General features: G+C 69.6%; 51 protein-coding genes and 2 tRNA genes (1 of these 53 cut by a window edge). 35 read left to right on the forward strand and 18 right to left on the reverse strand.

Annotated features, from left to right (window positions below):
- Positions 1 to 593: 593 nt before the first annotated feature.
- The 3 genes from ACIBTU_RS04520 to ACIBTU_RS04530 all read left to right on the forward strand — a co-directional run bounded on the left by ACIBTU_RS04520 (position 594) and on the right by ACIBTU_RS04530 (position 3,836).
- Positions 594 to 1,274: a helix-turn-helix transcriptional regulator gene (locus tag ACIBTU_RS04520; RefSeq protein ID WP_399124396.1), complete on the forward strand. Its 681-nt coding sequence runs from the start codon at positions 594 to 596 to the stop codon at positions 1,272 to 1,274.
- Positions 1,275 to 1,317: 43 nt separating this feature from the next.
- Positions 1,318 to 2,400: an inositol-3-phosphate synthase gene (locus tag ACIBTU_RS04525; protein WP_399124397.1), complete on the forward strand. Its 1,083-nt coding sequence runs from the start codon at positions 1,318 to 1,320 to the stop codon at positions 2,398 to 2,400.
- Positions 2,401 to 2,531: 131 nt separating this feature from the next.
- Positions 2,532 to 3,836, forward strand: a complete 1,305-nt coding sequence (locus ACIBTU_RS04530) for an MFS transporter (protein WP_399124398.1) — start codon at positions 2,532 to 2,534, stop codon at positions 3,834 to 3,836.
- 85 nt (positions 3,837 to 3,921) lie between these two features.
- Here ACIBTU_RS04530 and ACIBTU_RS04535 read toward each other — a convergent pair whose 3' ends face one another.
- Complete coding sequence (locus tag ACIBTU_RS04535) at positions 3,922 to 5,394, reverse strand: CCA tRNA nucleotidyltransferase (protein ID WP_399124399.1); 1,473 nt, start codon at positions 5,392 to 5,394, stop codon at positions 3,922 to 3,924.
- A 222-nt stretch (positions 5,395 to 5,616) separates the two neighbouring features.
- Here ACIBTU_RS04535 and ACIBTU_RS04540 point away from each other — a divergent pair, with 222 nt between their 5' ends.
- The 7 genes from ACIBTU_RS04540 to trxA all read left to right on the forward strand — a co-directional run bounded on the left by ACIBTU_RS04540 (position 5,617) and on the right by trxA (position 15,258).
- Positions 5,617 to 7,956, forward strand: a complete 2,340-nt coding sequence (locus tag ACIBTU_RS04540) for a DUF6049 family protein (RefSeq protein ID WP_399124400.1) — start codon at positions 5,617 to 5,619, stop codon at positions 7,954 to 7,956.
- A gap of 45 nt (positions 7,957 to 8,001) precedes the next feature.
- Positions 8,002 to 10,245, forward strand: coding sequence for a murein biosynthesis integral membrane protein MurJ (gene murJ, locus ACIBTU_RS04545; RefSeq protein ID WP_399124401.1), 2,244 nt, complete (start codon positions 8,002 to 8,004; stop codon positions 10,243 to 10,245).
- Positions 10,246 to 10,364: 119 nt separating this feature from the next.
- Positions 10,365 to 12,083 (forward strand): protein kinase family protein, encoded by a 1,719-nt coding sequence (locus tag ACIBTU_RS04550; RefSeq protein ID WP_399124402.1) that lies wholly within the window; start codon positions 10,365 to 10,367, stop codon positions 12,081 to 12,083.
- A gap of 33 nt (positions 12,084 to 12,116) precedes the next feature.
- Complete coding sequence (gene sigM, locus ACIBTU_RS04555; protein ID WP_399124403.1) at positions 12,117 to 12,830, forward strand: RNA polymerase sigma factor SigM; 714 nt, start codon at positions 12,117 to 12,119, stop codon at positions 12,828 to 12,830.
- Positions 12,827 to 13,756, forward strand: a complete 930-nt coding sequence (locus ACIBTU_RS04560) for an anti-sigma factor family protein (protein WP_399124404.1) — start codon at positions 12,827 to 12,829, stop codon at positions 13,754 to 13,756. Before sigM ends, ACIBTU_RS04560 begins: the two co-directional genes overlap by 4 nt.
- Positions 13,757 to 13,898: 142 nt before the next feature.
- Complete coding sequence (gene trxB / locus ACIBTU_RS04565; protein WP_399124405.1) at positions 13,899 to 14,876, forward strand: thioredoxin-disulfide reductase; 978 nt, start codon at positions 13,899 to 13,901, stop codon at positions 14,874 to 14,876.
- 49 nt (positions 14,877 to 14,925) lie between these two features.
- The gene (gene trxA, locus ACIBTU_RS04570) at positions 14,926 to 15,258 is read left to right on the forward strand and encodes a thioredoxin (RefSeq protein WP_399124406.1); all 333 of its coding nucleotides are present in this window, start codon (positions 14,926 to 14,928) and stop codon (positions 15,256 to 15,258) included.
- 86 nt (positions 15,259 to 15,344) lie between these two features.
- Here the strand turns inward: trxA and ACIBTU_RS04575 are convergent, their stop codons facing one another.
- From ACIBTU_RS04575 to rpmH, 9 genes are all read right to left on the reverse strand, one after another.
- Entirely contained in the window at positions 15,345 to 15,962 is a 618-nt protein-coding gene (locus tag ACIBTU_RS04575) for a GNAT family N-acetyltransferase (protein WP_188337961.1), read from the reverse strand.
- A gap of 303 nt (positions 15,963 to 16,265) precedes the next feature.
- Positions 16,266 to 17,396, reverse strand: coding sequence for a ParB/RepB/Spo0J family partition protein (locus ACIBTU_RS04580; protein WP_399124407.1), 1,131 nt, complete (start codon positions 17,394 to 17,396; stop codon positions 16,266 to 16,268).
- Positions 17,393 to 18,469: a ParA family protein gene (locus tag ACIBTU_RS04585; RefSeq protein WP_399124816.1), complete on the reverse strand. Its 1,077-nt coding sequence runs from the start codon at positions 18,467 to 18,469 to the stop codon at positions 17,393 to 17,395. The genes ACIBTU_RS04580 and ACIBTU_RS04585 overlap by 4 nt, the downstream gene beginning before the upstream one ends.
- Before the next feature lie 311 nt (positions 18,470 to 18,780).
- On the reverse strand, positions 18,781 to 19,497 hold the full coding sequence (rsmG, locus tag ACIBTU_RS04590; RefSeq protein WP_399124408.1) for a 16S rRNA (guanine(527)-N(7))-methyltransferase RsmG: 717 nt from the start codon (positions 19,495 to 19,497) through the stop codon (positions 18,781 to 18,783).
- Between the two features lie 106 nt (positions 19,498 to 19,603).
- Entirely contained in the window at positions 19,604 to 20,110 is a 507-nt protein-coding gene (locus ACIBTU_RS04595; RefSeq protein WP_399124409.1) for a protein jag, read from the reverse strand.
- 27 nt (positions 20,111 to 20,137) lie between these two features.
- Complete coding sequence (yidC, locus tag ACIBTU_RS04600) at positions 20,138 to 21,442, reverse strand: membrane protein insertase YidC (protein ID WP_399124410.1); 1,305 nt, start codon at positions 21,440 to 21,442, stop codon at positions 20,138 to 20,140.
- 8 nt (positions 21,443 to 21,450) lie between these two features.
- Positions 21,451 to 21,801: a membrane protein insertion efficiency factor YidD gene (gene yidD, locus ACIBTU_RS04605; protein ID WP_399124411.1), complete on the reverse strand. Its 351-nt coding sequence runs from the start codon at positions 21,799 to 21,801 to the stop codon at positions 21,451 to 21,453.
- The gene (gene rnpA / locus ACIBTU_RS04610) at positions 21,798 to 22,169 is read right to left on the reverse strand and encodes a ribonuclease P protein component (RefSeq protein WP_188337967.1); all 372 of its coding nucleotides are present in this window, start codon (positions 22,167 to 22,169) and stop codon (positions 21,798 to 21,800) included. The genes yidD and rnpA overlap by 4 nt, the downstream gene beginning before the upstream one ends.
- 20 nt (positions 22,170 to 22,189) lie before the next feature.
- Positions 22,190 to 22,327: a 50S ribosomal protein L34 gene (gene rpmH, locus ACIBTU_RS04615; protein ID WP_006381191.1), complete on the reverse strand. Its 138-nt coding sequence runs from the start codon at positions 22,325 to 22,327 to the stop codon at positions 22,190 to 22,192.
- A 384-nt stretch (positions 22,328 to 22,711) separates the two neighbouring features.
- On the opposite strand from rpmH, the gene dnaA reads away from it, so the two are divergent.
- From dnaA to ACIBTU_RS04660, 9 genes are all read left to right on the forward strand, one after another.
- Complete coding sequence (dnaA, locus tag ACIBTU_RS04620) at positions 22,712 to 24,817, forward strand: chromosomal replication initiator protein DnaA (protein ID WP_399124412.1); 2,106 nt, start codon at positions 22,712 to 22,714, stop codon at positions 24,815 to 24,817.
- Between the two features lie 1,007 nt (positions 24,818 to 25,824).
- A complete protein-coding gene (gene dnaN / locus ACIBTU_RS04625; protein ID WP_188337969.1) occupies positions 25,825 to 26,955 on the forward strand; it encodes a DNA polymerase III subunit beta in 1,131 nt (376 codons plus the stop codon).
- A gap of 167 nt (positions 26,956 to 27,122) precedes the next feature.
- Entirely contained in the window at positions 27,123 to 27,998 is an 876-nt protein-coding gene (gnd, locus tag ACIBTU_RS04630) for a phosphogluconate dehydrogenase (NAD(+)-dependent, decarboxylating) (protein ID WP_399124413.1), read from the forward strand.
- A gap of 126 nt (positions 27,999 to 28,124) precedes the next feature.
- A complete protein-coding gene (recF, locus tag ACIBTU_RS04635) occupies positions 28,125 to 29,249 on the forward strand; it encodes a DNA replication/repair protein RecF (protein WP_399124414.1) in 1,125 nt (374 codons plus the stop codon).
- The gene (locus tag ACIBTU_RS04640; protein ID WP_399124415.1) at positions 29,246 to 29,803 is read left to right on the forward strand and encodes a DUF721 domain-containing protein; all 558 of its coding nucleotides are present in this window, start codon (positions 29,246 to 29,248) and stop codon (positions 29,801 to 29,803) included. The genes recF and ACIBTU_RS04640 overlap by 4 nt, the downstream gene beginning before the upstream one ends.
- Before the next feature lie 274 nt (positions 29,804 to 30,077).
- Positions 30,078 to 32,156: a DNA topoisomerase (ATP-hydrolyzing) subunit B gene (gene gyrB, locus ACIBTU_RS04645; RefSeq protein ID WP_399124416.1), complete on the forward strand. Its 2,079-nt coding sequence runs from the start codon at positions 30,078 to 30,080 to the stop codon at positions 32,154 to 32,156.
- Positions 32,157 to 32,198: 42 nt separating this feature from the next.
- Positions 32,199 to 34,820, forward strand: coding sequence for a DNA gyrase subunit A (gene gyrA, locus ACIBTU_RS04650; protein WP_399124417.1), 2,622 nt, complete (start codon positions 32,199 to 32,201; stop codon positions 34,818 to 34,820).
- Between the two features lie 18 nt (positions 34,821 to 34,838).
- Positions 34,839 to 35,507 (forward strand): DUF3566 domain-containing protein, encoded by a 669-nt coding sequence (locus ACIBTU_RS04655; RefSeq protein ID WP_399124418.1) that lies wholly within the window; start codon positions 34,839 to 34,841, stop codon positions 35,505 to 35,507.
- Positions 35,508 to 35,629: 122 nt separating this feature from the next.
- A tRNA-Ile gene (locus ACIBTU_RS04660) sits at positions 35,630 to 35,703 on the forward strand.
- Between the two features lie 695 nt (positions 35,704 to 36,398).
- On the opposite strand, the gene ACIBTU_RS04665 is transcribed toward ACIBTU_RS04660, so the two are convergent.
- On the reverse strand, positions 36,399 to 36,737 hold the full coding sequence (locus ACIBTU_RS04665; RefSeq protein WP_399124419.1) for a DUF6344 domain-containing protein: 339 nt from the start codon (positions 36,735 to 36,737) through the stop codon (positions 36,399 to 36,401).
- A 325-nt stretch (positions 36,738 to 37,062) separates the two neighbouring features.
- Here ACIBTU_RS04665 and ACIBTU_RS04670 point away from each other — a divergent pair, with 325 nt between their 5' ends.
- Both ACIBTU_RS04670 and ACIBTU_RS04675 read left to right on the forward strand, forming a co-directional pair.
- The gene (locus ACIBTU_RS04670) at positions 37,063 to 37,191 is read left to right on the forward strand and encodes a DLW-39 family protein (RefSeq protein WP_003999697.1); all 129 of its coding nucleotides are present in this window, start codon (positions 37,063 to 37,065) and stop codon (positions 37,189 to 37,191) included.
- A gap of 369 nt (positions 37,192 to 37,560) precedes the next feature.
- On the forward strand, positions 37,561 to 38,961 hold the full coding sequence (locus ACIBTU_RS04675; RefSeq protein ID WP_399124420.1) for a hypothetical protein: 1,401 nt from the start codon (positions 37,561 to 37,563) through the stop codon (positions 38,959 to 38,961).
- Between the two features lie 74 nt (positions 38,962 to 39,035).
- On the opposite strand, the gene ACIBTU_RS04680 is transcribed toward ACIBTU_RS04675, so the two are convergent.
- Together ACIBTU_RS04680 and ACIBTU_RS04685 are read right to left on the reverse strand one after the other, a co-directional pair.
- On the reverse strand, positions 39,036 to 40,712 hold the full coding sequence (locus tag ACIBTU_RS04680) for a serine/threonine-protein kinase (protein ID WP_399124421.1): 1,677 nt from the start codon (positions 40,710 to 40,712) through the stop codon (positions 39,036 to 39,038).
- Between the two features lie 138 nt (positions 40,713 to 40,850).
- Positions 40,851 to 41,399 carry a DNA-binding protein gene (locus tag ACIBTU_RS04685; protein ID WP_188337979.1) on the reverse strand — a complete coding sequence of 183 codons (549 nt, stop codon included), beginning with the start codon at positions 41,397 to 41,399 and terminating at the stop codon, positions 40,851 to 40,853.
- A 183-nt stretch (positions 41,400 to 41,582) separates the two neighbouring features.
- Between ACIBTU_RS04685 and ACIBTU_RS04690 the strand changes: the two genes are divergently transcribed.
- From ACIBTU_RS04690 to ACIBTU_RS04705, 4 genes are all read left to right on the forward strand, one after another.
- Positions 41,583 to 41,655: transfer RNA gene (locus ACIBTU_RS04690), tRNA-Ala, on the forward strand.
- A 273-nt stretch (positions 41,656 to 41,928) separates the two neighbouring features.
- On the forward strand, positions 41,929 to 43,161 hold the full coding sequence (locus ACIBTU_RS04695; protein WP_399124422.1) for an argininosuccinate synthase-related protein: 1,233 nt from the start codon (positions 41,929 to 41,931) through the stop codon (positions 43,159 to 43,161).
- A gap of 49 nt (positions 43,162 to 43,210) precedes the next feature.
- Positions 43,211 to 43,954 carry a 2OG-Fe dioxygenase family protein gene (locus tag ACIBTU_RS04700; RefSeq protein ID WP_399124423.1) on the forward strand — a complete coding sequence of 248 codons (744 nt, stop codon included), beginning with the start codon at positions 43,211 to 43,213 and terminating at the stop codon, positions 43,952 to 43,954.
- 51 nt (positions 43,955 to 44,005) lie between these two features.
- Positions 44,006 to 45,055: a DMT family transporter gene (locus ACIBTU_RS04705; RefSeq protein WP_399124424.1), complete on the forward strand. Its 1,050-nt coding sequence runs from the start codon at positions 44,006 to 44,008 to the stop codon at positions 45,053 to 45,055.
- Here the strand turns inward: ACIBTU_RS04705 and ACIBTU_RS04710 are convergent.
- Positions 44,990 to 46,009: a LuxR C-terminal-related transcriptional regulator gene (locus ACIBTU_RS04710; protein ID WP_399124425.1), complete on the reverse strand. Its 1,020-nt coding sequence runs from the start codon at positions 46,007 to 46,009 to the stop codon at positions 44,990 to 44,992. The two genes, ACIBTU_RS04705 and ACIBTU_RS04710, sit on opposite strands and share 66 nt — an antisense overlap.
- A gap of 303 nt (positions 46,010 to 46,312) precedes the next feature.
- Between ACIBTU_RS04710 and ACIBTU_RS04715 the strand changes: the two genes are divergently transcribed.
- Together ACIBTU_RS04715 and ACIBTU_RS04720 are read left to right on the forward strand one after the other, a co-directional pair.
- The gene (locus ACIBTU_RS04715; protein WP_399124426.1) at positions 46,313 to 46,486 is read left to right on the forward strand and encodes a hypothetical protein; all 174 of its coding nucleotides are present in this window, start codon (positions 46,313 to 46,315) and stop codon (positions 46,484 to 46,486) included.
- Between the two features lie 5 nt (positions 46,487 to 46,491).
- Entirely contained in the window at positions 46,492 to 47,298 is an 807-nt protein-coding gene (locus tag ACIBTU_RS04720; RefSeq protein WP_399124427.1) for a hypothetical protein, read from the forward strand.
- 118 nt (positions 47,299 to 47,416) lie between these two features.
- Here the strand turns inward: ACIBTU_RS04720 and ACIBTU_RS04725 are convergent, their stop codons facing one another.
- A complete protein-coding gene (locus tag ACIBTU_RS04725) occupies positions 47,417 to 48,121 on the reverse strand; it encodes a DUF5324 family protein (protein WP_399124428.1) in 705 nt (234 codons plus the stop codon).
- 270 nt (positions 48,122 to 48,391) lie between these two features.
- Between ACIBTU_RS04725 and ACIBTU_RS04730 the strand changes: the two genes are divergently transcribed.
- Both ACIBTU_RS04730 and ACIBTU_RS04735 read left to right on the forward strand, forming a co-directional pair.
- Positions 48,392 to 48,919: a peptidylprolyl isomerase gene (locus ACIBTU_RS04730; protein ID WP_399124429.1), complete on the forward strand. Its 528-nt coding sequence runs from the start codon at positions 48,392 to 48,394 to the stop codon at positions 48,917 to 48,919.
- A gap of 97 nt (positions 48,920 to 49,016) precedes the next feature.
- Positions 49,017 to 49,904 (forward strand): rhomboid family intramembrane serine protease, encoded by an 888-nt coding sequence (locus tag ACIBTU_RS04735; RefSeq protein ID WP_399124430.1) that lies wholly within the window; start codon positions 49,017 to 49,019, stop codon positions 49,902 to 49,904.
- A gap of 275 nt (positions 49,905 to 50,179) precedes the next feature.
- Here ACIBTU_RS04735 and crgA read toward each other — a convergent pair whose 3' ends face one another.
- Positions 50,180 to 50,437 (reverse strand): cell division protein CrgA, encoded by a 258-nt coding sequence (crgA, locus tag ACIBTU_RS04740; RefSeq protein ID WP_399124431.1) that lies wholly within the window; start codon positions 50,435 to 50,437, stop codon positions 50,180 to 50,182.
- Positions 50,438 to 50,590: 153 nt separating this feature from the next.
- Here crgA and ACIBTU_RS04745 point away from each other — a divergent pair, with 153 nt between their 5' ends.
- From ACIBTU_RS04745 to ACIBTU_RS04770, 6 genes are read left to right on the forward strand one after another with little or no spacing between them, the layout of a single operon-like run.
- On the forward strand, positions 50,591 to 51,397 hold the full coding sequence (locus ACIBTU_RS04745; protein WP_399124432.1) for a DUF881 domain-containing protein: 807 nt from the start codon (positions 50,591 to 50,593) through the stop codon (positions 51,395 to 51,397).
- 26 nt (positions 51,398 to 51,423) lie between these two features.
- A complete protein-coding gene (locus ACIBTU_RS04750; RefSeq protein ID WP_399124433.1) occupies positions 51,424 to 52,134 on the forward strand; it encodes a class E sortase in 711 nt (236 codons plus the stop codon).
- A 23-nt stretch (positions 52,135 to 52,157) separates the two neighbouring features.
- Positions 52,158 to 52,337, forward strand: coding sequence for a hypothetical protein (locus ACIBTU_RS04755; protein ID WP_188341799.1), 180 nt, complete (start codon positions 52,158 to 52,160; stop codon positions 52,335 to 52,337).
- Positions 52,334 to 52,981 (forward strand): aminodeoxychorismate/anthranilate synthase component II, encoded by a 648-nt coding sequence (locus ACIBTU_RS04760; RefSeq protein ID WP_399124434.1) that lies wholly within the window; start codon positions 52,334 to 52,336, stop codon positions 52,979 to 52,981. Before ACIBTU_RS04755 ends, ACIBTU_RS04760 begins: the two co-directional genes overlap by 4 nt.
- Positions 52,978 to 54,123, forward strand: a complete 1,146-nt coding sequence (locus ACIBTU_RS04765; RefSeq protein WP_399124435.1) for a class E sortase — start codon at positions 52,978 to 52,980, stop codon at positions 54,121 to 54,123. Before ACIBTU_RS04760 ends, ACIBTU_RS04765 begins: the two co-directional genes overlap by 4 nt.
- Positions 54,124 to 54,176: 53 nt before the next feature.
- Entirely contained in the window at positions 54,177 to 54,941 is a 765-nt protein-coding gene (locus ACIBTU_RS04770) for a class E sortase (protein WP_399124436.1), read from the forward strand.
- Positions 54,942 to 55,029: 88 nt separating this feature from the next.
- Here the strand turns inward: ACIBTU_RS04770 and ACIBTU_RS04775 are convergent, their stop codons facing one another.
- Complete coding sequence (locus tag ACIBTU_RS04775; RefSeq protein ID WP_399124437.1) at positions 55,030 to 56,091, reverse strand: restriction endonuclease; 1,062 nt, start codon at positions 56,089 to 56,091, stop codon at positions 55,030 to 55,032.
- Positions 56,092 to 56,338: 247 nt separating this feature from the next.
- Positions 56,339 to 57,671, reverse strand: partial view of a Stk1 family PASTA domain-containing Ser/Thr kinase gene (gene pknB / locus ACIBTU_RS04780; RefSeq protein ID WP_399124438.1) — the 3' portion only. Its footprint extends 656 nt past the window's final position; the window shows 1,333 of its 1,989 coding nt (coding positions 657–1,989); its start codon lies beyond the right edge, outside the window; the stop codon is at positions 56,339 to 56,341.

Raw genomic sequence — 57,671 nt, forward strand, 5'->3', positions numbered from 1 at the left:
CTCATTGTCCCGCCCCCCCCCCCCCCCCCCCCCCCGCGCCGCGCCCCCCCCCCGCCCCCCCCCCCCCCCCCCCCCCCCCCCCCCCCCCACCGTCCCGGGCCCGGCGCCCTCGCGCCCCCCCCCCCCCCCCCCCACGCCCAGACGATGCTCCGGATGCTCCGCGACGGGCCGCGGCGCGCCCGCCGCCCTGCGGCTGCGGGGGCTTGCGACGGTGCTCGCTCATCGAACGACTACTCCTAGGGCAGGTGCGGCTGTCGCACCTGGACGGCGGCTGGTTTCCGGTCCCCCCGAACTACGGACGAGCCCGTTCCGGCACTCACCCGTACTCCACCGGGGACGACGACGCCCTCAGGCATCACTTGGTTCCCGGTGGTCTGCATGGCGGACAGACTACGCACCGTCAAAACCCACCGAGAGGCGAAGTTCACCCCAAATCAGGCAAGTTGCTTCCTACGAATCGGTGATGTGACGCCGTTCACCGTGATCCCTCTTGTCCCAACCGTGACCTCGTTCTATCGTCAGGATGTATCGAGCCGATACATCAGCTCGACATAAAGAGTCGATACACAGGCCCGCGGCAGCGAGGAGGCGACATGAGCCGGCGTTCCGGCATTCTCGAGTTCGCCGTCCTCGGACTGCTCCGCGAGTCCCCGATGCACGGCTATGAGCTGCGCAAACGACTCAACACGTCGCTGGGGGTCTTCCGAGCCTTCAGTTACGGGACCCTCTACCCCTGCCTCAAGACGCTGGTCGCCAACGGCTGGTTGATCGAGGAGTCGGGTGCCGGTCCCCAAGACGCTCCTGCGGCCCCGCTCACAGGACGTCGCGCCAAAATCGTCTACCGGTTGACGGCGGAAGGTAAGGAGCACTTCGAGGAGCTGCTCTCGCAGACCGGCCCCGATGCGTACGAGGACGAGCACTTCGCCGCGCGATTCGCCTTCTTCGGGCAGACATCGCGCGACGTGCGGATGCGCGTCCTCGAGGGACGTCGCAGCCGGCTGGAGGAGCGTCTCGAGAAGATGCGCCTCTCCTTCGCCCGCACCCGGGAGCGCCTGGACGACTACACGCTCGAGCTGCAGCGCCACGGTATGGAGTCCGTGGAGCGCGAAGTGCGCTGGCTGAACGAGCTCATCGAGAGCGAGCGCGCGGGTCGCGACCAGCAACGGTCGGGTCCGGGGGACGCAGCTCAGCAGGACACATCTGGAGAGACGGGCGGCCTGCCCCGGCATCGGGACAGCACCCGGCCGGATCCGTCCGACGACACCGCCATGTGAAGTCCGATCAGGACTTCACCAGTACACACAGGGAGCAACCGGAATGGGTTCGGTTCGCGTAGCCATCGTCGGCGTAGGTAACTGCGCCGCCTCGCTGGTGCAGGGCGTCGAGTTCTACAAGGACGCTGACCCGGAGACCAAGGTCCCCGGCCTCATGCACGTCCAGTTCGGCGACTACCACGTCGGTGACGTCGAGTTCGTCGCCGCGTTCGACGTCGACGCGAAGAAGGTCGGCCTCGACCTGGCCGACGCCATCGGCGCCTCCGAGAACAACACCATCAAGATCTGCGACGTCCCGAACTCGGGCGTCCAGGTCCAGCGTGGTCACACGCTCGACGGCCTCGGCAAGTACTACCGCGAGACGATCGAGGAGTCCCCCGAGGCCCCGGTCGACGTCGTCCAGGTCCTCAAGGACAAGCAGGTCGACGTTCTGGTCTGCTACCTGCCCGTGGGTTCCGAGGACGCCGCGAAGTTCTACGCGCAGTGCGCCATCGACGCCAAGGTCGCGTTCGTCAACGCCCTCCCGGTCTTCATCGCCGGCACCAAGGAGTGGGCGGACAAGTTCGCCGAGGCCGGTGTCCCGATCGTCGGTGACGACATCAAGTCGCAGGTCGGCGCCACCATCACGCACCGCGTGATGGCGAAGCTGTTCGAAGACCGCGGTGTCCGTCTCGAGCGCACCATGCAGCTCAACGTCGGCGGCAACATGGACTTCAAGAACATGCTCGAGCGTGACCGCCTCGAGTCGAAGAAGATCTCGAAGACCCAGGCCGTCACCTCGCAGATCCGCGACCGTGAGCTGGGCGAGAAGAACGTCCACATCGGCCCGTCCGACTACGTCGCGTGGCTCGACGACCGCAAGTGGGCGTACGTCCGCCTCGAGGGCCGTGCCTTCGGCGAGGTCCCGCTGAACCTGGAGTACAAGCTCGAGGTCTGGGACTCCCCGAACTCGGCGGGTGTCATCATCGACGCCCTGCGCGCCGCGAAGATCGCCAAGGACCGCGGCATCGGCGGCCCGATCCTCTCCGCGTCCTCGTACTTCATGAAGTCCCCGCCGGTTCAGTACTTCGACGACGAGGCCTACGCGAACGTCGAGAAGTTCATCAAGGGCGAGGTCGAGCGCTGACCTTCCCCAGGCGGGTGTTTCACGTGAAACATGCAACGTGCAGAGCACCCGCGGCCTGAGGGCTGTGCAGGCCCCCGGAATCGCACACGTCGTGCCTCCGGGGGCCTTCCTCGTATGTGAGGCTGTGCCCCATGGCTGTCGTCCGTGACCTGCGCCTCCTGCTGCGCCTGCGCGACTTTCGGCGCCTGCTCACGCTGCGACTGCTCTCCCAGGGAGCCGACGGCGTGTACCAGGTCGCGCTCGCCACGTACGTCGTCTTCTCTCCGGAGAAGCAGACCTCGCCCACCGCGATCGCCTCGGCGATGGCGGTCCTGCTCCTCCCGTACTCCTTCGTGGGGCCGTTCGCCGGCGTTCTGCTGGACCGCTGGCGCCGCCGCCAGGTCTTCCTCTACGGGAACCTCCTGCGCGTGCTGCTCGCCTCCGCGACAGCCGTTCTGATGCTGATCCACTCCCCGGACTGGCTCTTCTACGCCTCGGCCCTGTGCGTGACGGCGGTCAACCGCTTCGTCCTCGCCGGGCTCTCGGCCGCACTGCCGCGCGTGGTCGACGACGACCGTCTCGTCGTCGCGAACTCGCTCTCCCCGACCGCCGGCACCCTCGCCGCGACGCTGGGCGGCGGCCTGGCCTTCGGCGTCCGTCTGATCGCCTCGGACTCCGACGCGGCCGTCGTCCTGCTCGGCGCCTTCCTCTATCTCTGCGCGGCGCTCGCGTCCCTCTCCATGGACGCCGAGCTGCTCGGCCCCGATCCCGAGCTGGTGCAGCCCCGGCTGCGGGCCGCCCTGGCCGGGACCGCGCGAGACCTGCTCTCCGGAGTGCGGCACCTCACCTCCCGCCCCGCCGCGACGCGCTCTCTGGCCGCGATGACCGTCATGCGGTTCTGCTACGGCGCCCTGCTCGTCATGGTGCTGATGCTGTGCCGGTACGCCTGGTCGTCCACGGAGTCCCAAGGGCTGGCCCTGCTCGGCCTCGCCGTGGGGGTGTCGGGGGCCGGCTTCTTCGCCGCGGCCGTCGTCACCCCGGCCGCGGCCGGGCGCTTCGGACCGAGCGGCTGGATCACGATCTGCGCGGGCGTCGCCGCCGTCCTGGAGCTCGCCCTCGGCCTCGCCTTCGAACCGCCGCCGATACTGGTGGCCGCCTTCGTCCTCGGACTCACCACCCAAGGCGCGAAGATCGCCACGGACACCCTCATTCAGTCCTCGGTGGACGACGGCTTCCGGGGCCGGATCTTCTCCGTCTACGACGTGCTGTTCAACATCTCGTTCGTCGGAGCCGCCGGAGTCGCGGCACTGATGCTCCCGCCCGACGGCCGCTCCGTCCCTCTCGTGGTTCTCGTCGCGGTGTTGTACGGAGCGGTCTGCGGGGCGATGGCCCGCTTCGGGCGCCGATCCGAGGACGTTGTTTCACGTGAAACATCGCCGCGCGACCACGACTCCTGAAAGCGCCCGCCCCCTGAAGGCCGACTCCGGACATGCCACGGGGCGTTGTTTCACGTGAAACAACGCCCCGTCCGCCGGTGTGCGCTCAGCCCTGCGAGCTCTCGGCCCACCACTCCTTGAGAGCCGCCACGGCCGCGTCGTACTCCATCGGACCGTTCTCCAGACGCAGCTCCAACAGGAACTTGTACGCCTGGCCGATCACCGGGCCGGGGCGGACGTCCAGGATCTCCATGATCTGGTTGCCGTCCAGGTCCGGGCGGATGGAGTCGAGCTCCTCCTGCTCCTGGAGCCGCGAGATGCGCTCCTCGAGCCCGTCGTACGCCCGCGAGAGCGCGTTCGCCTTGCGCTTGTTGCGCGTCGTGCAGTCGGAGCGGGTGAGGTTGTGCAGGCGCGACAGCAGCGGGCCCGCATCGCGCACGTACCGGCGCACGGCCGAGTCGGTCCACTCGCCCGTGCCGTACCCGTGGAAGCGCAGGTGCAGCTCGACGAGGCGCGAGACGTCCTTCACCAGCTCGTTGGAGTACTTGAGCGCGGTCATGCGCTTCTTCGTCATCTTGGCGCCGACCACCTCGTGGTGGTGGAAGGAGACGCGGCCGTCCTTCTCGAAGCGGCGGGTGCGCGGCTTGCCGATGTCGTGCAGCAGGGCCGCGAGACGCAGCGTCAGGTCCGGACCGTCCGTCTCCAGCGCCATCGCCTGCTCGAGCACGATCAGCGTGTGGTCGTAGACGTCCTTGTGCCGGTGGTGCTCGTCACGCTCCAGCCGCAGGGCCGGCAGCTCAGGCAGAACTCGGTCGGCCAGGCCGGTGTCGACCAGCAGGGTGAGGCCCTTGCGCGGGTGCGCCGAGAGGATGAGCTTGTTCAGCTCGTCCCGGACCCGCTCCGCGGAGACGATCTCGATGCGGTCGGCCATCTCCGTCATCGCCGTGACGACGTCGGGAGCCACCTCGAAGTCGAGCTGCGCGGCGAAGCGGGCTGCGCGCATCATCCGCAGCGGGTCGTCGGAGAAGGACTCCTCGGGCGTGCCGGGCGTGCGCAGGACCCGGGCGGCCAGGTCCTCGAGGCCGCCGTGCGGGTCGACGAAGGTCTTCTCGGGCAGCGCGACGGCCATCGCGTTGACGGTGAAGTCGCGGCGGACCAGGTCCTGCTCGATGGAGTCGCCGTAGGACACCTCGGGCTTGCGCGAGGTGCGGTCGTAGGCCTCGGAGCGGTAGGTCGTGACCTCGATCTGGAAGCTCTGGTCGACGCCGTCGACCCGCGCGTCCTTCTGGCAGCCGACGGTCCCGAAGGCGATCCCGACCTCCCACACCGCGTCGGCCCAGGGACGGACGATCTTGAGGACGTCCTCGGGGCGGGCGTCGGTGGTGAAGTCCAGGTCGTTGCCGAGCCGGCCGAGCAGCGCGTCGCGTACCGAGCCGCCGACCAGGGCGAGAGAGAACCCGGCCTCCTGGAATCGGCGGGCGAGCTCGTCGGCGACGGGCGAAACCCGCAGCAGCTCGCTGACGGCGCGGTGCTGCACCTCGCTCAGGGCACTGGCGTTGTCTTCATTGGCGTTCGGCACAACAGGACAGGGTACGTGTCCCCGGCACCCCCGGCCGAACCGTTTGCCGGGGCGGTGGCGCGACCGGACCCGCCACGCCCCTACCCTGTCTCCACGATCTTGTAAGGCGGACCCAGGCACTGAGCCACAGCGCGCCTCGTTACCATGCGTGGACACATCTGCGACCACTGACGACGACGAGGGACGGACGAGCGCGTGGCCGAGGCGGCAGACTTCCCAGGGATGAATCCCTCTCCTGCCCGCCGACTGCTGCGGCGCACCGGAGCGGCACTGGCCGCCGCGCCGCTGCTCGCGGCGCTGCCCCTGCTGCCCGGTGCCACCGCGGCCCGGGCGGCGTCCCCCGCGGCCGTGACCGCCGCCGCCACGGGGACGAACACCGTCGATGTCGCCGTGACCTCCCTCTCGCCCACCGCGCCCGACGACAGCGGTACGGTCACCGTCCGCGGCCGGGTCACCAACAAGGGCAAGCAGGCCGTGACCGACGCCCACGTGGGTCTGCGGGTCGGCACGTCCTACGGCGGCCGCTCGGCGATCGACGGCGCAGCGCAGCGCGCCACGGGTGGCGTCCCGGACGGCACGGAGGTCGCGAGCAAGTACGCGCAGAAGTTCTCGCGGCTCGACCCCGGGGTCCCGCAGGACTTCACCCTCTCGGTACCGGTCAAGCAGCTGCACCTGGGCGCCGACGGCGTCTACCAGATCAGCGTCGCCCTCATGGGGCAGACGGCCGCGCAGCGGTTCCAGCAGACGCTCGGCATCCAGCGGACGTTCCTGCCCTGGCAGCCCGGCGGCGCCGACACCCGGACCCGGACGACGGTCCTGTGGCCGCTCATCTCCGACACGCACCTCACGGCCGAGACGGGCACGAACGAGGAGCAGACGCCGGTCTTCGACGACGACAGCCTGGCGAAGGAGATCGGCCCCGGCGGGCGGCTCCAGCAGATGCTGGCGCTGGGCAGCGAGCTCGACGTCACGTGGGTGATCGACCCCGATCTCCTGGCGTCGGTCGACGCGATGACCGAGTCGTACAAGATCAAGGGCGCGGACGGGAAGCTCACGTCCGGCAAGGACCAGGCCGTCGCCAAGGAGTGGCTGGGGCAGCTGGAGACGGCGGTGCGCGACCAGAAGGTCGTGACGCTGCCCTTCGCCGATCCCGACCTGGCCTCGCTGGCGCACTCCGGCACGAAGGTCGGCGGCTCGCTCGGCCACCTCAAGGCGGCCACGGACGCCGCCGTGGCGACCGTGGACACGGTGCTGCACGTGCGGCCGGACACGTCCTACGCCTGGCCCGCCGAGGGCGCCCTCGACCCGGACGTCGTGAAGGTCGCCACGTCCGCCGGCGCCGACAAGATCATCGCGCGGAGCGACAGTCTCCGTGAGGCGGGCAACCTGCAGTACACGCCGTCGGCCGCGCGTCCCATCGGCGGCGGCGCCACGGCGATCGTCAGCGACGCGCGCCTCTCCACGGCCTTCCGGGGCGACATGACGGGCGCGGAGAACGCGACGCTGGCCGTCCAGGAGTTCCTCGCCCAGAGCCTGATGCTCAACATGCAGACCGACAAGCAGCGCAGCGTCGTGATCGCCCCGCAGCGCATGCCGTCGGCCAGCCAGGCCCAGGCGATGGCCCGGGCCGTACAGGACCTGCAGGACAGCGGCTGGTCCCAGTCCCAGTCCCTGAGCGCGGCGGCCAAGGCCAAGCCCGACCCGGGCGCGACGACCCGCGTCCCCTCGACGCGGTCCTACCCGTCGTCACTGCGCCGCCAGGAGCTCTCCCGGCCCGCCTTCGAGCAGATCGCCGCCACCCAGCGCGATCTGGAGAACTTCAAGGTCGTCCTGACCGACGAGTCCCGCGTCGTGACGCCGTTCGGCCGGGCGATGGACCGCGAGATGTCCACGTCCTGGCGCGGCCGGGCCAAGGACTCCCGGTCCTTCCGGGACGGTGTCTCGACATATCTGTCGGAGTCGACCGGCCAGGTCAAACTGATCGAGAAGTCCACGGTCCGGCTCTCCGGCCGCAGCGCGACCATCCCGGTGTCGGTCCAGAACAACCTGTGGCAGGACGTCGACCACCTCGTCCTGCGCCTGCGTTCCGACAACGGCACCCGCCTGAAGATCGGCGACCACGACTTCGAGGACAAGGTGGTGACGATCGCGAGCGGCCACAGCCAGTCCGTGAAGTTCACCACGACGGCCAAGGCGACCGGTCCGATCACCGTCCACGCGCAGCTCTACACCGAGGACGGCCAGCCGTACGGCGAGGAGCTCGACTTCAAGGTCGACGTCACGGAGATCACCCCGACCGTGATGCTCGTCATCGCGGGCGGTGTGTTGCTGCTGGTCCTGGCCGGTTTCCGGATGTACATCCAGCGCAAGCGAGCCGTCGCCGACCGCGTCGGCGAGGACGCACCGCAGGGCGAGGCGCCGGAGGAGGCCGACGGCGCCTCCGAGGAGGCGCCGGGCTCCGCCCCCCAGGCACAGGTTCCGCAGCAGGCGAGTGACCCGACCGCTGACACCGCTTCGGAAAGCACGGCCCCGTCGGGCCCGGGTGAGAGAGTGGACCGTTGAGCGATGTCGTGGCCGGTGGGCCGGGGACGATGAGGTGGGGTATCCATGAACGCGCCGTACAACGGTGACCGTGGCCAGGGCTCGGGCGGCTCTGCCTCGGGCGATGGCCACCCGCGCACCGAGGCCCACGGGACCGGCGGGCAGGTGCCGCCGCCCCAGCCCGCTCCCGACGCGTATCCGCAGGACGCCTATCTGCAGGACGCCTACGACCAGGACCCGTACCGCGCGAACGATCTCGCGGCCCAGGACCCGGTGACCGAGGCGCTGTACGACCGCGCCGCGCACCCGCCGCCGCCCCCGGGCACGTACCAGTCGCAGCCGCTGTACGACCCGCCGCCCGCGAACCAGTACCAGCCCGACCCCCGGGTGTGGGCCCAGACGCCCGCGCCGGAGCCGGAGGGCCCCACCCAGTACCTCCCCTACGGCGACGACGCTCGCACGACGCAGTTCGTGGGCGTCGACGACCTCGTGACGCAGGCCGGTGAGGAGCGCGAGGAGCCGGACGCCTTCGCGCACCTGTTCCGGGACCAGCAGCCGGGCTACAGCGGCGGCCGTGCCGCCGCCGGGCCTCCGGTCGACGACCAGACCCAGTACCTCGGCAAGGCGACGGTGCCCGCCCCCACGCCGGCGGCCGCACCGGCCGCCGCGCCGAAGAAGGCGGGCCGAGCCGCGAGCCTCATGAAGTCGAGCGCGGTGATGGCGGCGGGCACGCTCGTCTCCCGCCTCACCGGATTCGTCCGGACCGTGATCATCACCGCCGCGCTCGGCGCCGGTCTGCTCGGTGACACCTGGACCGTCGCGTACACGCTGCCGACGATGATCTACATCCTGACCGTCGGCGGCGGCCTGAACTCGGTGTTCGTGCCGCAACTCGTCCGCTCCATGAAGGAGGACGAGGACGGCGGAGAGGCCTACGCCAACCGCCTGCTGACGCTGGTCATGGTCGCGCTGGCCGCGATCACCGCGATCGTCGTCTTCGCCGCGCCTCTGCTCATCAAGCTGATGTCGACCTCGGTCGCCGACGACCCGGCGGCCAACAACGTCGGTGTCACCTTCGCGCGCTACTGCCTGCCCACGATCTTCTTCATGGGCGTGCACGTGGTCATGGGTCAGATCCTGAACGCGCGCGGCAAGTTCGGCGCGATGATGTGGACCCCGGTCCTCAACAACATCGTCATGATCACCACGTTCGGCCTGTTCCTGTGGGTCTACGGGACCGCGGCCGACTCGAACATGACGGTGCACAACATCCCGCCGGAGGGGGTCCGCCTCCTCGGTGTCGGCACGCTGCTCGGTCTGGTCGTCCAGGCCCTGGCGATGATCCCGTACCTGCGCGAGACCGGCTTCCGCTTCCGTCTGCGCTTCGACTGGAAGGGCCATGGTCTCGGCAAGGCCGTACGGCTCGCCAAGTGGACCGTTCTGTTCGTCCTCGCCAACCAGGCAGGCGTCCTGGTCGTCACCCAGCTCGCGACGGCAGCGGGCGAGGCCTCGGGCGCTCCGGGCGCGGGAATCATGGGTTACATGAACGCCCAGCTGATCTGGGGCATGCCGCAGGCGATCATCACCGTCTCGGTCATGGCCGCGCTGCTGCCGCGCATCTCGCGCTCGGCCCACGACGGCGACCCTGGTGCGGTCCGCGACGACATCTCCTCGGGTCTGCGCACCTCCGCGGTGGCGATCGTCCCGGTGGCCTTCATGTTCGTGGCGCTCGGCGTCCCGATGTGCACCCTGCTCTTCGGCTCCAGCGGCATCGAGGCTGCCCAGTCCATGGGCTACATCCTCATGGCGTTCGGCCTCGGCCTGATCCCGTACTCCGTGCAGTACGTCGTGCTCCGCGGCTTCTACGCCTACGAGGACACCCGGACGCCCTTCTACAACACGGTCATCGTGGCGGCCGTCAACGCGGCGGCCTCGGGCGTCTGTTACCTGATCCTGCCCGCCAAGTGGGCGGTCGTCGGTATGGCCCTCTCCTACGGTCTCGCCTACGCGATCGGCGTCGGCATCGCCTGGAAGCGCCTGCGCAAGCGGCTCGGCGGCGACCTCGACGGCCGCCAGGTCGTGCGGACCTACGCACGACTTTGCCTCGCATCCGTGCCCGCGGCGGTCATCGGCGGCGGAATCGGGTACGCGCTCACCGAGGTGCTCGGCCACGGCGTGTTCGGTTCCATCGCGGCGTTGGTCGTCGGTGGCGCGGCGCTGCTCGCCGTGGTCTACGTGGCGGCCCGCAAGATGCGCATCGAGGAGCTGAATTCGATGGTCGGGATGGTCCGCGGTCGCCTCGGTCGCTAGTCGGCCGGATGCGCCTACAACCTTCGACGAGCACCGCGTGTCGTGCATAGCGTCGGACTGTGGGCACAATTGGCTTTGGCGTCGGAGTGAGTGCAACGGATGGGGAGGCAGGAACGACGGTGGCGGAACGGAGCACGGCTGCCGTCGACGTGGCCGACAACAGTGGCGACGAGCCGCTGACCGCCGAGACGGACAAGGCGGAACAGGCGACGGCCGACGGGGTGGCCAAGACCGAAGAGCAGGACGCACCGGCGCAGGAGGAGGCCGCGGACACCGCGGAGACGGGCACGCACCTGAGCCCCGCCACGTCCTCGCCACCCGAGTTGCACAGCGGCCACAAGCTCGCCAGACGCTACCGACTCGAAGAATGTGTCACCCGTCTGGACGGTTTCAGCAGTTGGCGTGCGGTCGACGAGAAGCTGCGGCGTGCCGTCGGCGTGCACCTGCTGCCGGCCGACCATCCGCGAGCCCGCTCGGTGCTCGCGGCGGCCCGTTCGTCGGCCCTCCTCGGTGACCCTCGCTTCGTCCAGGTCCTGGACGCGGTCGAGGAGAACGAGCTCGTCTACGTCGTCCACGAGTGGCTGCCCGACGCCACGGAGTTGACCGCGCTGCTGGCCGCGAGCTCCCTGGAGGCGCACGACGCCTACCAGATGGTCAGCCAGGTCTCGTTCGCCATGGCGGCGGCGCACCGTGAGGGCCTCGCCCATCTGCGCCTGACGCCGAGCGCCGTGCTGCGCACCTCCACCGGCCAGTGGCGGATCCGCGGCCTCGCCGTGAACGCGGCGCTGCGCGGCATCTCCTCCGACACCCCGCAGCGCACCGACACCGAGGCCATCGGCGCGCTCCTCTACGCCTCCCTGACCCAGCGCTGGCCCTACGAGAACGACGCGTACGGCCTGTCGGGGCTGCCCAAGGGCGTCGGTCTCATCGCGCCGGACCAGGTGCGGGCCGGTGTCCACCGCGGTCTCGCCGAGCTCGCCATGCGCGCGCTCGCCAACGACGGGGCGACGGCGTCCCGTCAGGAGCCTCCGTGCACGACGCCCGAGGACCTGGTGAAGGCGATCGGCGAGATGCCGAAGATCCGCCCGCCGGAGCCCGCGTTCACGGCGCCGCCCGAGTACCAGCGGACCACGTACCAGCAGGGCAACTACGGCCGCACCGGTGTCGCCACCCAGCCCGTGCCGGCGCCTCCGCCCCCGCTGCAGAGCCGCACCGGCAAGGCCCTCAAGTGGGCCGTCTCGGCGCTGCTCATCGCCGCGCTGGGACTGGGCAGCTGGCAGTTGGCGGACGCGCTCATGGATCGCGGCAAGGACGACGGCACGGACACGACGCACACCACGGACGGCGGCGAGAAGGGCGAGAAGAAGCCCGCCGCGCCGCTCGCGGTCTCGGGTGCCCAGGAGTACGTGGCCGAGGGCAGCGCCCAGGCCGCGGGCGAGGTCGGCAAGACCTACGACGGGGACCGTTCCACGTTCTGGCGCACGAAGTCCTTCCTCGACGGTCCGAAGATGGTCATAAAGCCGGGCGTCGGCATCGTCTACGACCTGGGCTCCGCCAAGGACGTGTCGGCGGCGACGATCGGACTGCGCTACAGCGGTGACCACACGACCGTGTCGCTGTACGCTTCCGACTCCCTCAGCCCGGGAGCGGTCAGTGGCCTGAAGCAGATCGGCCCTCAGGCAAAGACGCTGAAGGACTCGGCGGAGATCAAGGCCGACAAGCCGGTCAGGACCCGCTACGTGCTCGTCTGGCTGACCGCGCTGCCGCACGCCGGCCAGGACGGCTACAGCGGCGCCGGGTACAAGCAGGGCATCACGGAAGTGAAGTTCACCGGCTGACGGAGCAGGACACCAGGGGGAGGGGGTTCGGCAGTGGACGACGCCTACGGCGAAGCGAGCGATCAGGACCTTCTCGCCCGTCATGTCGCGGGGGACAAGGACGCGTTCGGCGAGCTCGTGCGGCGGCACCGGGACCGGCTGTGGGCCGTCGCGCTGCGTACCCTGGGCGACCGGGAGGAGGCGGCTGACGCGGTCCAGGACGCCCTGGTGTCCGCCTACCGCGCCGCTCACACCTTCCGTGGGCAGTCTGCGGTGACGACCTGGCTGCACCGGATCACCGTGAACGCCTGCCTGGACCGGGCCCGCAAGACGGCCTCCCGCCGGACGGCGCCCATGGAGGACACCGAGCGCCTGGAACAGCTCCTGGAGCCGCACGAGTCTGCGGAGGCTCCCGCGGAGCGGGCCGATCTGCACCGAGAGCTGCTGGCGGCCCTGCGGTCGCTCCCGGCCGATCAGCGCGCGGCACTCGTCCTCGTCGACATGCAGGGCTACCCGGTCGCGGAAGCCGCACAGGTCCTCGACGTCCCCACCGGCACGGTCAAGAGCCGCTGCGCACGCGGCCGCGCCAAACTGCTGCCCCTGCTCACCCACCTCCGCGCCGAGCGGAGCGGGAAGGGCGACGGAGAGAACCCGCCGGCCGGACGGAACCGGACGCAGGGGACATCCGTCCCACCTGCAGCGGGGCCTCCGGGCAAGGCGGGACCCAATGATTCGGCTGCGGTGAAGGGCGGAGGTGGACGAGCGTGACTTCCACGACCGGCACGGCGGAGCACCCTGAGGTCACGGAGATCTCCGATCTCACCGAAGGCTTGCTGCCGCCGTCCCGAACGACGGAGATCCGGCGCCACCTCGACGGCTGCCCGCTCTGCGCGGACGTCTACACGTCCCTGCAGGAGATCCGCGGCATGCTCGGGACCCTGCCCGGCCCGCCCCGGATGCCCGAGGACATCGCGGGCCGCATCGACGCGGCGCTCGCGGCAGAGGCCTTCCTCGACACGCTCGCACCCGGCGACGATCAGCACGCGGGGCGCGACGGGCTCGAGGAACCCGTCCGTGAAACCGTCGGTGTTTCACGTGAAACAACGCCCGACACGGCACGGTCCGCCGACCGTCCCACCGGACATGCCCGCAGCACCAGCACCGGGCCCGGCCGCAAGACCCGCCGCGTCCGCCGGCGCACCACGGCCGCCATCGGTGCGGTGCTCACGGTCGCCGCGATCGGGATGGGGACACTTCTGCTGCAGAGCGGTGGCGGAGGCGGTCCGACCACCGCGCACAAGTCACCGGCCGCGACCGAGGCGCCGGCCCCCGGAACCCTGGCTGCGGGCACGCTCGGCAACAAGGTCACCGAGCTCCTCGACCGCAAGGCCCAGGACCGCTCCCTGAGCACCCAGGACAGCGGGCCCAAGACCCCGCGGTCCGACTCCCCGATCCCGAAGCTCGCGTCGGACGACGTGCCGCCCTGCGTCCAGCGGGGGACCCACCGCACCGAAGCTCCCCTGGCGTCCGAGCAGGGCACGTACCAGGGGAAGAAGGCGTACCTCGTCGTGCTGCCCCACAAGACCGACCCGGAGCACCGGGTCACGGCCTTCGTGGTGGACGCCTCCTGCGCGGAGAAGTCCTCGGCGACACCGGGCGAGCTGCTGTACACCCACTCCTACGACCGCGGCTGACCCGGTCCGAACGCACTCCCGACGTGCGCTCGGACACGTGGGGAATGCACGCCCCGTAGGATCCGTTGGGTGGGGTGAGAGTCCGGAGAAAAGGCTCCCCCCGGCAGTAAGCAGCAGTCCCGCAGAGACGAGGAATCCAGCCGTGAGCGACGTCCGTAACGTGATCATCATCGGCTCCGGGCCCGCCGGCTACACGGCGGCGCTCTACACCGCGCGCGCGTCGCTGAAGCCGCTTGTGTTCGAAGGCGCCGTCACCGCCGGTGGCGCGCTCATGAACACGACCGAGGTGGAGAACTTCCCGGGCTTCCAGGAAGGCATCATGGGCCCCGAGCTCATGGACAACATGCGCGGCCAGGCCGAGCGCTTCGGCGCCGAGCTCGTCCCGGACGATGTCGTGGCCGTCGACCTCACCGGTGAGATCAAGACCGTGACGGACACCGCCGGCACCGTGCACCGCGCGAAGGCCGTCATCGTCACCACCGGTTCCCAGCACCGCAAGCTCGGTCTGCCCAACGAGGACGCCCTCTCCGGCCGTGGCGTCTCCTGGTGCGCGACCTGTGACGGCTTCTTCTTCAAGGACCAGGACATCGCCGTGATCGGTGGTGGCGACACCGCGATGGAGGAGGCGACCTTCCTCTCGCGCTTCGCCAAGTCCGTGACGATCGTGCACCGCCGCGACACCCTGCGCGCCTCCAAGGCCATGCAGGAGCGTGCCTTCGCCGACCCGAAGATCAAGTTCGTGTGGGACAGCGAGGTCGCCGCGGTCAAGGGCGACCCGAAGCTCGAGGGCCTCACGCTGCGCAACCTGAAGACGGGCGAGACCTCCGAGCTGCCCGTCACGGGTCTGTTCATCGCGATCGGCCACGACCCGCGCACCGAGCTCTTCAAGGGCCAGCTCGAACTCGACGACGAGGGCTACCTGAAGGTCGAGGCTCCCTCGACGCGCACCAACCTGACGGGTGTCTTCGGCGCCGGTGACGTCGTGGACCACACCTACCGCCAGGCGATCACGGCGGCCGGCACGGGCTGCTCCGCCGCCCTCGACGCCGAGCGCTTCCTCGCCGCGCTCGCCGACGGCGAGGCCACCGAGCCCGAGCAGACCCAGACCGCGAACGTCTGACCCCAGAACTCCCCTCCCGCATTCCCCCCGAGAAAAAGAGGAGCCAGCTGTGGCCGGCAACCTGAAGAACGTGACGGACGACTCCTTCGACGAGGACGTCCTCAAGAGCGGCAAGCCCGTCCTGGTGGACTTCTGGGCCGCGTGGTGCGGTCCGTGCCGCCAGATCGCGCCGTCGCTCGAGGCCATCGCGGCTGAGTACGGCGACAAGATCGAGATCGTCAAGCTCAACATCGACGAGAACCCCGGCACGGCCGCCAAGTACGGCGTCATGTCGATCCCGACCCTGAACGTGTACCAGGGTGGCGAGGTCGCCAAGACCATCGTCGGTGCCAAGCCGAAGGCCGCCATCGTGCGTGACCTCGAGGAGTTCATCGCCGAGTAAGGCGACGCGCCGCCGTTTGTGGTCGGCAGCCGATGTTTCACGTGAAACACGAAGGGACCAGCCCTGCGGGCTGGTCCCTTCGGCGTTCACAGGGGGCGCAGCGCCGGCTCTTTCTGCACTGCCCCGAGCAGGCGGTCCAGCGCCATCTCGACGTCTTCCTTCCAGGAGAGCGTCGTGCGCAGTTCCAACCGGAGTCGTGGATACGAGGGATGGGGCCTCACCGTCTTGAAGCCGACTGCGAGCAGATGGTCCGCCGGGAGGAGACAGGCGGGTTCCTTCCACCGCGCGTCGCCGAATGCCTCGATGGCCTTGAAGCCGCGGCGCAGCAGATCCTTGGCGACGGTCTGCACCATGACTCTGCCCAGTCCCTGGCCCTGGTGGCTCGGCGCGATCCAGCCGGTCATCAACTGGACGGCGTCCGGGGACACGGGGCTTGTCGGGAACGCCGTGGAGCGCGGCACGTAGGCGGGCGGGGCGTAGAGCACGTAGCCGACCGGGTTGTCGTCTACGTAGACCACGCGGCCGCAGGAGCCCCACTCGAGGAGAACCGCGGAGATCCAGGCTTCCTTCTCCAGCCCCGGGGTACCGGCTTTTACCGCTGCCTCGCCGCTGACGGGGTCCAGTTCCCAGAAGACGCACGAGCGACAGCGCTTGGGAAGGTCCGGAAGGTTGTCCAGCGTGAGCGGTAAGAGGCGACGCCCCATGAAGACAGTTCCTCGCTTTCCTCTCCCGCCGCGGCCCGGGCGGCGGTCAGAGTGCTCCGTTCCCTGAGCAGACCGCCGACGAAACCGCCGACAGCTCCCAGGCCGAGACCTGCGGTCACCAGTCCGCTGCGACTCACCGATCGCATGACCACTGCTTCCCCTAAGAGGTGCTACCGGATGGCTCCGTCCTTCCCCGTCGCATCGTAACCACGATGAGATTCCACCGATACCGTAAGAAAGCAAAGAGCGGGCCGTGTTCCGGTACACACCGGACACGGCCCGCCTTGTCGAGCGAGGGGTGACTCAGGCCTCGTCGTCGGCCTCCGCCGTCTCCGGCAGGCCGTTCTGCAGCACCGGACCCTCGCCCGGAGCCAGCGTGCCGAGAATGCGGCCGAGATCCTCCATCGAGGCGAACTCGACGACGATCTTGCCCTTCTTCTGGCCCAGGTCGACCTTCACGCGCGTCTCGAAGCGGTCCGACAGCCGCGTCGCCAGCTGGTTCAGCGCCGGGGAGACCCGGGCCCCGGCCCGGGGCCCCTTGGCCCGCGCCGTGCTCTTGGAGTGCGAGCCCATCAGGGTCACGATCTCCTCGACGGCCCGCACCGAGAGTCCCTCGGCGACGATGCGCAGGGCGAGGCGATCCTGCTCCTCGGAGTCCTCCACCGCCAGCAGGGCACGGGCGTGTCCGGCGGACAGCACGCCCGCGGCCACGCGCTTCTGCACGGCCGGCGACAGCTTCAGCAGCCGCAGCGTGTTGGAGACCTGAGGACGCGAGCGGCCGATGCGGTCGGCCAACTGGTCGTGCGTGCAGTTGAAGTCGGTGAGCAGTTGCTCGTACGCCTTCGCCTCTTCGAGCGGGTTCAGCTGGGCCCGGTGGAGGTTCTCCAGGAGCGCGTCGAGCAGAAGCTTCTCGTCGTCGGTGGCCCGGACGATCGCCGGGATCCGCTCCAGCCCCGCCTCGTGGCTGGCCCGCCAGCGCCGCTCGCCCATGATGAGCTCGAAGCGCTCGGGGCCGACCTGCCGTACGACGACCGGCTGCAGCAGGCCGACTTCCTTGATGGAGGTCACGAGCTCCGCCAGAGCCTCGTCGTCGAACACCTCGCGCGGTTGTCGCGGGTTCGGGGTGATCGCGTCGAGCGGCAGCTCGGCGAAGTACGCCACCTCGGACGCCTCGGCGCCGGCGGCCGGAGCGCTCGGCGCCACGGGCTCTTCCGTTTCACGTGAAACAGTGGTCTGCTCACGCGAAACGGCTGCCTGAGGGAGCGAGGCCAGCTTCGCCGCCGCGACACCGCGCTCCGGTGTCAGCGTCGGCAGCGGGCTGGTGGACGTCGAGACGCCGCCCGCCGGGCCTGCGGACACCGAGTCCTCAGGGGTGGGAGCCGCCGGAATCAGGGCTTTGAGGCCTCGGCCCAGTCCCCTCCGCTGTCCGCTCATTGAATACCCTCCGGCGTGCTCTGCTGGTCAAGTTGCGTGCCCGAGTGGGCCTGCTGGGCGTCGTAGTGGATCCCCACCCCGCGCAGCGCCATCTCTCGCGCCGCTTCGAGGTACGAGAGTGCACCGCTCGACCCTGGATCGTAGGTCAGCACGGTCTGGCCGTAGCTAGGAGCCTCCGAGATGCGGACCGAGCGCGGGATGCTCGTACGCAGAACCTCTTTGCCGAAGTGGGTACGGACCTCTTCGGCGACCTGAGAGGCCAGCCGGGTGCGTCCGTCGTACATCGTGAGGAGGATCGTGGAGACGTGCAGGTTCGGGTTGAGGTGCCCGCGCACGAGGTCCACATTGCGCAGCAGCTGCCCCAGGCCCTCCAGCGCGTAGTACTCGCACTGGATCGGGATCAGCACTTCGGCCCCCGCGACCAGAGCGTTGACCGTCAGCAGACCCAGCGAGGGCGGGCAGTCGATCAGGACGTAGTCGAGAGGCTGCTCGTACGCCTGGATGGCCCGCTGCAGCCGGCTCTCGCGTGCCACCAGCGAGACCAGCTCGATCTCGGCACCGGCGAGGTCGATCGTCGCCGGTGCGCAGAAGAGGCCTTCGACGTCGGAGACGGGCTGGACCACTTCCGCGAGCGGCCTGCTGTCGACCAGGACGTCGTAGATGGAGGGGACTTCGGCGTGGTGGTCGATGCCGAGTGCCGTGGAGGCGTTGCCCTGAGGGTCCAAGTCGATCACCAGGACGCGGGCGCCGTGCAGCGCGAGCGAAGCGGCGAGATTGACGGTCGTCGTGGTCTTGCCGACGCCGCCCTTCTGATTGGCCACCACCATGACGCGGGTCTGCTCGGGACGTGGCAGGCCCTCGCCCGCGCGACCGAGAGCTTCCACTGCCAGTTGGGCAGCGCGACCGATGGGTGTGTCGTCCATCGGGGGCGGTGTTTCACGTGAAACATCCTCCCCCGCCGACTCGGTACGGGGACCGGGGACCGGATCGGTCATCGGTCCCGCGATGTTGGCGTCGGACCGCAAGGATTCACTCTCCTCGACTTCAGGCTCGCAATGAACAGAGCCTCCCATGCCTTCGGGGTCGAGAACCAGCGAGGCCCTGTCTTCTGTGGATGAAACCCCTTCTGTGGACAACTCCATGCCCTTGGCGAGGGATCCCAGAGGTTTTCGGTCGCGAGGGGTGGCCGCAGCGCGACCGCGACTGATGATGCCCTGCAGCAGTGAGCGACGTTTCACGTGAAACACGATGCACCGCAGGCCGATGCCACCCGGCGCGACACCCCGAAATACGTACGGGGGACAGCTTTTGTGGAGTACCGCTGTTCGTCAGAGTGGATCAGCGGTACTCGTCCACAGGCCGCCCGGTACAGGCGGCCGGCAGCTCAGCGCCTGCGGCGGGCACGACCCGTGCGGGCGGCCTTGGCGCGCTTGGCGGCGAAGCGCACACCGCCGGGGCTCTCGCCGACCTCGACGCGGACCACGGTGGACAGCGGGTCGACGACTCCCTCGCCCACCTGGAGGACCGAGGTCGCCACCGCGCCCAGCTTGCTCAGAGCGGCACCTGCGCCCTTGATCTCTTCCTCGGCGGTGTCGCCCTTGAGAGCCAGCATCTCTCCGTACGGACGCAGCAGGGGAACGCCCCAGGCCGCGAGACGGTCCAGCGGTGCGACGGCTCGTGCGGTGACGACGTGCACGGGCGTCAGCTTGCCGAGGACCTCTTCGGCGCGGCCGCGCACCACGGTGACGTGGTCGAGCCCGAGCAGCTCGACGACCTCGGTGAGGAAGTTCGTCCGCCGTAGCAGCGGCTCGAGCAGTGTGATCTTGAGGTCGGGGCGGACCAGGGCCAACGGGATGCCCGGCAGGCCGGCGCCCGAACCGACGTCGCACACCGTGACGCCCTCGGGGACGACCTCGGAGAGCACCGCACAGTTCAGGATGTGCCGCTCCCACAGCCTCGGCACCTCGCGCGGGCCGATGAGGCCGCGCTGCACTCCCGCGTCGGCGAGGAGTTCCGCGTACCGGACCGCGTCCTGGTAGCGGTCGCCGAAGACCGCCCGGGCCTGCTCCGGAGCCGGGGGGAGTTCTGCTGCCTCCGTCACGGGGACCGTCCTTCCGTACCGCACTACCGCACTGGGTGGCTGACTAACAGGCTGACAAAGATCGGCCCCGCCTGCGAACAGACGGGGCCGGGAAGCGTCGTACCGCTCAGGCGGGAAGCACGACGACGAAGCGCTGCGGCTCCTCGCCCTCGGACTCGCTGCGCAGACCGGCGGCCTTGACCGCGTCGTGCACGACCTTGCGCTCGAACGGAGTCATCGGGTTCATCTTGACGGGCTCGCCGGTGTTCTTCACCTCGGCCGCGGCCTTGGCACCCTGCTCGGTGAGCTCGGCGCGCTTCTGGGCGCGGTAGCCGGCGATGTCCAGCATCAGGCGGCTGCGGTCCCCGGTCTCCCGGTGCACCGCGAGGCGGGTCAGCTCCTGGAGAGCTTCCAGGACCTCACCGTCACGGCCGACCAGCTTCTGCAGGTCGCGGCCGCTGCCGTCACCGACGATGGAGACGGCGGCACGGTCCGCCTCGACATCCATGTCGATGTCACCGTCGAGGTCGGCGATGTCCAGCAGACCCTCGAGGTAGTCCGCGGCGATCTCGCCCTCCTGCTCGAGGCGGGTCAGGGTGTCGCCACCCTCGGGAGAGGTGGTGCCTTCCGTCACTGGAGGGGCTCCTTCTTGGGTCAAGGCTTACTTCTTGGACGAGGACTTGGAGCGCGGCGGCTGGCCCTTGCGCTGGTTGGACTTGGCGCGGCTGCGAGCGTTGGAGGACCCGCCGGCCTGCTTGCCGTCACCGGCCTGCTTGGCCTTGGGGGCGGCGTCCTCGGGCGTGTCCTTCTTCTCCAGCGACGTCTTGGCCGGGGCCGCGTCGTCGGCCTGCGTGGGTCCGGACTGGCGCTGCGACTTCGACTGACGCTTGGGCTGCTGGCGCTTCTGCGGGCCGGCGGCCTTGGGGGCACCGTCCTCGTCCAGAACCGCGGTCGCGGCCGTGCTCTTCACCACGGTGCCGTCCGCCTGGGCGGCCAGCTGGGCCTTGGTCAGGCCGTTGATGAACTTGCGCTCGTACTCGTTGCGGTCGCGGCCCTTGGCAACGATGGCCTTGACGATCGTCTTCTCGCGCTTGGTCCGCGTGGCGCTGTGCGTGACGACATGCTTCTGCAGACCCTCGAGCATCTTGGCCTGGGCCTTGCTGCCCGGGGTGGGGTTCCGGTTGATCACGTACATCTGCTGACCCATGGTCCAGACGTTGGTGGTCAGCCAGTAGACGAGCACACCCACGGGGAAGTTGATGCCCATGAACAGGAAGATCAGGGGGAAGACGTACATCAGCATCTTCTGCTGCTGCATGAACGGCGTCTTCACCGTCAGGTCGACGTTCTTGGTCATCAGCTGGCGCTGCGTGTAGAACTGCGACGCCGACATCAGAACGATCATGACGGCGGTGACGACCCGCACGTCCGTCAGCGAGGAGCCGCCCATCTTGGCGATGGCCTCGGCGCTGTCCGTGAACTTCGCGGCGAGCGGGGCACCGAAGATGTGGGCCTTCTGCGCGCTGTCGAGCAGCGACTGCGTGATGACGCCGACCTTCTTGCCGTCGGCGATGCCCGAGAGCGTGTGGTACAGCGCGAAGAAGAACGGCGACTGCACGAGGATGGGAAGGCACGAGGAGAGCGGGTTGGTACCCGTCTCCTTGTACAGCTTCATCATCTCTTCGGACTGACGCTGCTTGTCGTTCTTGTAGCGCTCCTGGATCGCCTTCATCTGCGGCTGGAGCAGCTGCATGTTCCGCGTGGCCTTGATCTGCTTCACGAAGAGCGGGATCAGGCAGATGCGGATCAGCACCACCAGGAAGACGATCGACAGGCCCCAGGCCAGGCCGGAGTCAGGCCCGAAGATGGCCCCGAAGACCTTGTGGAACTGGACGATGACCCAGGACACCGGGTAGGTGAGAAACGCGAAGACGCCGGAAATCGCGTTGACGATATCGGAAATCATGTCCCTGATCAGGCTCCTTGGGCATGGGGCGGGGTCGCTGTGGACGGGGTGTCCTGGGCAGGCTGTCTGTCGCCGTCAACGACGGGGGCCGCTTTCTTGTCCCCGCGCAAGGCGTTGCGGAGCATCTCGTGCCAGCGCGGACGCTTGCGCGGTGGAACGTGGTCGACACCGCCGGACGACCACGGATTGCACCGAAGGATGCGCCAGGCGGTGAGGGCTGTTCCCTTGATCGCACCGTGCCGGTCGATGGCCGTGAAGCCGTAGTGGGAACACGACGGGTAGTACTTGCACACCGGACCGAGAAGCGGACTGATCGTCCACTGATAGATCTTGATCAAGGCGAGCAGTGGGTACTTCATCGCGCGCCCCCTCCCAGGAGCCGCTGGAGTGCAGCGTCCAGGTCTCGGGCCAGCTGTGCGTGGGTGGCGTCGCCCGCTCCGGGCAACGCGCGTACGACTACCAGGCTACCTGGGGGCAACGAAGCCACTCGGTCGCGCATGAGGTGCCGAAGTCTGCGCTTCACCGCGTTCCGTACGACGGCTCCACCTACTGCCTTGCTCACGACGAAACCCGCACGCGGCGGGGAAACGCTCTCCCCAGGCGCGTGCGGGTCCGTTGAACCGCTGCGTAGATGGACGACGAGAAGCGGGCGTCCAGCCCGACGTCCTCGACGTACCGCGGTCGCGAAGTCTTCGCGCCGCCTCAGCCGATACTCGGTAGGCAGCACGTCATGACCTGATTACGAGATCAGGCGGACAGGCTGGCGCGACCCTTGCCACGACGGTTGGCGAGAATCGCACGACCGGCGCGGGTCCGCATGCGAAGGCGGAAACCGTGGGTCTTGGCGCGACGACGGTTGTTCGGCTGGAAGGTGCGCTTGCTCACTCGGGGGCTCCAGAAGAAATCGGGTGGTGGCGGGACATCGCCTGGCTGTCACCGTGCGCCCACGAGAAGCTCGCAATACGCCCGAGTGCACCGCTACACGTACCGCAACAGTTCTCGGTTCGTGACCTTGCCCATCGGAGGCAGGCGGCAGCAGCCATCGACAACTCGACCTGGTTACGGTACGCGCGGCTACGCCATCCGGTCAAACCGACAGCGCGTGAGGGACACTGTCCACAGGCTGGGGACAACAACTTGAACCGCAACGGTCGCGCTGACTACCGTGGCCGGACCCCGATTCGTTCCCTTCCCCCCACCCCACCCGATTTTCTTCCCGATCCGTCCCGAGAACCACACGTTCGTGGGACCAGCGAGAGAGCGTGCCCTGTGGCTGACGTACCTGCCGATCTTGCCGCAGTGTGGCCACGAGTTCTGGAGCAACTCCTCGGGGAAGGCCGCGGGCAGGGCGTCGAGACGAAGGACGAACACTGGATCCGGCGCTGCCAGCCCTTGGCGCTCGTCGCCGACACGGCGCTGCTGGCCGTCCCCAATGAATTCGCCAAGGGCGTACTCGAGGGCCGGCTCGCCCCGGTCGTCAGCGAGACCCTGAGCCGCGAGTGCGGCCGCCCCATCCGGATCGCGATCACCGTCGACGACTCCGTGGGCGAGGCCCCCGCACCGGCCGCCCCCCAGCCCCAGCAGCACCGCTACGAGGACACCGAGCCGCCGGCCGCCCCGGGGCAGGGCCACGATCCGTACGAGCAGCGCGACAGCCGCGACAGCCGCGAGAGCTACGAGGGCGGGTACGAGCGGCGCGGCATGGACGAGCACGGGCCGGGCGGCCGCGGCGAGCAGGCGGCTCCCCAGGCACCTCAGCCACCCCGCGAGGACCCGCTGCCCACCGCGCGTCCCGCCTACCCCGACTACCAGCGCCCGCAGCCGGGCGCCTGGCCGCGCCCCCAGCAGGACGAGTACAGCTGGCAGCAGCAGCGGCTCGGCTTCCCCGAGCGCGACCCGTACGCGACGCCTCCGCAGCAGCCGCAGCACGACTACCGCCAGCAGGAGCGCCCGCCCTACGAGCAGCAGGGCTACGAGCCGGAGCGCGGCGGCGGCCGGTACGGCCAGCAGCCCGAACCCACCTCGTACGAGGAACGCCCCTCCTATGAAGAGCGGCCCTCCTACGAGGACCGCGGACCCTACGAAGAGCGCGCTTCTTATGAGGAGCGCTCTTCTTACGACGGGCCGCACTCCTCCAGGTCCTCGCACGGGTCGCACGATCGGCCGCAGCGGCGGGAGCCGGGAGAGACCTCGTCGATGGGCGGCGGCCGGCACGCGCAGGACACCGGGCGCCACGCCCAGGACGGTGGTCCGAGCGGACCCGGCGGCGGCCGCGGTCTGCCCAGTGGCGCCCCGAGCCCGCTGGCCGCGCAGCCCGCGCCGGCCGCGGGTCCCGGGGAGCCGACCGCGCGCCTGAACCCCAAGTACCTCTTCGACACGTTCGTGATCGGCGCGTCGAACCGTTTCGCCCACGCCGCCGCGGTCGCCGTGGCCGAGGCGCCGGCGAAGGCCTACAACCCCCTCTTCATCTACGGGGAGTCGGGCCTCGGCAAGACGCACCTTCTGCATGCCATCGGGCACTACGCCCGTAGCCTCTATCCCGGCACGCGCGTGCGGTACGTGAGCTCCGAGGAGTTCACCAACGAGTTCATCAACTCGATCCGTGACGGCAAGGGCGACTCCTTCCGCAAGCGGTACCGCGAGATGGACATCCTCCTGGTCGACGACATCCAGTTCCTCGCGGACAAGGAGTCGACGCAGGAGGAGTTCTTCCACACCTTCAACACGCTCCACAACGCCAACAAGCAGATCGTGCTCTCCAGCGACCGGCCGCCCAAGCAGCTGGTGACCCTGGAGGACCGGCTGCGCAACCGGTTCGAGTGGGGCCTCATCACGGACGTCCAGCCGCCCGAGCTGGAGACGCGTATCGCGATCCTCCGCAAGAAGGCGGTGCAGGAGCAGCTCAACGCGCCTCCGGAGGTGCTCGAGTTCATCGCGTCGCGGATCTCGCGCAACATCCGTGAGCTGGAAGGGGCGTTGATCCGGGTCACGGCGTTCGCCTCGCTGAACCGGCAGCCGGTGGATCTCGGGCTCACCGAGATCGTCCTCAAGGACCTGATCCCCGGCGGCGAGGACTCGGCCCCGGAAATCACGGCCTCGGCGATCATGGCGGCGACCGCGGACTACTTCGGTCTGACCGTCGAGGACCTGTGCGGGTCCTCTCGCAGCCGCGTCCTGGTGACGGCCCGGCAGATCGCCATGTACCTGTGCCGTGAGCTCACCGACCTCTCGCTGCCGAAGATCGGCGCGCAGTTCGGCGGCCGCGACCACACGACCGTGATGCACGCGGACCGCAAGATCCGCGCGCTGATGGCCGAGCGGCGCTCCATCTACAACCAGGTCACCGAGCTCACGAACCGCATCAAGAACGGCTGACGGCTCTCGACCAGCCCCACCAGGACCCACCAGGGCGCTCCGGAACGACTCCGGGGCGCCCTTTTCATGCCTCCGTCAGCACCCTCCGCCAGCTCTGCCGCGCCCCTCCTCCGGCCCTCCGCCGCCCCTCTTCAGCCCCTTTTTCGTGCCTCCGGCGGGGTCCACACGCCTCTTCGGCGCCGGCGACGCCGCCGTCCACAGCCCGCCGGTGTTCGATTACCGGCCTGGTTACGGGAGTTCTCCACAGATCTGCCGGGTTTTTGCGATCCACACCCTGGGGACCGCAAAGTTGTCCAGATCCCATCCACAGGCTGGACTGGTGACAGATCATCAGCCCAGGTCAGGTGGCTGTGGATTCGTGGACAAAAGATTTCCACAGGCTGTGGACAGAGTTTTCCTCCACAGACTGTGCATTTCGTTGTCCACCGCCGACCCACAGGATGACAGCGGTTGTGCACAGCGATCAGGCGCTTCTCCACACGGCTGTCCACTGTTCGGCAACCCGACGCGCCTAGTCACCAGGGCGAGTGAAAGGCGTCACATCGATCGCCCTTGTCACCCTGTGGGGAACCCGCCCGAAGCTGGGGACGACTCTGGGGAGAAGTGGCCCCTGCCTGTGCATCACGTGTGCAGAACTTTTCGCTGTCCACAGAGAGGGCGGGTTGTCCACCGGCTCCGCCCACAGGGTCGGTGGACAAAAAACCGGGCCTGACCTGCGTAAAGGCAGTTATCCACGGTTTCCACAGCCCCTACTACTACTCCCAACTAGAGAGAGCTGGGAATCCGTTTCGAAGTGGGGGCTGTGCACAACTTGCCGCCGGGACCCCGACCGCGCCTCGACGCGACTTGACCGAGGCGGGCAACGACTGTCAGCGCGGTGCGTCAGACTGGTCCCCGGTGTTCTCCCCAGCTGTGGGCCGAGCGACACCACGTCTGCCGACGCAGACCGCAGACCGATGACGAACGCAGGGCGAGAGCAGCCAGGCAACAGCAGGAGGCGGCTTACGGTGAAGATCCGGGTGGAACGCGACGTACTCGCGGAGGCGGTGGCCTGGGCGGCGCGCAGCCTCCCGGCACGACCGCCTGCGCCCGTCCTCGCGGGCCTTCTGCTGAAGGCCGAGGAGGGCGCACTCAGCCTGTCGAGCTTCGACTACGAGGTCTCGGCACGCGTCTCTGTGGACGCGGAGGTCGACGAGGAAGGCACGGTGCTCGTCTCCGGCCGCCTCCTCGCGGACATCTGCCGCGCCCTTCCCAACCGTCCGGTGGAGATCTCCACAGACGGTGTACGAGCGACCGTGGTCTGTGGGTCCTCGCGATTCACACTCCACACCCTCCCTGTGGAGGAGTACCCGGCGCTGCCGCAGATGCCGACCGCGACGGGCACCGTCCCGGGCGAGATCTTCGCCGCCGCCGCCCAGCAGGTGGCCATCGCCGCCGGCCGCGACGACACGCTGCCCGTCCTCACCGGTGTGCGCATCGAGATCGAGGGCGACACGGTGACCCTGGCGTCCACCGACCGCTACCGCTTCGCGGTCCGCGAGTTCCTGTGGAAGCCGGAGGACCCGGAGGCGTCCGCGGTCGCCCTGGTGCCCGCCAAGACGCTCCTGGACACCGCCAAGGCGCTGACGAGCGGTGACACGGTCACGCTCGCGCTGTCGGGCTCCGGCGCCGGTGAGGGCCTGATCGGCTTCGAGGGCGCCGGCCGTCGCACAACAACCCGTCTGCTCGAGGGCGACCTGCCGAAGTACCGCACGCTGTTCCCGACGGAGTTCAACTCCGTGGCCGTCATCGAGACCGCCCCCTTCGAGGAGGCCGTCAAGCGCGTGGCCCTCGTCGCCGAGCGGAACACCCCGGTGCGGCTCAGCTTCGAGCAGGGCGTGCTCATCCTGGAGGCCGGCTCCAGCGACGACGCACAGGCTGTGGAGCGTCTCGACGCGCAGCTGGAGGGCGACGACATCTCGATCGCCTTCAACCCGCAGTTCCTGCTGGACGGCCTGAAGGAGATCAACTCCCCGGTCGCCCAGCTGTCCTTCACGACGTCCACCAAGCCCGCGCTGCTCAGCGGCAAGCCGGCCGTGGACGCCGAGGCGGACGACGCGTACAAGTACCTGATCATGCCGGTGCGGCTGTCGGGCTGAGACGGCTGAGCGGAGGTGGCCGCCGGGTTCGCCCGCGCGGCTACGTCCACAGGTGTGCACGAGGGTCCGGGTTTAGGCTCGGACCCGGTACGAGCCCCGCGCCACGCGTGCGTGCTCGTACCGTGCGCACCACCTCTCGCCCCGTCGCAACGTAAGGATCACCACTGATGGAGCTCGGTCTCGTCGGCCTCGGCAAGATGGGCGGCAACATGCGCGAGCGCATCCGCCGCGCAGGCCACACCGTCATCGGCTACGACCGCAACCCCGACCTCGCGGACGTCCACAGCCTCGAGGAGCTCGTGGGCCGTCTCCAGGGGCCCCGCGTGGTGTGGGTGATGGTCCCGGCCGGTGCCGCGACCCAGTCCACCATCGACGAGCTCGGCGAGCTCCTGCAGCCCGGCGACGTCGTCGTCGACGGTGGGAACTCGCGCTGGACGGACGACGAGAAGCACGCCGAGGAGCTGGCGGCCAAGGGCATCGGCTTCGTCGACTGCGGCGTCTCCGGCGGCGTCTGGGGCCTGGAGAACGGCTACGCGCTCATGTACGGCGGCTCCGGCGAGGACGTCGCGAAGGTCCAGCCGGTCTTCGACGCCCTGAAGCCGGAGGGCGAGTTCGGCTCGGTGCACGCGGGCAAGGTCGGCGCCGGCCACTTCGCCAAGATGGTCCACAACGGCATCGAGTACGCCATGATGCAGGCCTACGCCGAGGGCTGGGAGCTCCTGGAGGCCGTGGACTCGGTGACCGACGTGCGCGAGGTCTTCCGCTCCTGGCAGGAGGGCACGGTCATCCGTTCCTGGCTGCTCGACCTGGCGGTCAACGCCCTCGACGAGGACGAGCACCTCGACAAGCTGCGCGGCTACGCACAGGACTCCGGCGAGGGCCGCTGGACCGTGGAAGCCGCCATCGACAACGCGGTGCCGCTGCCCGCGATCACCGCGTCCCTCTTCGCGCGCTTCGCCTCGCGCCAGGAGGACTCGCCGCAGATGAAGATGATCGCGGCGCTGCGCAATCAGTTCGGTGGCCACGCCGTCGAGAAGAAGTAGTCCACACAAGCCGTAGTCCACAGCTGTAGACCGGTGCGGCGGTGATCCACAGGTGTGGATCACCGCGCCCGAAGCACCTGCAGTAACCGCAGTACCGAGCACGTTGGGGGAGGTCGGCCCACGACCATGCACGTCACGCATCTGTCGCTGGCCGACTTCCGCTCGTACGTTCGGGCCGAGGTGGCGCTCGAACCGGGCGTCACCGCCTTCGTGGGGCCCAACGGACAGGGCAAGACGAACCTGGTCGAGGCCGTCGGCTACCTCGCCAACCTCGGCAGCCACCGTGTCTCCTCCGACGCCCCGCTCGTCCGCATGGGCGCCGAGCGCGCCGTCATCCGGGCCCAGGTGCGCCAGGGCGAGCGCCAGCAGCTCATCGAGCTGGAGCTGAACCCGGGCAAGGCCAATCGCGCCCGTATCAACAGGTCCTCGCAGGTCAGGCCGCGTGACGTGCTCGGCATCGTGCGCACCGTGCTGTTCGCGCCCGAGGACCTCGCGCTCGTCAAGGGCGACCCCGGCGAGCGGCGCCGCTTCCTGGACGAGCTGATCACGGCCCGCTCCCCCCGTATGGCCGGGGTGCGCTCCGACTACGACCGCGTCCTCAAGCAGCGCAACACGCTCCTGAAGTCCGCCGCCCTCGCCCGCCGGCACGGTGGCCGCACCATGGACCTGTCCACGCTCGACGTGTGGGACCAGCACCTCGCGCGCGCGGGCGCGGAGCTGCTCGCCCAGCGCCTCGACCTGATCGCGACGCTGGAGCCGCTGGCCGACAAGGCCTACGAGCAGCTGGCCCCCGGTGGCGGCCCGCTCGCCCTGGAGTACAAGCCGTCCTCGCCCGAGCTCGTCGGCCACGCGCGCGAGGAGCTCTACGAGCAGCTCCTCGCCGCCCTGGAAGGCGCCCGCAAGCAGGAGATCGAGCGCGGGGTGACCCTGGTGGGCCCGCACCGCGACGAGCTGCTCCTCAAGCTCGGCAGGCTGCCCGCGAAGGGCTACGCGAGTCACGGCGAGTCCTGGTCGTACGCGCTGGCGCTGCGCCTGGCCTCGTACGACCTGCTGCGGGCGGAGGGGAACGAGCCGGTGCTCGTCCTCGACGACGTGTTCGCGGAGCTCGACGCGCGCCGCAGGGAGCGTCTCGCGGAGCTCGTGGCGCCCGGCGAGCAGGTCCTGGTGACGGCCGCCGTCGACGACGACGTGCCGGACGTGCTGGCCGGCACCCGGTACGCGGTGTCCGAGGGGACCGTGGAGCGGCTGTGAGCGATCAGAAGTCCGGCCCGGAGAAATCCGGCCCCGAGTCGAAGCCGGCGCCGGAGCCGTCCGGTGTCGACCTCGCGCGCGTCGCCCTGCGCGCCGCGAAAGAGGCCGCACGCGCGCGTGGAGCCTCCGCGCAGCAGAAGAAGCAGGTCCGTCGCGGCGGCGGCCTGCGTTCCGGGGCGCGGGCCGACGGCCGCGACCCGATGGGCCTCGGCGCGGCCATCAACCGGCTGATCACCGAGCGCGGCTGGGAGACGCCGGCCGCGGTGGGCGGCGTCATGGGGCGCTGGCCGCAGATCGTCGGCGACGACCTCGCCAAGCACTGTGTGCCGCAGAAGTACGACGAGGACGAGTGCGTCCTGGTCGTGCAGTGCGATTCGACGGCCTGGGCGACGCAGGTCCGCATGCTGGCTCCGCAGCTGGTCAGACGGCTGAACGAGGATCTCGGCCACGGCACCGTGCGCCGTATCGACATCAAGAACCCCGGCTCCGGGCCCCGTCGCTACGGCCCTTTGCGCGCCCCTGGAAGCACCGGTCACGACGACACCTACGGGTGACAGGTCGGCCACGGTTGCTGGGGGTTGACACCCCGAAGCGCTGAGTGCCGCTGTGAGCCTCTTGGAGCCCCGCTCCGCATAGGGGGAGTCGGCCGAGACCGGTTGAGGGCGGCACATGCGGACTCAGGTACCGGCAAACCCCCATCACTGTCAGTGCTACCGGTACACTGGAGAGCAATCCCGCCCCACTTGTGGGACGCACCGAGCAACGCTGACAGGGCTTACCGAACAAACACGCCGCAGCCGCTCCGGCCACCAACCGGGAGCTTGGCTTGTGCTGTGCCAGAAAGGGCGCTTCGTGGCCGATTCCGGCAACCCCAACGAGAACATCCCGACCACCGACGATGACGCGCGCGCGAGCGTAGGAGCGACAGACGGCTCCTACGACGCGAGCGCGATCACCGTCCTCGAAGGGCTGGACGCGGTCCGCAAGCGACCTGGCATGTACATCGGCTCGACCGGTGAGCGTGGCCTGCACCACATGGTGCAGGAGGTCGTGGACAACTCCGTCGACGAGGCGCTGGCCGGTCACGCGGACACGATCGACGTCACGATCCTTCCCGACGGCGGCGTCCGCGTCATCGACAACGGCCGCGGCATCCCCGTCGGCATCATCCCCTCCGAGGGGAAGCCGGCCGTCGAGGTCGTCCTGACCGTCCTGCACGCGGGCGGAAAGTTCGGCGGCGGCGGCTACGCCGTCTCCGGTGGTCTGCACGGAGTCGGTGTCTCCGTGGTCAACGCGCTGTCCACGCGCGTATCCGTCGAGATCAAGACCGACGGCCACCGCTGGACGCAGGACTACAAGATGGGCGCCCCGACGGCGGCTCTCGCCCAGCACGAGGCCACCGACGAGACCGGCACCTCGGTCACGTTCTGGGCCGACGGCGACATCTTCGAGACCACCGAGTACTCCTTCGAGACGCTGTCGCGGCGCTTCCAGGAGATGGCCTTCCTCAACAAGGGCCTGACGATCAAGCTCACGGACGAGCGCGAGTCCGCCAAGGCCACGGCCGGCGCGGACGCCAAGGAGGCGACGGACGACACCGCCTTCGAGCCGCGCACGGTGACGTACCACTACGAAGGCGGCATCGTCGACTTCGTGAAGTACCTCAACTCCCGCAAGGGCGAGGTCGTTCACCCCTCCGTGATCGACATCGAGGCCGAGGACAAGGAAAAGCTCCTGTCCGTCGAGGTCGCGATGCAGTGGAACAGCAGCTACAGCGAGGGCGTCTACTCCTTCGCGAACACGATCCACACGCACGAGGGCGGTACCCACGAAGAGGGCTTCCGCTCCGCGCTGACCGCGCTCATCAACAAGTACGCGCGCGAGAAGAAGCTGCTCCGCGAGAAGGACGACAACCTCACGGGTGACGACATCCGCGAGGGTCTGACCGCGATCATCTCCGTCAAGCTCGGCGAGCCGCAGTTCGAGGGCCAGACGAAGACCAAACTGGGCAACACCGAGGCGAAGACGTTCGTCCAGAAGGTCGTCCACGAGCACCTGAACGACTGGCTCGACCGGAACCCGAACGAGGCCGCGGACATCATCCGCAAGTCGATCCAGGCGGCCACCGCGCGCGTGGCGGCCCGCAAGGCGCGCGACCTGACCCGCCGCAAGGGTCTGCTCGAGTCCGCCTCGCTGCCCGGCAAGCTCTCCGACTGCCAGTCGAACGACCCCACCAAGTGCGAGATCTTCATCGTCGAGGGTGACTCCGCCGGCGGCTCGGCCAAGTCCGGCCGCAACCCGCAGTACCAGGCCATCCTGCCCATCCGAGGCAAGATCCTGAACGTCGAGAAGGCGCGGATCGACAAGATCCTGCAGAACCAGGAGATCCAGGCGCTGATCTCGGCCTTCGGCACCGGAGTCCACGAGGACTTCGACATCGAGAAGCTGCGCTATCACAAGATCATCCTGATGGCGGACGCCGACGTCGACGGCCAGCACATCAACACGCTGCTGCTGACGTTCCTGTTCCGCTTCATGCGCCCGCTGGTCGAGGCCGGTCACGTCTTCCTGTCGCGTCCGCCGCTCTACAAGATCAAGTGGGGCCGGGACGACTTCGAGTACGCGTACTCGGACCGCGAGCGCGACGCGCTGATCGAACTGGGCAAGCAGGCCGGCAAGCGCATCCGTGACGACTCGGTCCAGCGCTTCAAGGGTCTCGGTGAGATGAACGCCGAGGAGCTGCGCATCACGACCATGGACCAGGAGCACCGCGTCCTCGGCCAGGTCACCCTCGACGACGCCGCCCAGGCCGACGACCTGTTCTCGGTCCTCATGGGTGAGGACGTCGAGGCACGCCGCTCGTTCATCCAGCGCAACGCCAAGGACGTCCGCTTCCTCGACATCTGAGTCGGTCTCAGCTGACCGCCGCAGAAAGGATCTTCACCAGCAATGGCCGACGAGAACACTCCCAGCACCCCTGAAGAGGGCGCGGGCGAGATCACGATGCGCATCGAGCCCGTCGGGCTCGAGACGGAGATGCAGCGCTCCTACCTCGACTACGCGATGTCCGTCATCGTGTCCCGAGCGCTGCCCGACGTACGTGACGGCCTCAAGCCCGTCCACCGTCGCGTCCTGTACGCCATGTACGACGGCGGCTACCGGCCCGAGAAGGGCTTCTACAAGTGCGCCCGCGTCGTCGGTGACGTCATGGGCAACTACCATCCCCACGGCGACTCCTCGATCTACGACGCCCTGGTGCGCCTCGCCCAGCCGTGGTCGATGCGCATGCCGCTGGTCGACTCCAACGGAAACTTCGGCTCTCCGGGCAACGACCCGGCTGCCGCCATGCGCTACACCGAGTGCAAGATGGCGCCGCTGTCCATGGAGATGGTCCGGGACATCGACGAGGAGACCGTCGACTTCACGGACAACTACGACGGCCGCTCCCAGGAGCCGACCGTCCTGCCGGCCCGCTTCCCGAACCTGCTGATCAACGGCTCCGCCGGCATCGCGGTCGGCATGGCGACCAACATCCCGCCGCACAACCTGCGCGAGGTCGCCGCCGGCGCCCAGTGGTACCTGGAGAACCCGGAGGCCTCGCACGAGGAGCTCCTGGACGCCCTCATCGAGCGCATCAAGGGCCCGGACTTCCCGACCGGCGCCCTCGTGGTGGGCCGCAAGGGCATCGAGGAGGCGTACCGCACGGGCCGTGGCTCCATCACGATGCGCGCGGTCGTCGCCGTCGAGGAGATCCAGAACCGCCAGTGCCTGGTGGTCACCGAGCTGCCCTACCAGGTCAACCCGGACAACCTCGCCCAGAAGATCGCCGACCTCGTCAAGGACGGCAAGATCGGCGGCATCGCCGACGTCCGCGACGAGACGAGCTCCCGTACGGGCCAGCGCCTGGTCATCGTCCTGAAGCGGGACGCGGTCGCCAAGGTCGTGCTGAACAACCTGTACAAGCACACCGACCTCCAGACGAACTTCGGCGCCAACATGCTGGCGCTCGTCGACGGCGTGCCGCGCACCCTCTCCCTGGACGCGTTCATCCGCCACTGGGTGACGCACCAGGTCGAGGTCATCGTCCGCCGGACGAAGTTCCGGCTGCGCAAGGCCGAGGAGCGCGCACACATCCTGCGCGGCCTTCTGAAGGCCCTGGACGCCATCGACGAGGTCATCGCCCTCATCCGGCGCAGCGACACCGTGGACGTGGCGCGAGGGGGCCTCATGAGCCTCCTGGAGATCGACGAGATCCAGGCCAACGCCATCCTCGAGATGCAGCTGCGCCGACTGGCCGCTCTGGAGCGTCAGAAGATCGTCCAGGAGCACGACGAGCTCCAGGCGAAGATCAACGAGTACAACGCGATCCTGGCCTCGCCCGAGCGGCAGCGCCAGATCATCAGCGAAGAGCTGCAGCAGATCGTCGACAAGTTCGGCGACGACCGCCGCACCAAGCTGGTGCCCTTCGAAGGCGACATGTCCATCGAGGACCTCATCGCCGAGGAAGACATCGTCGTCACGATCTCGCGCGGCGGCTACGTCAAGCGCACCAAGACCGACGACTACCGCTCCCAGAAGCGCGGCGGCAAGGGCGTGCGCGGCACGAAGCTCAAGGAAGACGACATCGTCGACCACTTCTTCGTGTCCACGACGCACCACTGGCTGCTCTTCTTCACCAACAAGGGGCGCGTCTACCGCGCGAAGGCCTACGAGCTGCCCGACGCCGGCCGTGACGCACGCGGCCAGCACGTGGCGAACCTGCTGGCCTTCCAGCCGGACGAGGCCATCGCCGAGATCCTCGCGATCCGCGACTACGACGCGGCGCCGTACCTGGTCCTCGCGACCAAGGCCGGCCTCGTCAAGAAGACGTCACTGAAGGACTACGACTCGCCCCGCTCCGGCGGTGTCATCGCGATCAACCTCCGCGAGGCCGCGGACGGTTCGGACGACGAGCTGATCGGCGCCGAGCTCGTCTCGGGCGAGGACGACCTGCTGCTCATCAGCAAGAAGGCGCAGTCCATCCGGTTCACCGCGACGGACGACGCGCTGCGCCCGATGGGCCGTGCGACCTCGGGCGTGAAGGGCATGAGTTTCCGCGAGGGCGACGAGCTGCTCTCGATGAATGTCGTCCGGCCGGGTACGTTCGTCTTCACCGCCACCGACGGTGGGTACGCGAAGCGGACCAACGTCGACGAATACCGCGTCCAGGGTCGCGGTGGCCTCGGAATCAAGGCCGCCAAGATCGTGGAGGACCGTGGTTCCCTCGTCGGCGCCCTGGTGGTCGAGGAGACCGACGAGATCCTCGCCATCACGCTGTCCGGCGGTGTGATTCGTACGCGAGTCAACGAGGTCAGGGAGACGGGCCGTGACACCATGGGCGTCCAGCTGATCAACCTGGGCAAGCGCGATGCCGTCGTCGGCATCGCACGTAATGCCGAGGCCGGTCGCGAGGCCGAGGAAGTCGACGGCGACATCCCGCAGGACGCGGACGATGTCGTGACCGACGAATCGACCCCGGACGAGACGGCCTCCGGAACGGCGGACGAGGGCGGGCAGTCCTCGGCCGAGTAGCGCGAGGAGTGAGTCATCGTGAGCGGAGCCACGGGCGCGGGCTCTACCGGGACATCCACCGGTACGGAAACCGAGGGCGGCTGTGGCTCCGCTCATGATGCGAAAGACTCGCCCGAGTCTCATGGATCCCAGGGGGGAACTGTGACGGACACCCGAGGTCCGCAGACCCAGAATTACGCGGACGGCGGCGGCGCCCTGCCCGGGGAGCGTCAGCAGCCCCAGCAGGCCGGCCAGCCGTACCACCCGCCGCAGGCGTACCAGAACGCGCCTACGGGGGCCGTGCGCCGCCCGCGCACCGGCGCCCGTACGACGCCGCGTACGCGCAAGGCGCGGCTGCGCGTCGCCAAGGCCGACCCGTGGTCGGTGATGAAGGTCAGCTTCCTGCTCTCCATCGCGCTCGGCATCTGCACGATCATCGCGGCCGCGGTGCTGTGGATGGTCATGGACGCCATGGGCGTCTTCTCGACGGTCGGCGGCACGATCTCCGAGGCCACGGGCTCCAACGAGTCCAACGGCTTCGACCTGCAGTCGTTCCTGTCGCTCCCGCGCGTGCTGATGTTCACGACGGTCATCGCGGTCATCGACGTCGTCCTGGCGACGGCGCTCGCGACGCTCGGCGCGTTCATCTACAACCTCTCCGCCGGCTTCGTCGGCGGTATCGAGCTCACGCTCGCCGAGGACGAGTGAGCGCGGTTCACGCGTTCGCGTAGCCGCTGGTGGGCGGGCCGGGACTATCGATTTTGGGACTGGCCCCCCTGTGCGCTAATCTTCAGGAGTCAGCGCGCGGGACACACACCGCAGAGCGCGGCGGGGCTATAGCTCAGTTGGTTAGAGCGCATCCCTGATAAGGATGAGGCCACAGGTTCAAATCCTGTTAGCCCCACAGTACGAGGACCCTCAAGCGGAAACGCTTGGGGGTCTTTTGCTGTTCGGGCACGGGCGTCGGCCGTACCCGTCCGGGCATGCGGAAGGGGCCCTCTCAGCCGGGAGTGATGGCTGGGGCCTCGTCTGTGCGCTGCTCTGCTCTTCGATTGTGGGGTCTGGCTTGATGCCTGACACCTGATGCCTGACTGCCCGGCCCGGGGGCCTGAGTGCGGCACCGTCCGTCTTTCGGCCGTACAGGGGCAGGTTGTGTGTGGCGGGCACGCGCGTACGAGCGCTCTGGGCGCTCTGGGCGCTCTGGGCGCTCTGGGTGCTCTGGCTGTTCTGTGCGCGGCCTTGCGGGCCCGTTCCCGGTGGAGCGTGGGCATGGGGCCGTGCTGCCTCGCCGCCGCGGGGTGTGCCGGCGGGGTTCTGCGTCTTCTCTTTGTGGATTCTGCGGACTCTTCTGAGCCTGCGGTGCTGCGGTACAGCGTCGCTGCGAGTGCTGTGACTGCTGAGGGTGCTGCGTGTAGTTCGCTACGTCGTTCTTTCGTTACTGCTGGTCGTGCTGGTCGTGCTGGCACTGCTGGTCTTGCTGCGCTTGCTTGTTACTGCGGGTCGTGCTGTTCCTGCGCGTCTTGCGGGTCGTGCTTTTCTGCACTGGTGCTGCTGTTCGTTCTGGTCCTGCTGTGTGCCTTGTGCCTTGTGCCTTCTGGGCTACGGCGCCGGGGGCAGGTCCGGCGTGGCCAGTTCGGCTTCCGCGGCGCGCTGGTCGATGTCGGCCGGCGGACGGTGGCGGCAGCTGGGGGCGGAACCGTGGGCCTCGGCGCGGATGCGCTGCTTCATCGTCGGTGGCAGTGACCTCTTGAAGGCCCAGAAGGGAGCCGACGCGGCCGCGGGAGCGGGGTCGGCCTGCGGCGCCGGAGCCTGAACCTCCTCCGACTGCTGGACGGGAACGGCCGCGGCGGCCGGGGAGACGAGACCGAGCGCCGAGAAGAGCGCGATGAAGGCAGAGATGACGATGGTCCACAGCGTCATGACCTTGTTCTTGGTCATGGCCCCTCACTTTCAGGTTGGGCGATTTGCGTACTTTCCCAATGATGTGTACGCGGGGTCCGGAGTGCGGGACCGACGCCCGTGGCGCGTCGATCTTCAGATGAACACCACTCGGATGGGTGCAAGTGACCTGATCTGGCCGCATTTGAGACGGATTTACCGACCTGGGAGTGATCGACGGGCGATTCGCGGAGCTGTGGACTCCGGATCTACTGCTGTGATCGGGGCGGGAGTTGATGCTCATGCAGGTCACCGATCGGTATCGGTCGGTGTGTATAGTCGGGCGCCAGAGGTCCCCTTAGTCAAGGAAAGACGAGGTCGCACGGTGAAGAAGCTTCTCCTGGTCGCACTGGCCGCCATCGGCGGGCTCCTCGTGTACCGCCAGATCCAGGCGGATCGCGCCGAGCAGGACCTGTGGACGGAGGCGACTGACTCCGTGCCTACGGGTTCGTGAGTCTTCGACAACAGACTCTTCACAGGCCCCGGTCGCAGCAGCGGCCGGGGCTTTGTGTTGCCCGGAGGGGGTTCGTCCCGTGTTGCGGGCCTCGCGCGGCGGCGGTATTCACGGATGTGACGCCCCCGCTCGCGCAAGCAAAGTCGTGGCGCCGTGGCGGGATTGCTCCGCTGGGCGGACAGTGCGCGGGTGGGAACGGCAGGATGACCGTCCATGAGGGGACTCATGAGGCGGCCGGGGTTGCAGAGGCCATCGAGACCGTACGAGCGCGGTGGCCGGGCGCTGCGTAGTCGGACGCTGCGCAAGCGGGCGGTCGCGGTGGCCGCCGTGTTCGGTGCCTGCGCGGTACCGACCTTGCCCGGCGCCGCAGTGGCAGCACCGGCGTCCGGCGCCCCGTACGTCTACGCCCAGGGTGCCCGGCAGATCGGCGCGGCTGCGAGCAGCGCTGATGCGCAGCGGCTCACGGCCGGTGAGACGTACCGGAGCGCACTCGGTACGGGCGCGAGCGGCGTCGCCTACTACCGCGTCGAGCTGGACGGTGCCGCCGACGCGTACGCCTCCGTCGTCGCCGTGCCCCCGCTCGGCTCGTCGGTGAAGGTGGCCTACTCCGACGGGATCACCGTCTCGCTTCAGGACACCAAGGGGAATCGCTGCGACTCGGCGCGGGCCGGTTTCCGGTCCGGGGCCTACCCGCGGCCGATCGTCGCGGCCGCAGGGCGTCTCGTCCGGCCGGGTGGGCTGCGCTGCCAGTCGGCGGGGACGTACTACGTCGTCGTGGAGCGGGCTTCCGAGACGGCGTCGACGCGGGAGAAGTGGGGGCTGGAGCTGCGCGTCGTCACCGAGCCCGGCCTGGTCACGCCGGGCCCGAGCGCGGGGCCGACGACCTGGCCGTCCGGGTCCCCGTCCGCGGGCACGGCACCGGGTCCTGGCCGGCGGCGTGCGGGCGGCACCGGGTTCAACGACGCGAAGGCGCTGGACGACGGTGTGTGGACGGACCGGATCGGTCCGGGCCAGAGCCACTTCTACCGGGTCCCGGTGGACTGGGGGCAGCAGCTCTTCGTCGATGCCGAGCTGGGCAGTTCGGCGGGGGACGCGGGGCGCAGGGGATCCGTGCCGGGCGCGCTGGAAGTGGAGCTGTTCAATCCGGCCCGGGCGCAGGTCACGGCGGAACAGGCTGTGTACGCGGGTGAGCCGACCTCGGCGGGGTTCGACCCGCTGCCTCCTGTCGCCTACGAGAACCGGCGGCTCGTGCCGGACGACCAGGCGGCGATGCGGCTCGCCGGCTGGTACTACCTCGAAGTCACGCTCAACCCGGCGATGGCGCGGAAGTTCGGGGACAAGGCGTCCGACGTGACGCTGACGGTGAGGGTGGCGGGGGAGTCAGGGCGGGCTCCGGACTATGTGCGGGACCCGGGGGAGTTCCAGGTCACGGCGCAGGACCGGGCGGCGGCGCAGCGCGGGGACGGTGGCGCGGAGTGGGCGGACCTCGACGTGGGCGGGGACGGCGGCGGGGCCGGTGCCGGCGCCGGAGGGGAACGGTCAGGGGGCGGGTCTGCCGTGCCGACGGCCGCGGCCGGATCGGGGCGCGGTGACGGTGACGGGGCGGGCAGTGCAGGGTCCGCCGGGTCTGCCGCGTCTGCCGCTTCGGCGGAGAGCCGGCCGATGATGCGGGCCTTGGGCGTCGCGGGGGTGGGCACGGGCGCCGTGCTGGTGCTGTGGATGGGGATCTGGCGGGTGGTCGCGGTGCGGAGAGTACGAGTACGAGGCTGAGCCACGCGGGCCCCCATCGGAGCCTTGTTCCCTCATCACTCCTCTGACTCCTCTCCTGACTCCTCCGCGCCCGCTCATGGCTGGGCCAGGGCCCAGATTCCCACGGCGAAGCAGAGCGCGGCGACGAGGAGGACCGGGATCGCCACGGCTGGGGGCGGGCCCGGCTTGCGCCGTGGAGCTGCTGCCCGGGTTTCCCGAGGCTCGGGTCGAGGTCGGGGCTCAGGATGTGGAACCTCTTGGACGCGGGCGGTGTACAGAGAGTGACGGCCTTCTTCGTCCGGGACCACGGTGGTCACCGCAGGGGCCGGCTGAGGGGAGCGGTCGTGGAAGGTATGGGCGTGCGGTGGGGGCGGCGTGGGATCGGGCGGACGGAATCCCGTGCTGTCGGACTCGGGCTTGGCCTCGGCCTCGGGATTGGGTTCGGCGGCGCCGAGAGCCGCCCCGACCGACGGGGAGAGCACCGGCATCGGAGGCACAGGTGGTGGCGGTGGCGGGAGCGGCTCGTCGCGGGGCGACGGGGGCGGGAGATGGAAGCTGCCCGTCTCCGACATCAAGGGCCGGCCGGACTCGAACCCGGGCGCGGACCCAGGCCTGGACTCGGCGGCGGACGCGGACACGGACTCGGCTCCGGAATCCGGTTCTGGTTCCGGTACGGAGTGCGGGGGCGCGGGCTGTTTCGGGAGCGGCGGCGGTACTGGGGGTGGGGGTACGACGAGAGCAGGGGGTACGAGGGGCGCGGCGGGCATCACAGGGGCCGTGGGGGCGGCCGGCGTGGTCGGTACGGATGTGGAGGCCTCGCGCAGGTCGTCGGCCGCCTGAGGCCGTACGGGGCTTCCGGCGGCGTTCAGGGGGCGGGCCCTGCGCCCGCGTACGGCCGGCCCGTCGGGGCTGAACCCCGGGGGGAGCGGGCCGAGTTGGTCGAAGACCTCGATGAGCTCGTCGTCGGGGCCGGGCTCGGGCAGCAGCTCGGCGGCCGCGAGCAGCGCCTTGCGCGCCCCGGTGGCCGTGCGGAAGCGGGCCTCGGGGTCGGGCTGGAGCAGCCCGGCCAGGACGCCCCACAGCGGGCCAGGCACTCCGCGCGGAGCGCTGGGTGTGCCGCGCTCGGCGAAGTGCTCGATCAGGGCCTGGGCGTCGGGCTTGGCCCCTTCGAGGAGGTAGAGGGCGACGAGTCCCACGGCGAAGAGGTCCGCGGGGAAGTCCGGTTCGGCGCCCAGGGCTTGTTCGGGGGCGAACCAGCCGGGCGTCCCGACCACGTAGTCGGCCTCGGTCAGCCGCGGCTCGCCCTTGCGCATCGCGATGCCGAAGTCCGACAGGCGCAGATGCGGCAGGCCGGTGCCGGTCGCCTCGAGCAGGATGTTGGCGGGCTTGATGTCACGGTGGACGACGCCTTCCGCGTGCACGGCGGTGACGCCGGCCAGAAGCTGGTCGACGAGCACGCAGACGAACTCGGCCGGCAGGGGGCCGTAGTCGGCGACCAGATGCGCCAGCGAGCCGCCCGCGACCAGATCCATGGTGAACAGGACCTTGTCGTCGTCCGCGGCCCAGCTCGCCGGGGCCAGGACGTGCGGATGGTCGATGCGCAGGGCCTGCTCGCGCACGAAGCGGAGCAGCGTGTGGGCGTCGCTCTGCTGCAGGACCTTGGCCGCGACGTAGCGGCGGCGCCGGTGGTCCCAGGCGCGCCAGACCGCGCCCACTCCCCCGCGGCCGATCGGGTCGGCCAGTTCGTACCGGCCGGCGAAGACCTCACCCATGGTCGTGCGTCGCTCCCCTCCCGGGGCCGTGCGGGGCACGGGCCCTTCGGACGTCACGTAAGGTCCCCCGGTCCGCCCCGCGACCGCCGCCGGGGCGGGCGGTCACGAGGCGGTGGCCGGAGTCGGGCTCGCCCGGGGTCAGCTCTGGTGCGACTGGTAGTGGGCGACCGCGTCGGCGGTGCGGCCGGCGCCGTACACCCGGAGGAACTCTGCCAGTTCCGGGTGGGTGGGGGCGAGGGAGTCGGCGGCCTCGATGATGTCGCCGGCGGCGGACACGGAGCGCAGCAGCGACTGGATCTCACGCACCACGCGCTTCACCGTCGGGGCACCCGAACTGGACGTGGCCTGACCGGCGTTGCTGAGCACCGAACCCCCCTGGGACTTCTTGATCTCTTCCATGCGCTCGGTGGCCTCGACCGCACTCACGCTGCCGTCCGCGACCTGCCCCGCCAGGTCCTGCAGCAGCTGCACCCGCTGGACCACAGCCGGGTTGCCGATCTTGGCGCGCTGGCCGCTCATCAGCTGGGAGAGCATGGGTGCGGACAGGCCGAGCACGCCCGCGAGACGGGCCTGGTTCAGGCCGAGGTCCTCTATCAGCCGACGGAAGAGCGCCCCCAGCGGCTCCCCGTACCAGTTGCGCTGGAGCTCCCGTGCTCTCGCGGTAGCTTCCTGCTGTGCGGCGTCCATTGCGTCTCCCCATCGCTTCCCCAAGTACGGTGCTTCGCTGCCGCGAAGCACGTGGGGCATCTTACGGAGAGTGGTCGCCTGCCGGGACCCCCAATCCTTTTGCGGTATCCGGGGGGTGACCCGGTACTCTGGTCTGCGATGCCCGCCCGGAGCGCGAATCTTCCGGTGCGGTGTGTTGTTTTCGGGGCCTTAGCTCAGTTGGTAGAGCGCTGTCTTTGCATGGCAGATGTCAGGGGTTCGACTCCCCTAGGCTCCACTCGCATATACCCCTCTGATCTGCGGAAACGCGATGAGAGGGGTCTTTTTTTGTCCCGGTTTTCCGTATAGCCGTGCTGACGCGGTTGTACGGACGGGCGGCTTCGTGAGCCCGGGGGCTCGGGGGCCGGCGGTGTTTGCTGCCCCTGCTGATTCCGTGGTGCCCCCTGTGCCCGTGCTGAGGGGTGGCCCTCCCGTTCCAGGTGCGGTCATGGCCGGTGGCGGTCGGCGGAAACCGTTGTCCGTGACCCGCGCAGCCGCGAGGCTCGGTCACGTGATCAGCAATCTGGTTGGAGAAGACCTCCGTCCCCCGCTCGTCCGGTCCTTCGCGCAGCTCGCGTCGCTGGATCCGGACCGGCCCGTCGTCACCCTGTTCAGCGGTGGCCTGGACAGCTCGTACCTACTGCTGCGGCTGCGGCGGATGGGCGTCCGCGAGATCCACGCGGTGAGCATCGACATCGGCGAGGACGAGTCCTGCACCTACAAGCGCCAGGTGGCCGAGGCGCTCGGCGCCCGGATCCACATCCTCGACCGGCGGGAGGAGTTCGCCGCCCGGCACGTGGCACCCGCCATCGCCGCGCAAGCCGTCTACCTGGGCATCCATCCCGTGAGCTCCAGCCTCAGCCGCCCGCTCATCGCCCAGGCCGCGGTCGACCTCGCCCGCGACATCGGCGCACAGGCCGTACTGCACACCGCCAACCGCTCGCAGAACACGCTGCGCCGTCTCAACGGGGCGCTGGGCTTGCTCGGCTACGAGGGTGCCTTCGGCAGCCCGTACGACCTGGACCCGGTCACCCGGGAGCAGAAGCTGGCCGAGCTGGGCGAAGCGGGCGTCGGGCTACTGGCCGGGCGCATCGTCAGCGGCGACTCCAACCTGTGGTGCCGGGAGTTCGAGTCGGGCATCCTCGACGATCCCGAGCTGCACGAGGTGCCGGAGGAGATGTACACCTGGAGCAGGCCCACTGCCGCTCCTGGTGAGACGGAGCGCCTGACCGTGGCGTTCGAGCACGGCCTGCCGGTCGCCGTCGACGGCGTTCCCCTCGAGCTGACCGAGCTGATCGACCAGCTCAACCGGCGCGTCGGTGCGTACGGCCTCGGCCGCTACTCGGGCCTTGAACACCTCGACCACGGCGAGAAGGTCCTGGAGATCCGGGAGATGCCGGCCGCCTGGCTGCTCCTGAACACCTACCGGCACGTCGAGAGCGCCTGCCTGGATGCCGAACTCATCCGGGAGAAGCGGCACTTGGAGCAGGTGTGGACCCGGGAGGTCCTGGAGGGCCGCTGGTTCGGCGAACTGCGGCTGTCCGTCCAGGCATTCATCGACAGCTGCGCCGCCCGCACCACAGGGTCCGTGACCTGGCAGCTGCGCACCGGGGGAGCCGACACCCGGTCCATCAGCGCCCGCAGACCGCTCTATCTGCGCGACCGCGAGCTCTGGGAGGAGCACACGATCGCCGCCGAGTCCGCGCCGTTCGCCCCGCAGCCGGCACTGCTCGCCACCGTCTGACCCGGCAGACCGGACCGACGCCACCCCGCACTTCCTTCTGGAGCACCTCATGGCCACCGCCATCGCCCACCCCGTCGCCACCCACCCCGCCACCGCCGAGGCCGTCGAGGCCCTGACCGGCCCCGGTGGGCACCTGATCCCCGCCGCCGACTTCTCCGCGCTCGTCGGCGCGGACCCGGCCGAGTGGACCCGTTTCGCCCGGCACTGGGACGAGCTGACCCTCGACACCCACATGGCCGACGGCGGCACCTACCGCCACCGCCGCTACGGACAGTTCGACCTCGACCCGGCCGCCGCGGAACTCACGCTCCTGCCGCACGGGCCGTACCGCCAGGAGACCGACGTCAACCCGCTCAACGGCGGCGTCGAGCGGGTCTTCGACCCGCTGACCGAGTCCTTCGCCACCGACCCGCTGCTGCGCTCGGTCCTGGTCGAGCTCGGCCGGATCTTCAGCGCGGTCGACGGCACCACCGCGTGGAACGTGAAGCTCCACCCGTACCGCATCGCCGCGTCCGCCGACCAGACGGGTCAGCCCGCGCCCGAGGGGCGGCACCGCGACGGCGTCACCTTCATCACCTCGCTGGTGATCGGCCGAGCCAACGTGACCGGAGGCGAGAGCGGTGTGTACACCGACGAGGGCGAGCACCTCATGACCACTACGCTGTCCCGGCCCGGCGACATCCTGCTCGGCGACGACCGCCGCACGCTGCACTCGGTGACCCCGGTACAGCCGCGGGACCCCAGCCTCCCCGCGCACCGCGACGTCCTGGTGATCGCCTACACCGCGCGCTGACGCGTACTCCGTCCCCCTACGCCTGCTTTCCTGAGCCACCCGAGGAGCTCCATGCCCGCCGCCGCGCCCCGCCGTGCCTGGCTGACCGACCTGCCCGTCCTGCTGGTCGCGGTGGTCTGGGGGTCCAGCTACCTGGCCGCGAAAGAGGTCACCACCGCTCAGACCGTGCTCGCCGTTCTGGTCCTGCGCTTCGCGGTCGTCCTGCCCGCGCTCATCGTCGTCGGCCGGCGCAAGCTGCGCGCCATGGACCGCACACAGATACGCGGAGCGGCGACCCTCGGCCTCATCCTCGCCGGGATCTTCCTCCTGGAGACGTACGGCGTCGTGCAGACCTCGGCGACCAACGCCGGGCTCATCATCAGCCTCACCATGATCCTCACCCCGATCGCGGAGAGCAGGCTGCGGGGCACCCCGCTGCCCCGATCGTTCGTCGCGGCCGCCGCGCTCTCGGTGCTCGGCGTGGTGCTCCTCACCCAGGGCGCCGGCTTCACCGAGCCGTCCCTCGGCGACCTGCTGATGCTGGGCGCCGCGGTCGCCAGGACCGTGCACGTCCTCGCGATGTCCCGGATGAAGTCCGCGCAGGGCGCTGACTCCCTGTCCATGACCACGGTCCAACTCTCCGCCGCGGTCCTGGTGTTCGCGCTGCTCAGCGCGGTGCCCGGCACCGGAACCACGCCCTGGAGGGCCGCCGCGGACCTCAGCGCGGCGGGCTGGCTGGGGTTGCTCTACCTGTCCGCCTTCTGCACCCTGTTCGCCTTCTTCGTGCAGATGTGGGCCGTGCGGCGCACCTCCCCGTCCCGGGTCAGCCTGCTGCTCGGCACCGAGCCGGTGTGGGCCGCGGTCGTCGGCATCACGCTCGCCGGCGACCGGCCGGGCTGGCTCGGACTCGCGGGCGCCGTCCTCGTCCTCGTCGGTACGTGGTGGGGCCGCACGGCGGCCGAGCCCGCACCGAAGGCGGAGCCCGAAGAGCCTGCCGCGGCAGCCGCGGCGCAGACCACCGCCGGGCCCGCACCGAAGCCCGAGAGTGCCCTCGGATCAGTCGTCGAGCCAGCCGGAGCGGACGGCACACACCCCGGCCTGGAACCGGCTCGCCGCGCCTAGCCGTTCGGACAGCTCGGCGACTAGGCGGCGGACCGTGCGTTCGGACAGGCCCAACTTGCGGGCCATCGCCTCGTCCGTGAGGCCACCCGCCAGCATCCGCAGCAGTTCGCGGTGGCGGCCCGACGGCAGCCAGCCGCTCCCGTCGTCCGGCCGGTCCGGCTCGTCATGGGCGTCGGCGAGCAGACTCGCCGACGCCCAGCAGTGCTCGAAGATCTCCCGGAACACCCCGACGAGGGTCTCGCCGCGAAGGACGAGGGCCGCGATCTCCTCGTCGTTGCCGTCCGCGGGTCTGGGCGCGGGCACGATGGCCGACGAGCGGTCCAGCACGATCAGCCGCAGAGGAAGGGTGTGCGCGGTGCGCACCTGCGCACCCTCGGCGTTCAGCCGCCGCAGGTACGAGGTCATGTGCGGTACAGCGGCCACGGCCCCCAGATGGATCGTGCGGATGCGCACGCCGCGGCCGAGGGCGAGCCGGTCGCGCTCCAGGCCCGCCTCGATCATCTCGGTCGGCAGCGCGCGGCCGGGGTGCAGTGAGAGCACCTCGTCCTCGACCCGCTGCGAGGCGTCCTCCAGCGCGGCGGACACGTTCGCCGCCCCCGTCACCACCTCCAACTGGGCGTCGAGCAGGCCACGGACGCGCAGCGGGTGGAAGTCCACCACGAGCCGGTCGAGGGCCGCCCGGGTCTGCCGCATGGCGTCGAGGTAGGCGCCGGTACTGCGATCCTCCTCGAGCAGGAGGTTGCGCAGCGCGGTGTCGGGCGAGAGCGCGGTCCACCCGCTCCTGGTGTCGGACGACGGTGTGAACAGACCCAGTTCGCCCAGCAGCTGGAGTGCCTCCGCGAACTCGGTGCCGTTCCAGCCCCGCGCCTCGACGAGCGCCTCGGGATGCCAGTCGGCCGCGTCCAGCGCCGCCCGGTAGATCTCCCGCGCCCGCGCGCGTACGACGTCCTCCACCTGAACCCCCCCCTTGCGCGCACGGTGGGGAGCCCAGGGGTCCCGTTCCGTGACGCGGCCCCAATGCCTGCCAAGATCCTAAAGAGCCGATTCTCCCCCTGCCAGGCATGGTTCGCCATGCGGACGGGGGCTGAACGCTACGGGCGTTCGTCGAGCCTCACGGGCAGATCGAGGCGTGGAGACGGCGGCGCGGGTCCGCTCCAGGCCATGGCCGGACCCGGAACCCGTCAGGCGTAGCCACAGATCACCCCGCCGGAACATGCTGGGCGCACACCCATCGAGCCCCGTTCCAGGAGGATTCCTGTGCCTGCTGCCCAGACTGCCGCCCGCACGCGCCGCCCGTACGCCTTCCGCGGGCTGCTCACCGTACTCGTCGCCGCCCTCGCCCTCGGCGGTGCGGTGGCGGCCGGCGCCGACGCCGGTCAGCGGGATGCGGTGGCCACGGCCGCATCCGGTGACTCGCTCATCTGGGGCTGACCTCCGTGCCGGCACCTCGCGTCGCCGTCATCGCCCCGCTCACCGGGCCGCGCGCGGCCTGGGGTGCGGTCCTGCTCCGCGAACTGGCCCGGGTGCGGGCCACCCGGCCGGGCGCCGTCGACTGGCAGGTGCACGACGAGACCCCGGACGTGGCCGCCACGGTCGTCGGCCTCGGCTACACGGCGGTCCTCGGACACAGCGACCCCGCGATCACCGTGCGCGCCCGGAAGACCTACCAGGCGGCAGGGCTGCCGAGCCTGCTCCCCTTCGTCCACGCCGGACCGCCCGCCCTGAGCTGGGCCCCTGACGACGCCGCCCTCGCCTCCACGATCGCCCTGGCCGCGGCCGCGCTCGGCACCGGCCTCACGGTCGTCCGCGATGACGGGCCCTACTGGGCCGCGCTCGCCGACCGGGTCACCGCGGAGGCCACCGCCATGGGCCTGGGGCCGGACGGCGTGCCCGCGGTCCTCGCGCCGCAGGAGCGCTTCTCGGCACTCAGGCCGCCCACGGCCGGGCCCGTGCTCGCCCTCGCCGAGTGCGGCCTCGCCTCCTTCTTCGCCCTCCGCGATGCGGCGGCGGATCAGGACGTATGGGCCGTCCACCCGCACACCTGCGCCCCGCGCCGCGCCTGGACAGCGGTGACGGCCCTCGCCCAGGCCTTGGAGACCGCCCTGTCGGGCCCGGCCCTGACCACCGCGATCCGCGCCCGCTCGGCGGCCCTCCTCGCCGCCCGCGGCGGAATCCTCGGCGAGGGGTGGCGCGTCTCGCGCGTACGAGAGGTGTGCGTGCCCGGCCGGTCGTGCACGCGATGAACGCGGCCCCGACCCGGTGGCGAGGGTGACGTTCCACCCGAAGAGCCCCTCAGGCCCGGTCGTACAGACCGGGCCCGAGGGGCTCATGTGTGTCCGGGCGGACCCGGAGGGCGTGGTCTCAGCGGCCCTCGGGGGGACCGTCCTCCGCCTCGGCTTCCGCCTGCTTGGCCTGGACCTCGGGGTCGAGGTGGGACTGGCCGCTGCCGTCGACCGAGGAGAGCGGAGCGCTGTCGGGGACCTCGGTGGCCGCGGGGGGCTCGACCAGCCAGTCCGGGTTGGCCTGCTTGTCCCACCACTTCCACGCGGCGAACGCTCCGCCGGCCAGGAGGCCGATCAGGGCGATGCCCTTGAGGGCGCGGCGGCCGCGGTGACGGCGCTCGTGCTTGCGGGCCAGGGCGCGGATCTCGTCCGCCGAGACCTGGCTGCGCAGGGCGGCGAGGGCGGCGGCGCTACGGGCACCGGCCTCCTCGGCGACGGGCTGGGCGGCGGCGACGGCCTGCTCGATACGGGGCTTCGAATAAGCGGCGGCCTGCTGGGCGGCCCGGCGGGTGCGTGCGGCGGCCTCGTGGGCGGCCAGGTCGACCTTCGGCGGTACATGCGTGCGCGCCTGCTCCAGGCGCGGGGCGAGGTGGGCGTCGTACTGGACGCGCGCCTGCCGGGCGGCCTGTGAGAGGTGCGGGGCGAGCGCGACGCGGGCGTCGTGCGTGTACTGGGCGGCCTTGTCCTTGGCCGTCTCGGCGTAGGGCGCCACCACGTCCGCGGCGTGCAGCACGCTGTCCTTCGCCGAGCCGGTCGCGGCGCGCACGCTGTCGATGCGGGTCACGTGATCCTCCTCCTCGGTGGCGTACAGGTTTTTCACCTTTCCACCCTTTTGCGGATCATGCCTGCCAGAGGCGGCAATGCGGTGGTAACGCGCGGAAAGGGGCTTGCCGACGACAATGCCACGGATCCCGGCGGGACGCGCCCGGTCGGCAGTGGACCAGTGGGGTTTTTCCGCCGGAAACCCCCGCACAACCCTGACAGTCGAGCGGGCGCCGGGGTGCCGGTGCCGTGCGAGGATCGGGAGGGCACAGGAGACGACGGAAGGCAGATCGTGGCCGAGCAGCTTTATGCCACCCTCAGGACCAATCAGGGCGACATCGAGGTCCGGCTGCTGCCGAACCACGCACCGAAGACGGTCAAGAACTTCGTGGAGCTCGCCAAGGGCGAGCGTGAGTGGACGAACCCCGAGACCGGCGAGGTCTCCACGGCCCCCCTCTACAACGGCACGGTCTTCCACCGGGTGATCAGCGGCTTCATGATCCAGGGCGGGGACCCGCTGGGGAACGGGACGGGCGGGCCGGGGTACCAGTTCGCGGACGAGTTCCACCCCGACCTGGCGTTCAACAAGCCGTACCTGCTGGCGATGGCCAACGCGGGCCCGGGGACGAACGGCTCGCAGTTCTTCATCACCGTCTCCCCGACCGCCTGGCTCACCCGCAAGCACACGATCTTCGGCGAGGTCGTCGACGACGCCAGCAAGAAGGTCGTGGACACCATCGCCACCGCGCAGACCAACCCGCGCACCGACCGCCCGCTGAGCGACGTGGTCATCGAGTCCGTGGTCGTCGAGACCCGCTAGCTCGCCGCCGGGCCGTGTCTTCGGCCTCAGGGAACCTTTTCGCCCCGCTCGTCCGTAAGGATGGGCGGGGCCGCTTCACCTGAGGGGACGGACCGACATGGCCGACACGCACCAGGACGGAGAAGGACTGCCCGGCTGCTACCGGCATCCGGACCGTCCCACCGGGGTCCGCTGCACGCGCTGCGAGCGGCCCATCTGCCCGGAGTGCATGGTCAGCGCCTCCGTGGGATTCCAGTGCCCGGAGTGCGTACGGAGCGGTTCGGGAACCGGGCACCGACCCACCGCGACACGGCCGCGCACGCTGGCCGGCGGCACCGTCGCCGCCGACCCGCACCTCGTCACCAAGGTTCTGATCGGGGTATGCCTGGCGGCCTTCGTCGTTCAGCTGTCGGGCGGGTTCGGCGATCGCTTCACCGACCGCTTCGAGATGCTGGGGCTCGCCCCGGTGCCCGGATTCACCACCCCGCAAGGCGTCGCCGAAGGGCAGTGGTACCGCCTGGTGACCGCGATGTTCCTGCACGGTGGCTTTGTCCACATCGCCTTCAACATGCTGAGCCTGTGGTGGATCGGCGGCCCGCTCGAGGCGGCCCTCGGCCGGGCCCGGTATCTCGCGCTCTACTTCGTCTCCGGGCTCGCGGGCAGCGCCCTCAGCTATCTGCTCGCCGCGCAGAACGAGCCCTCCCTGGGCGCCTCCGGAGCGATCTTCGGCCTCTTCGGCGCGACGGCCGTCCTCATGCGGAGGCTCAACTACGACCTGCGGCCGGTCATCGCGCTGCTGGTGATCAATCTGATCTTCACGTTCAACCCGGCGTTCAACATCGCCTGGCAGGCCCACATCGGTGGTCTCGTGGGCGGCCTGGTCGTCGGGTACGGGATGATTCACGCCCCGCGGGAGCGCCGCGCCCTTGTGCAGTACGGGGTGTGCGCACTCGTGCTGCTGGCCGTCGTGGGGACGGTCGTCGTGCGGACCGGGCAGCTCACTTGAGCTCAGTCCTCCACCGATGTTGACCGCCGTTGTCCACAGCGTGTGCCGGATCTTGTGCATGTCGTGGGGGACGACTGCGCCCCCTGCCGCTGACCTGGGTTTTCCCAGGAAGGGCAAGGGGCGAACAGATGGTCGACCGTAACCTCGCCGGTCACACCGGCGTCAATCCCGGACTGGTTATCCACAGATCGTCTGACCTTTTCCCCATGTGGAAAACCTGTGGATAACTCAGTGGAAGGCTCAGTGGAAAGCTCGGGCCGAAGCCGGTCCCGGGCTTACTTCCACTGCGTGGAGACGGCGAATCCGGCGGCGATGAAACCGAAGCCGACGACGATGTTCCAGTTGCCCAGGGCATCGAGCGGCAGTGACCCGTTGCTCACGTAGAACACGACGATCCAGGCGAGTCCGATGAGGAACATCGCCAGCATCACCGGGGCCACCCAGCCGCGGTTGGTCAGCTTGACGTTCGTCGCCTGCTTCGACGCCGGCGGCGGGGTGTAGTCGGCCTTCTTGCGGATACGTGACTTCGGCACGAGGGTCTCTCCTGTCGATGCGCTGCGTGGCCGCGCAGGGGACGTGGACGGGCTCCGGAGCAGCGTACAAGCGGAACTTCAACGGAATCTGAGTGCTCCCCCGGGCGTCCGTTAGCGTAGTGCTTCCGCGGCGTCGAAGGAGATAAGGGTACGTTGAGCAATTCTGCCGACCCCCGGAACGAGCCCGGTGCCGACCTCGACCACAGTGGCGGCACCGGTTCCGCCCGTGGCCGTTTCCGGCCCGTGAGGCTGCTCACTGTGGGCGTTTTCGCCCTTGCCGGGCTTATTTTCTTCACCAGCTTCAATACGGCCAAGGGCACCAATATCCGTACGGATGCGTCCCTTCTGAAGCTCTCCGATCTCATTCAGGAGCGCAGCCACAAGAACAAGGAACTGGAGGAGGGGAACGGCGGCGTCCGCGACGACGTCGAGGCCCTCGCCGAGCGCGACGACGGTTCCACCTCCGCCGAGGACAAGAAGCTGGACGCGCTGGAGAAGGCGTCCGGCACCAAGAGGCTGAAGGGCGAGGCCGTCTCCGTCACCCTCGACGACGCCCCGCCGAACGCGACCGCCAAGCTCCCCGGCTACCCCGAGCCGCAGCCCAACGACCTGGTCATCCACCAGCAGGACCTCCAGGCCGTGGTGAACGCCCTGTGGAAGGGCGGTGCCCAGGGCATCAAGGTCATGGACCAGCGGCTGATCTCCACGTCCGCCGTGCGCTGCGTCGGCAACACCCTGATCCTTCAGGGCCGCGTCTACTCGCCGCCCTACAAGATCACCGCGATCGGCGACCCGGACGAGCTGAAGCAGGCCGTCGCCGCCTCCCCGGAGATCCAGAACTACATGCTCTACGTCAACGCGTACGGGCTCGGCTGGAAAGTCGAGGACGACGGGGCGGTGACTCTTCCCGGTTACTCGGGCACAGTGGATCTCCATTACGCGAAGCCCGTCAGCCAGTAGCCGCCATAAGACACCGGGGGGTGTCGGTGCGAGTCGTCGTCCGGACGTTCAGCGAGCTGTGCATCACGGTCGGTGCCGCGATCGTGCTGTTCGTCGTCTACGTACTGTTCTGGACCGGTGTGAAGGCCGACAGTGCGATGAGCCACCAGATCGACGACCTCCAGGACGAGTGGGCGCGCAGACCCGTCGCCACCGCCTCCCCCGATCCCGGCCCGGCGCCCGGCGAGGAGTCCGCGGACACCTCGCCGCCCGAGCCGGCCGCGTACCGGGACGGCAAGCCGTTCGCCGTGATGTACATCCCGCGGTTCGGTTTCACGTGGAACAAGCCCGTGCTGCAGAACACGGAGGTCGGCACCCTCAAGAAGGGCCTCGGCCACTACACGGGCACCGCCCGGCTGGGGCAGAAGGGCAACTTCGCGGTCGCCGGCCACCGGCGCACGTACGGCGACCCCTTCAAGGACTTCCCCAGGCTGCGGCCCGGTGACGAGGTCGTGCTCACCGACGGCACGACCTGGTTCACGTACGTCATCGACACCAAGCCCTACAAGACGCTGCCCAGCGACGTCGGGGTGATCGACCCCGTGCCGGGCAAGTCCGGGTACAAGGAACCGGGGCGCTATCTGACGCTCACGACGTGCGAGCCGGAGTGGGGACACAGCCACCGGCTCATCGTCTGGGCGCATCTTGATGCCACTCAGCCTGTGGAGGCCGGGAAACCGGAAGCGTTGCGCCGTTAGTCTGGTGCGCGTACGAAGACGGCGTGGAAGGAGCGACCGGCATGTACGGCTGGATCTGGCGGAATCTGCCGGGCAACGCGTGGGTGAGGGCGCTGATCTCGATCGTGCTCGTCCTCGCGGTCGTCTACGTCCTCTTCCAGTACGTCTTCCCCTGGGCCGAGCCGCTGCTGCCCTTCAACGATGTGACGGTGAACGGCCAGTGAGCACGCGAAAGACCCGCATCCTCGTCGTCGACAACTACGACAGCTTCGTCTTCAACATCGTCCAGTACCTGTACCAACTGGGCGCGGAGTGCGAGGTGCTGCGCAACGACGAGGTGACGACCGCGCACGCGCAGGACGGCTTCGACGGGGTGCTCCTGAGCCCCGGCCCGGGCGCCCCCGAGCAGGCGGGCGTCTGTATCGAGATGGTCCGGCACTGCGCCGACACGGGCGTCCCGGTCTTCGGGGTCTGCCTCGGCATGCAGTCCATGCAGGTCGCGTACGGCGGCGTCGTGGACCGCGCGCCGGAGCTGCTGCACGGCAAGACCTCCCTGGTGCGGCACGAGGGCAAGGGCGTCTTCAAGGACCTGCCCGACCCGTTCACCGCGACGCGGTACCACTCGCTGGCCGCCGAGCCGGACACCGTGCCGGACGTCCTCGAGGTCACGGCCCGCACCGAGGACGGCATCATCATGGGCCTGCGCCACCGTGAACTGCCGGTGGAGGGCGTCCAGTTCCACCCCGAGTCCGTGCTGACCGAGCACGGGCACCTGATGCTGGCGAACTGGCTGGCGGAGTGCGGCGACGCGGGCGCGCCGGCCAGATCGGCGGGTCTCGCGCCCGTCGTGGGCAGGGCCTCGGCGTGACCGAACTGCGCCCCGACGACCCTCTCGGCGGTCCGTTGCCGGGGCAGCAGGGGCAGCAGGGGCAGCAGCACCCGTCACCGTGGTTCCGGTCCACGGGCGCTCCGGAGCAGCAGCAGCCGGTCCAGCAGCCCGCGCCGGAGCCGGAGCCCGAGTGGTACGCCCCCGAGGGCTACGCCGAGGACTGGTACCCGGAGCCGGATCTCCGGGCGCCGGACCCGCAGACGCCCGTCCAGACGCCCGTACGGGACGACGAAACGGTTGCTCTGCGCACGGCCGACACCCGGCGCGCGGCGGAGCCCGTCGTCACCGGCGGCCGTGCAGCGCGCAGGAAGGCCGCCAGGAAGGGCGCAGGGAAGGGCGGAGGGCGCCATGCGGGTGGCGCGGCTCCCGCGCCCGCCGCGGACCCGGAGAAGCCCGACGACAGGCCCCTCACGCGCGTCGAGGCCCGCCGCGCCGCCCGGGCCGCGCGCCCGAGCGCCGGCGTGCTGGCCAGCCGCGCCATCGGTGAGGTCTTCATCAGCCTCGGCGTCCTCATGCTCCTGTTCGTCACCTATCAGCTCTGGTGGTCGAACGTGCGGGCCCACAACATCGCCGGCGACGCCCGCAGCCACCTCGAGGAGGACTGGGCCAACGGCAAGGGCAAGCCCGGGACCTTCGAGCCGGGCCAGGGCTTCGCGATCCTGCACATCCCGAAGCTGGACGTCGTCGTGCCGATCGCCGAGGGCATCAGCAAGCCCAAGGTGCTCGACCAGGGCATGGTCGGCCACTACGACAAGGACAGCATCCCGACGGCGATGCCCGACGCGAAGCGCGGGAACTTCGCGATCGCCGGGCACCGCAACACGCACGGCGAGCCGTTCCGCTACATCAACCGCCTCGAGCCCGGCGATCCGATCGTCGTCGAGACGCGCGACAAGTACTACGTCTACAAGATGGCGAGCATCCTGCCGCAGACGCCGCCGTCGAACACCGCGGTGATCGACCCGGTACCCGCCGGGTCCGGTTTCACCAAGCCCGGCCGGTACATCACACTGACCACCTGTACGCCGGAGTTCACCAGCACCTATCGGATGATCGTCTGGGGCAAGATGGTCGAGGAGCGGCCGCGCGGCAAGGGCATGCCGGACGCCCTCGTCGACTAGGGCGCACCGGCGGCGGGCATCACGGGCACGGCACAGGACGGGGCGATCAGTCAGTGGCAGCGACGACCGGCCGCGAGAGCGACCACGAGCAGGACGCGGAGCGCGACAGCGCCCCCGAGTCACCCGCATCCCCGCCGCCGCCCCGCAGGGGCCGGATCGCGGCGGCCGTCAGCGTCTTCGGCGAACTCCTCATCACCGGGGGCGTGATCCTCGGCCTGTTCGTCGCGTACTCGCTGTGGTGGACGAACGTGATGGCCGACCGCCAGGCCCACAAGCAGGGGAACAAGGTCCGCGACCACTGGGCCGCGGACAAGGGCCCCGGCGCGCTCGACACCAAGGACGGCATCGGCTTCCTGCACGTCCCCGCCCTGGGCAAGGGCGAGGTCCTCGTCGAGAAGGGCACCTCGAGCAAGATCCTCAACGACGGTGTGGCCGGCTACTACACGGACCCCGTGAAGGCCGTTCTGCCCACCAGCGGCAAGAAGGGCAACTTCTCGCTCGCCGCGCACCGCGACGGCCACGGCGCCAAGTTCCACAACATCGACAAGATCGAGAAGGGCGACCCGGTCGTCTTCGAGTCGAAGGACAAGTGGTACGTCTACAAGGTCTTCGACATCCTTCCCGAGACCTCGAAGTTCGACGTGGACGTCATCGACCAGGTGCCGAAGCAGTCCGGTGCGAAGAAGCCCGGGCACTACATCACCCTGACGACCTGCACGCCCGTCTACACCTCCCGCTACCGGTACGTGGTGTGGGGCGAGCTGGAGCGCGTCGAGAAGGTCGACAGCGAGCGCACACCTCCGAAGGAACTGCGGTAGTCGAGGGTGGGTGCCCCCTAACATGAGTGCGGGCCCGAAGCCGCAACTTGCCTTTGCGGCTTCGGGCCCTTGCGTGGGCAGATCTGGCCTACTCGAGAGCCTTCAGCGGGGTGCCGGTGCTCCACTCGTCCAGCATTCCGCGGTGTACGACTGCGACACCTCCTTCTCCGGCGATGGTGAGTGCGTCAGGCGTGAACGGACATGTGGCCACGAAGAGCGCGATGTCGCAGGAGTGCAGGACTTTGGAAGCACCGATGAACTTCTGGATCTCGGGGCTCGTGATCGAGAGGTAGGGCGCGAACCTCTTGCACTGGACGGCAACGCGCCGGCCGTCCGAGGTGCGTGCGGTGATGTCGACGCCGCGATCTCCTCTGCCGCCCTTTACGACGACGTCGACGCAGCCGTCGCGTCGGAGTAGCGAGGCAACGTGCTCCTCGAACTGGCGACCAGTCATAGCATCCATTGCCGCCATGGCTTTGGTGACTGGGAGTTGTGCCTCGGCCCCTTCCAGCTTGCGGAGGCGGGTTTGGTGCTGGCGGAGGCGGCGCTCGATGTGCTGGACTCCGGCTCGCAGTGAAAGCAACTCTCGGTGGTGCTCGCTGGATGTTTCGATCAGGGCGTTGAACATGGGGACAACAGTCTGGCTCAGTGTCTGTGCGATGCGCTGATCGATCCGGGCGTCGAGCGAAACGGCGTCCGTGGGGGCGGTGTGCTCGATGGGATGTCCGGCGGGCTGGGTGCGGGCCAGGTACTCCATGTCGAGGAGGTAGGCGCGGACGCGCCGGGCGACCTCGCTGTCGCGCAGGAGCATGGCGATGTTGAGGACAGCGCGGCGGGAGTAGACGGTGAGGCTGCGCCGGGCCTGTGGATTGCTTCCCATCGAGAGTGACACGTTGTCACTCTCGAATGTGCGCAGGTCAGCGCCGCGCAGTACGACCATGCCATTGCCGCTCAGCTCTTCCCGGTGCCGTTTGGCCAGCTGGCGGATGGTCTCGACCGCGACTTCGAAGTACGCCGCCATCATGGCTGTCGTCACGTGCATGCCGTCTGGCAGAAGTGACAAGGCCTTGACCTTGTCGAGTACGTCCGTCCGGTCCATCACGTTGCCGCGTAACGTCTTCGACTCCAGAAGAGCCGATTCGTTGATCACTGGGGATCCTCTTCCACTCGTGGAACTGGGAGCAGGCGCAGGGCTGTTGACGAACTGCGCCTCACCCGGATAACTCGTCGGCTCATGTGAAGTTACGAGCGGCATTTGCCTCGATGTGCGAAGGGGAGTTCGGACGGGTGCGGCTCCTTCCGTGCTCGCCGTCCGAACTGACGCCACGGAACATACGAGAGGGCCCCGGCCCCCCTCACAGGGGGGCCGGGGCCCTCTCGTATGTGTCGCGGGCGGGTCAGCCGTCGCCGAGGCCGCCGAAGAGGCCGCCTCCGTTGTTGCCGTTGCCGCCACCGCCGGGCGCCGTCACCAGGGTGATGGTGTCGCCCTTGTTGATCGGGCTGTTCGCGCCGGGCTGGCTGCCCATCACGACCGCGTTGTCGTCACCCGGGGAACCCGCCGCCAGCTGGACGTTGAGCCCCATGTCGGAGAGCTGCTTGCGCGCGTCCTTCAGCTTCTTGCCCCCGAGGTCGCCGGGGACGGTCAGCTGCTCGGCCGCCTTGGCGACCTTCAGGGTCACCGTGGAGCCCGGCTCCGCCTCGGAGTTCGCCGCGAGGCTCTGGGCGAAGACCTTGCCCGCCTCGACGCCGGTGGTCTCCTCCTCGGTGCAGGTCGCCACCAGCTTGTTCGACTTCAGCGTGGCCGTGGCCTGCTCACAGGTGAGGTTCTTCGCGGAGGACACGTCCGGGACGACGACCGTCTGCTTCTCCGTGGCGACGGTCAGGGTGATCGCGGTGCCCTTCTCGACCTTGCCGCTCGGCGGGTCCTGCTTGATCACCAAGCCGGGCTTGCGGTCCGACTCCTCGGACTCCCGCGAGATGTTCGTGAAGCCCTTGCTCTTCAGGTCGGCCTCGGCCTCGGCGTACGGCAGCCCCGTGACGTCCGGGATCGTCAGCTTCGGCGCGCCCGTCGACATGCGGAGGGTGATCGTCTCGCCCTTGTCGACCTTGCCGCTCTTCGGATCCTGCTCGCAGACCGTGTTCTTCGGGCTGTTCTGGCAGGCCATCGGCTCGCCCTTGACGACCTTGAGGTCGACGCGGTCCGCCTTCTCCTTGGCGTCCGGGAAGCTCTCGCCGACCAGGCTCGGCACCTCGACCTGGCCGTCGCCGCTGCCGCCGCTGGTGAACCACTTGCCGATCAGGACGGCGCCGACGAGCACCAGGATGCCCGCCGCGACGAGAAGGATCGTGGACGTGTGGCTCTTGCCCTGCTTGCGCCGGCCGCCGCGGGGTTCGTCGTAGCCGTAGCCGCCGTCGTCCGGGTTGACCGGGGGCAGCATCGAGGTCGGGGCCGCGCCGCCGTTCTGCGGGCGCAGCATGGCCGTCTGCTGGTCGTCCGGGTGGCCGCCGTAGCCGACCGCGCCCATGGACGCGGTGGCCGCGACGGGCTGGCCGTCGAGGCAGGCCTCGATGTCGGCCCGCATCTCGTCGGCCGACTGGTAGCGGTAGTCCGGGTCCTTGACCAGGGCCTTCAGGACGATCGCGTCCATCTCGGGCGTGATCTCGGGGTCGAAGACCGACGGGGCCTGGGGCTCTTCGCGCACGTGCTGGTACGCGACCGCGACCGGGGAG

Source organism: Streptomyces sp. NPDC050145, from assembly GCF_044460245.1.
GTDB lineage: Bacteria > Actinomycetota > Actinomycetes > Streptomycetales > Streptomycetaceae > Streptomyces.

Bases quoted from the DNA above. Each gene is read 5' to 3' on its own strand.
- yidD (WP_399124411.1), bottom strand. From the start codon at position 21,801: ATGAAGTACCCACTGCTCGCCTTGATCAAGATCTATCAGTGGACGATC.
- ACIBTU_RS04525 (WP_399124397.1), top strand. From the start codon at position 1,318: ATGGGTTCGGTTCGCGTAGCCATCGTCGGCGTAGGTAACTGCGCCGCC.
- ACIBTU_RS04575 (WP_188337961.1), bottom strand. From the start codon at position 15,962: ATGGGGCGTCGCCTCTTACCGCTCACGCTGGACAACCTTCCGGACCTT.
- yidC (WP_399124410.1), bottom strand. From the start codon at position 21,442: ATGATTTCCGATATCGTCAACGCGATTTCCGGCGTCTTCGCGTTTCTC.
- murJ (WP_399124401.1), top strand. From the start codon at position 8,002: ATGAACGCGCCGTACAACGGTGACCGTGGCCAGGGCTCGGGCGGCTCT.
- ACIBTU_RS04580 (WP_399124407.1), bottom strand. From the start codon at position 17,396: ATGAGCGGACAGCGGAGGGGACTGGGCCGAGGCCTCAAAGCCCTGATT.
- ACIBTU_RS04700 (WP_399124423.1), top strand. From the start codon at position 43,211: ATGGCCACCGCCATCGCCCACCCCGTCGCCACCCACCCCGCCACCGCC.
- ACIBTU_RS04735 (WP_399124430.1), top strand. From the start codon at position 49,017: ATGGCCGACACGCACCAGGACGGAGAAGGACTGCCCGGCTGCTACCGG.
- ACIBTU_RS04665 (WP_399124419.1), bottom strand. From the start codon at position 36,737: ATGACCAAGAACAAGGTCATGACGCTGTGGACCATCGTCATCTCTGCC.
- recF (WP_399124414.1), top strand. From the start codon at position 28,125: ATGCACGTCACGCATCTGTCGCTGGCCGACTTCCGCTCGTACGTTCGG.
- ACIBTU_RS04540 (WP_399124400.1), top strand. From the start codon at position 5,617: ATGAATCCCTCTCCTGCCCGCCGACTGCTGCGGCGCACCGGAGCGGCA.
- ACIBTU_RS04705 (WP_399124424.1), top strand. From the start codon at position 44,006: ATGCCCGCCGCCGCGCCCCGCCGTGCCTGGCTGACCGACCTGCCCGTC.
- ACIBTU_RS04680 (WP_399124421.1), bottom strand. From the start codon at position 40,712: ATGGGTGAGGTCTTCGCCGGCCGGTACGAACTGGCCGACCCGATCGGC.
- gyrA (WP_399124417.1), top strand. From the start codon at position 32,199: ATGGCCGACGAGAACACTCCCAGCACCCCTGAAGAGGGCGCGGGCGAG.
- ACIBTU_RS04585 (WP_399124816.1), bottom strand. From the start codon at position 18,469: ATGGGAGGCTCTGTTCATTGCGAGCCTGAAGTCGAGGAGAGTGAATCC.
- ACIBTU_RS04520 (WP_399124396.1), top strand. From the start codon at position 594: ATGAGCCGGCGTTCCGGCATTCTCGAGTTCGCCGTCCTCGGACTGCTC.
- gnd (WP_399124413.1), top strand. From the start codon at position 27,123: ATGGAGCTCGGTCTCGTCGGCCTCGGCAAGATGGGCGGCAACATGCGC.
- ACIBTU_RS04530 (WP_399124398.1), top strand. From the start codon at position 2,532: ATGGCTGTCGTCCGTGACCTGCGCCTCCTGCTGCGCCTGCGCGACTTT.
- ACIBTU_RS04685 (WP_188337979.1), bottom strand. From the start codon at position 41,399: ATGGACGCCGCACAGCAGGAAGCTACCGCGAGAGCACGGGAGCTCCAG.